Origin of the sequence: Bradyrhizobium sp. 172 (assembly GCF_023101065.1) — a bacterium.
Lineage (GTDB): Bacteria > Pseudomonadota > Alphaproteobacteria > Rhizobiales > Xanthobacteraceae > Bradyrhizobium > Bradyrhizobium canariense_D.
On the sequence record NZ_CP064701.1, the window covers coordinates 7481691 to 7537817 of the forward strand.

Annotated in this window: 53 protein-coding genes (1 of these 53 cut by a window edge); 27 read left to right on the forward strand and 26 right to left on the reverse strand. The window is 64.4% G+C overall.

Going from position 1 to position 56127, the window contains the following annotated elements; translation table 11 throughout:
* Window positions 1-54 precede the first annotated feature (54 nt).
* The gene (locus IVB07_RS35510) at window positions 55-447 is read left to right on the forward strand and encodes a hypothetical protein (RefSeq protein ID WP_026233519.1); all 393 of its coding nucleotides are present in this window, start codon (window positions 55-57) and stop codon (window positions 445-447) included.
* Here IVB07_RS35510 and IVB07_RS35515 read toward each other — a convergent pair whose 3' ends face one another.
* Both IVB07_RS35515 and IVB07_RS35520 read right to left on the reverse strand, forming a co-directional pair.
* Window positions 448-1704 (reverse strand): aminopeptidase, encoded by a 1257-nt coding sequence (locus IVB07_RS35515; RefSeq protein ID WP_018458177.1) that lies wholly within the window; start codon window positions 1702-1704, stop codon window positions 448-450.
* 113 nt (window positions 1705-1817) lie between these two features.
* Window positions 1818-3179, reverse strand: a complete 1362-nt coding sequence (locus IVB07_RS35520) for an adenylosuccinate lyase family protein (RefSeq protein WP_018458176.1) — start codon at window positions 3177-3179, stop codon at window positions 1818-1820.
* 420 nt (window positions 3180-3599) lie between these two features.
* On the opposite strand from IVB07_RS35520, the gene IVB07_RS35525 reads away from it, so the two are divergent.
* Entirely contained in the window at window positions 3600-5159 is a 1560-nt protein-coding gene (locus IVB07_RS35525; protein WP_018458174.1) for a winged helix-turn-helix domain-containing protein, read from the forward strand.
* 43 nt (window positions 5160-5202) lie between these two features.
* On the opposite strand, the gene IVB07_RS35530 is transcribed toward IVB07_RS35525, so the two are convergent.
* Together IVB07_RS35530 and mddA are read right to left on the reverse strand one after the other, a co-directional pair.
* On the reverse strand, window positions 5203-5625 hold the full coding sequence (locus IVB07_RS35530; protein WP_026233518.1) for a GFA family protein: 423 nt from the start codon (window positions 5623-5625) through the stop codon (window positions 5203-5205).
* A 229-nt stretch (window positions 5626-5854) separates the two neighbouring features.
* Window positions 5855-6640, reverse strand: coding sequence for a methanethiol S-methyltransferase (gene mddA / locus IVB07_RS35535; RefSeq protein WP_018458172.1), 786 nt, complete (start codon window positions 6638-6640; stop codon window positions 5855-5857).
* A gap of 134 nt (window positions 6641-6774) precedes the next feature.
* On the opposite strand from mddA, the gene IVB07_RS35540 reads away from it, so the two are divergent.
* The 5 genes from IVB07_RS35540 to IVB07_RS35560 all read left to right on the forward strand — a co-directional run bounded on the left by IVB07_RS35540 (window position 6775) and on the right by IVB07_RS35560 (window position 13659).
* Window positions 6775-8325: a winged helix-turn-helix domain-containing tetratricopeptide repeat protein gene (locus tag IVB07_RS35540; protein ID WP_026233517.1), complete on the forward strand. Its 1551-nt coding sequence runs from the start codon at window positions 6775-6777 to the stop codon at window positions 8323-8325.
* Between the two features lie 265 nt (window positions 8326-8590).
* The gene (locus IVB07_RS35545) at window positions 8591-10141 is read left to right on the forward strand and encodes an ABC transporter substrate-binding protein (RefSeq protein ID WP_026233516.1); all 1551 of its coding nucleotides are present in this window, start codon (window positions 8591-8593) and stop codon (window positions 10139-10141) included.
* Window positions 10142-10232: 91 nt separating this feature from the next.
* Window positions 10233-11204: an ABC transporter permease gene (locus IVB07_RS35550; RefSeq protein ID WP_018458169.1), complete on the forward strand. Its 972-nt coding sequence runs from the start codon at window positions 10233-10235 to the stop codon at window positions 11202-11204.
* Window positions 11201-12040 carry an ABC transporter permease gene (locus tag IVB07_RS35555; RefSeq protein ID WP_018458168.1) on the forward strand — a complete coding sequence of 280 codons (840 nt, stop codon included), beginning with the start codon at window positions 11201-11203 and terminating at the stop codon, window positions 12038-12040. The genes IVB07_RS35550 and IVB07_RS35555 overlap by 4 nt, the downstream gene beginning before the upstream one ends.
* A 2-nt stretch (window positions 12041-12042) precedes the next feature.
* A complete protein-coding gene (locus tag IVB07_RS35560) occupies window positions 12043-13659 on the forward strand; it encodes an ABC transporter ATP-binding protein (protein ID WP_247364173.1) in 1617 nt (538 codons plus the stop codon).
* An 18-nt stretch (window positions 13660-13677) separates the two neighbouring features.
* Here IVB07_RS35560 and IVB07_RS35565 read toward each other — a convergent pair whose 3' ends face one another.
* Window positions 13678-13947 (reverse strand): hypothetical protein, encoded by a 270-nt coding sequence (locus tag IVB07_RS35565; RefSeq protein ID WP_083926507.1) that lies wholly within the window; start codon window positions 13945-13947, stop codon window positions 13678-13680.
* A gap of 346 nt (window positions 13948-14293) precedes the next feature.
* Between IVB07_RS35565 and IVB07_RS35570 the strand changes: the two genes are divergently transcribed.
* Together IVB07_RS35570 and IVB07_RS35575 are read left to right on the forward strand one after the other, a co-directional pair.
* Window positions 14294-14458 carry a hypothetical protein gene (locus tag IVB07_RS35570; protein WP_018458166.1) on the forward strand — a complete coding sequence of 55 codons (165 nt, stop codon included), beginning with the start codon at window positions 14294-14296 and terminating at the stop codon, window positions 14456-14458.
* Complete coding sequence (locus tag IVB07_RS35575) at window positions 14455-14664, forward strand: hypothetical protein (RefSeq protein ID WP_007605116.1); 210 nt, start codon at window positions 14455-14457, stop codon at window positions 14662-14664. Before IVB07_RS35570 ends, IVB07_RS35575 begins: the two co-directional genes overlap by 4 nt.
* Window positions 14665-14798: 134 nt before the next feature.
* On the opposite strand, the gene IVB07_RS35580 is transcribed toward IVB07_RS35575, so the two are convergent.
* Window positions 14799-15089 (reverse strand): hypothetical protein, encoded by a 291-nt coding sequence (locus IVB07_RS35580; RefSeq protein WP_018458165.1) that lies wholly within the window; start codon window positions 15087-15089, stop codon window positions 14799-14801.
* Between the two features lie 207 nt (window positions 15090-15296).
* Between IVB07_RS35580 and IVB07_RS35585 the strand changes: the two genes are divergently transcribed.
* The 6 genes from IVB07_RS35585 to IVB07_RS35610 all read left to right on the forward strand — a co-directional run bounded on the left by IVB07_RS35585 (window position 15297) and on the right by IVB07_RS35610 (window position 25372).
* Window positions 15297-15617, forward strand: a complete 321-nt coding sequence (locus IVB07_RS35585; protein WP_247364175.1) for a hypothetical protein — start codon at window positions 15297-15299, stop codon at window positions 15615-15617.
* A 222-nt stretch (window positions 15618-15839) separates the two neighbouring features.
* Window positions 15840-16565, forward strand: a complete 726-nt coding sequence (locus tag IVB07_RS35590) for an outer membrane beta-barrel protein (RefSeq protein WP_018458163.1) — start codon at window positions 15840-15842, stop codon at window positions 16563-16565.
* Between the two features lie 165 nt (window positions 16566-16730).
* Window positions 16731-18884, forward strand: coding sequence for a methyl-accepting chemotaxis protein (locus IVB07_RS35595; RefSeq protein WP_018458162.1), 2154 nt, complete (start codon window positions 16731-16733; stop codon window positions 18882-18884).
* Between the two features lie 95 nt (window positions 18885-18979).
* On the forward strand, window positions 18980-20041 hold the full coding sequence (locus tag IVB07_RS35600) for an MBL fold metallo-hydrolase (RefSeq protein ID WP_018458161.1): 1062 nt from the start codon (window positions 18980-18982) through the stop codon (window positions 20039-20041).
* 201 nt (window positions 20042-20242) lie between these two features.
* Window positions 20243-21472 carry a 5-aminolevulinate synthase gene (gene hemA, locus IVB07_RS35605; protein WP_018458160.1) on the forward strand — a complete coding sequence of 410 codons (1230 nt, stop codon included), beginning with the start codon at window positions 20243-20245 and terminating at the stop codon, window positions 21470-21472.
* Window positions 21473-21862: 390 nt separating this feature from the next.
* Complete coding sequence (locus tag IVB07_RS35610) at window positions 21863-25372, forward strand: hybrid sensor histidine kinase/response regulator (RefSeq protein WP_026233515.1); 3510 nt, start codon at window positions 21863-21865, stop codon at window positions 25370-25372.
* Window positions 25373-25382: 10 nt separating this feature from the next.
* On the opposite strand, the gene IVB07_RS35615 is transcribed toward IVB07_RS35610, so the two are convergent.
* The 3 genes from IVB07_RS35615 to IVB07_RS35625 form a co-directional block, all read right to left on the reverse strand.
* Complete coding sequence (locus IVB07_RS35615; RefSeq protein WP_018458158.1) at window positions 25383-25886, reverse strand: cytochrome P460 family protein; 504 nt, start codon at window positions 25884-25886, stop codon at window positions 25383-25385.
* A gap of 119 nt (window positions 25887-26005) precedes the next feature.
* Window positions 26006-27037, reverse strand: coding sequence for an alpha/beta hydrolase (locus IVB07_RS35620; RefSeq protein WP_018458157.1), 1032 nt, complete (start codon window positions 27035-27037; stop codon window positions 26006-26008).
* Window positions 27038-27073: 36 nt separating this feature from the next.
* Window positions 27074-27493, reverse strand: coding sequence for an organic hydroperoxide resistance protein (locus IVB07_RS35625; RefSeq protein WP_018458156.1), 420 nt, complete (start codon window positions 27491-27493; stop codon window positions 27074-27076).
* 197 nt (window positions 27494-27690) lie between these two features.
* Here IVB07_RS35625 and IVB07_RS35630 point away from each other — a divergent pair, with 197 nt between their 5' ends.
* Window positions 27691-30531, forward strand: a complete 2841-nt coding sequence (locus IVB07_RS35630; RefSeq protein ID WP_018458155.1) for a winged helix-turn-helix domain-containing protein — start codon at window positions 27691-27693, stop codon at window positions 30529-30531.
* A gap of 945 nt (window positions 30532-31476) precedes the next feature.
* On the opposite strand, the gene IVB07_RS35635 is transcribed toward IVB07_RS35630, so the two are convergent.
* Window positions 31477-32148, reverse strand: coding sequence for a response regulator transcription factor (locus IVB07_RS35635; RefSeq protein ID WP_018459987.1), 672 nt, complete (start codon window positions 32146-32148; stop codon window positions 31477-31479).
* 343 nt (window positions 32149-32491) lie between these two features.
* Between IVB07_RS35635 and IVB07_RS35640 the strand changes: the two genes are divergently transcribed.
* On the forward strand, window positions 32492-34117 hold the full coding sequence (locus IVB07_RS35640) for an MFS transporter (protein ID WP_018459988.1): 1626 nt from the start codon (window positions 32492-32494) through the stop codon (window positions 34115-34117).
* 61 nt (window positions 34118-34178) lie between these two features.
* Here the strand turns inward: IVB07_RS35640 and IVB07_RS35645 are convergent, their stop codons facing one another.
* Together IVB07_RS35645 and IVB07_RS35650 are read right to left on the reverse strand one after the other, a co-directional pair.
* Window positions 34179-34652 carry a secondary thiamine-phosphate synthase enzyme YjbQ gene (locus IVB07_RS35645; protein WP_026233919.1) on the reverse strand — a complete coding sequence of 158 codons (474 nt, stop codon included), beginning with the start codon at window positions 34650-34652 and terminating at the stop codon, window positions 34179-34181.
* A gap of 133 nt (window positions 34653-34785) precedes the next feature.
* Window positions 34786-35316 carry a hypothetical protein gene (locus tag IVB07_RS35650; RefSeq protein ID WP_026233920.1) on the reverse strand — a complete coding sequence of 177 codons (531 nt, stop codon included), beginning with the start codon at window positions 35314-35316 and terminating at the stop codon, window positions 34786-34788.
* A 390-nt stretch (window positions 35317-35706) separates the two neighbouring features.
* On the opposite strand from IVB07_RS35650, the gene IVB07_RS35655 reads away from it, so the two are divergent.
* From IVB07_RS35655 to IVB07_RS35675, 5 genes are all read left to right on the forward strand, one after another.
* Window positions 35707-36081, forward strand: a complete 375-nt coding sequence (locus IVB07_RS35655; protein WP_018459992.1) for an AtpZ/AtpI family protein — start codon at window positions 35707-35709, stop codon at window positions 36079-36081.
* A 114-nt stretch (window positions 36082-36195) separates the two neighbouring features.
* Window positions 36196-36945 carry a F0F1 ATP synthase subunit A gene (locus tag IVB07_RS35660; RefSeq protein ID WP_018459993.1) on the forward strand — a complete coding sequence of 250 codons (750 nt, stop codon included), beginning with the start codon at window positions 36196-36198 and terminating at the stop codon, window positions 36943-36945.
* A gap of 53 nt (window positions 36946-36998) precedes the next feature.
* The gene (locus IVB07_RS35665; RefSeq protein WP_007599451.1) at window positions 36999-37229 is read left to right on the forward strand and encodes a F0F1 ATP synthase subunit C; all 231 of its coding nucleotides are present in this window, start codon (window positions 36999-37001) and stop codon (window positions 37227-37229) included.
* Between the two features lie 60 nt (window positions 37230-37289).
* Entirely contained in the window at window positions 37290-37853 is a 564-nt protein-coding gene (locus IVB07_RS35670) for a F0F1 ATP synthase subunit B' (RefSeq protein WP_018459994.1), read from the forward strand.
* 5 nt (window positions 37854-37858) lie between these two features.
* Entirely contained in the window at window positions 37859-38344 is a 486-nt protein-coding gene (locus IVB07_RS35675) for a F0F1 ATP synthase subunit B (RefSeq protein ID WP_018459995.1), read from the forward strand.
* Window positions 38345-38544: 200 nt separating this feature from the next.
* Here the strand turns inward: IVB07_RS35675 and IVB07_RS35680 are convergent, their stop codons facing one another.
* The 5 genes from IVB07_RS35680 to IVB07_RS35700 all read right to left on the reverse strand — a co-directional run bounded on the left by IVB07_RS35680 (window position 38545) and on the right by IVB07_RS35700 (window position 43872).
* On the reverse strand, window positions 38545-39201 hold the full coding sequence (locus tag IVB07_RS35680) for a hypothetical protein (protein WP_018459996.1): 657 nt from the start codon (window positions 39199-39201) through the stop codon (window positions 38545-38547).
* 121 nt (window positions 39202-39322) lie between these two features.
* The gene (locus tag IVB07_RS35685) at window positions 39323-39910 is read right to left on the reverse strand and encodes a GNAT family protein (RefSeq protein ID WP_007599447.1); all 588 of its coding nucleotides are present in this window, start codon (window positions 39908-39910) and stop codon (window positions 39323-39325) included.
* A 39-nt stretch (window positions 39911-39949) separates the two neighbouring features.
* Complete coding sequence (locus tag IVB07_RS35690; protein WP_007599446.1) at window positions 39950-41239, reverse strand: pitrilysin family protein; 1290 nt, start codon at window positions 41237-41239, stop codon at window positions 39950-39952.
* On the reverse strand, window positions 41236-42654 hold the full coding sequence (gene thrC / locus IVB07_RS35695; RefSeq protein ID WP_018459997.1) for a threonine synthase: 1419 nt from the start codon (window positions 42652-42654) through the stop codon (window positions 41236-41238). The genes IVB07_RS35690 and thrC overlap by 4 nt, the downstream gene beginning before the upstream one ends.
* Window positions 42655-43227: 573 nt before the next feature.
* Window positions 43228-43872 (reverse strand): response regulator transcription factor, encoded by a 645-nt coding sequence (locus IVB07_RS35700; protein WP_018459998.1) that lies wholly within the window; start codon window positions 43870-43872, stop codon window positions 43228-43230.
* 85 nt (window positions 43873-43957) lie between these two features.
* On the opposite strand from IVB07_RS35700, the gene IVB07_RS35705 reads away from it, so the two are divergent.
* Entirely contained in the window at window positions 43958-45298 is a 1341-nt protein-coding gene (locus IVB07_RS35705; protein WP_018459999.1) for a histidine kinase, read from the forward strand.
* Window positions 45299-45389: 91 nt separating this feature from the next.
* Here the strand turns inward: IVB07_RS35705 and IVB07_RS35710 are convergent, their stop codons facing one another.
* The 9 genes from IVB07_RS35710 to coxB all read right to left on the reverse strand — a co-directional run bounded on the left by IVB07_RS35710 (window position 45390) and on the right by coxB (window position 52478).
* Window positions 45390-45755 carry a nuclear transport factor 2 family protein gene (locus IVB07_RS35710; RefSeq protein ID WP_026233921.1) on the reverse strand — a complete coding sequence of 122 codons (366 nt, stop codon included), beginning with the start codon at window positions 45753-45755 and terminating at the stop codon, window positions 45390-45392.
* 114 nt (window positions 45756-45869) lie between these two features.
* Entirely contained in the window at window positions 45870-46622 is a 753-nt protein-coding gene (locus IVB07_RS35715; protein ID WP_018460001.1) for an SURF1 family protein, read from the reverse strand.
* The gene (locus IVB07_RS35720; RefSeq protein WP_018460002.1) at window positions 46619-47020 is read right to left on the reverse strand and encodes a DUF983 domain-containing protein; all 402 of its coding nucleotides are present in this window, start codon (window positions 47018-47020) and stop codon (window positions 46619-46621) included. The genes IVB07_RS35715 and IVB07_RS35720 overlap by 4 nt, the downstream gene beginning before the upstream one ends.
* Window positions 47021-47117: 97 nt before the next feature.
* Window positions 47118-48014: a cytochrome c oxidase subunit 3 gene (locus tag IVB07_RS35725; RefSeq protein WP_018460003.1), complete on the reverse strand. Its 897-nt coding sequence runs from the start codon at window positions 48012-48014 to the stop codon at window positions 47118-47120.
* A 77-nt stretch (window positions 48015-48091) separates the two neighbouring features.
* Window positions 48092-48742 (reverse strand): cytochrome c oxidase assembly protein, encoded by a 651-nt coding sequence (locus IVB07_RS35730; RefSeq protein WP_018460004.1) that lies wholly within the window; start codon window positions 48740-48742, stop codon window positions 48092-48094.
* A 5-nt stretch (window positions 48743-48747) separates the two neighbouring features.
* Window positions 48748-48924, reverse strand: a complete 177-nt coding sequence (locus tag IVB07_RS35735) for a hypothetical protein (protein ID WP_026233922.1) — start codon at window positions 48922-48924, stop codon at window positions 48748-48750.
* Window positions 48921-49865: a heme o synthase gene (locus IVB07_RS35740; RefSeq protein ID WP_018460006.1), complete on the reverse strand. Its 945-nt coding sequence runs from the start codon at window positions 49863-49865 to the stop codon at window positions 48921-48923. The genes IVB07_RS35735 and IVB07_RS35740 overlap by 4 nt, the downstream gene beginning before the upstream one ends.
* A 60-nt stretch (window positions 49866-49925) precedes the next feature.
* Entirely contained in the window at window positions 49926-51551 is a 1626-nt protein-coding gene (gene ctaD / locus IVB07_RS35745) for a cytochrome c oxidase subunit I (RefSeq protein ID WP_007605061.1), read from the reverse strand.
* 87 nt (window positions 51552-51638) lie between these two features.
* Complete coding sequence (gene coxB / locus IVB07_RS35750; protein ID WP_018460007.1) at window positions 51639-52478, reverse strand: cytochrome c oxidase subunit II; 840 nt, start codon at window positions 52476-52478, stop codon at window positions 51639-51641.
* Window positions 52479-52927: 449 nt separating this feature from the next.
* Here coxB and IVB07_RS35755 point away from each other — a divergent pair, with 449 nt between their 5' ends.
* The 4 genes from IVB07_RS35755 to IVB07_RS35770 all read left to right on the forward strand — a co-directional run.
* Complete coding sequence (locus IVB07_RS35755; RefSeq protein ID WP_026233923.1) at window positions 52928-53473, forward strand: invasion associated locus B family protein; 546 nt, start codon at window positions 52928-52930, stop codon at window positions 53471-53473.
* A gap of 118 nt (window positions 53474-53591) precedes the next feature.
* Complete coding sequence (tldD, locus tag IVB07_RS35760) at window positions 53592-55019, forward strand: metalloprotease TldD (RefSeq protein WP_026233924.1); 1428 nt, start codon at window positions 53592-53594, stop codon at window positions 55017-55019.
* Complete coding sequence (gene lepB / locus IVB07_RS35765) at window positions 55016-55792, forward strand: signal peptidase I (protein WP_018460010.1); 777 nt, start codon at window positions 55016-55018, stop codon at window positions 55790-55792. Before tldD ends, lepB begins: the two co-directional genes overlap by 4 nt.
* Before the next feature lie 9 nt (window positions 55793-55801).
* A protein-coding gene (locus IVB07_RS35770; protein WP_018460011.1) for an MmcQ/YjbR family DNA-binding protein crosses the window boundary here: on the forward strand, window positions 55802-56127 show its 5' portion. Its footprint extends 22 nt past the window's final position; the window shows 326 of its 348 coding nt (coding positions 1-326); it begins with the start codon at window positions 55802-55804; the stop codon falls past the right edge of the window.

Below are 56127 nucleotides of genomic sequence, written 5' to 3' on the forward strand. Positions count from 1 at the left end.
CCTTCTTTTCCGGGGTGCGACAAAGTGCGCGAAGCATCTGAAGGAGCCATGCCGATGCCCCTCACCCCGGAGGTTCTCAAAGCTCATGGCGAGGTCGTCGCCTGGCTCGGCAGCCTCGATGTCTCCTTCGCAACCGAAGAGGAGCCCTGGTTCACCGTTGACGGCATCGAAAGCCCCGGGCAGATCGGCGGTGACCTCCATGAGATGCTTCGGGCGGCGGATGCGCTCGAGGCGACACTCGACGACGAGGACGACGTCAACGAGGCCCCCGAGCAAATCCGCAGGGGCCTCGACCTGCCCGAGGCGAATGATCCGGTCGGTGCGCTCTACGATGCGGTGGCGGCCTCCGACGCCGTCGTGCGGGCCACCGACGGCAGCCCGTTCACGACGTTGTTCAACCGCTTCAGCATCGACAACAGCCCGATGCTGCGCAACCCGGCTGCGTAGTTACTTCGCCCATTCGCCCTTGCGAAACACCGGCACTTTGCTGCCGTCGGCGAGAATGCCGTCGATGTCGGTCTCGGCCGAGCCGATCATCCAGTCGATATGGATCAGGCTCTGGTTGCCGCCTTGCGCGGCGATCTGCTGCGGCGTGAGCTGCGCGCCGTTGACGAAGCACTTCGAGTAGCACTGGCCAAGCGCGATGTGCGAGGCAGCGTTCTCGTCGAACAGCGTGTTGTAGAACAACAGTCCGCTCTGCGAGATCGGCGAGGAATGCGGCACCAGGGCCACCTCGCCGAGACGGCGCGCGCCCTCGTCGGTATCGAGCACCTTGTTCAGTACCTCCTCGCCGCGCGAAGCCTTCGCATCGACGATCCTGCCGTCCTCGAAACGCACCGCGATCTTGTCGATCAGCGTGCCCTGGTAGGACAGCGGCTTCGAGCTCACGACATGGCCGTAGACGCGCCGGCAATGCGGCGTGGTGAAGACCTCTTCGGTCGGGATATTGGCGTTGCAGCTGATGCCGTTCTTGGAGAGCGAAGCGCCGCCTTCCCATTCATGGCCGTCGGCGAGCCCGATGGTGAGGTCAGTGCCCGGTCCCGAGTACTGGAGCGCGCGGAAACGCTGGCCGTTGAGCCAGTTGGTGCGCTCGCGCAGCACCGCATTGTGGCTCGCCCAATTGGCCGGCGCGTCGTCGCGATCGACGCGGGACGCCGCGAAGATCGCGTCCGCGAGCTTGCCGATCGCGACCTCTTCAGGATCGTTCGGAAAGACTTGCTTTGCCCAGGATGGGCTTGGATACGCAATGATGTTCCAGTTGGTATCGAAATTGACGATCTTTTCCAGCGCCGGCTGATAGGCCATGGAATTGGCCTTGCTGGCGCGCGCGACCTTGGAAGCATCTTCGCCCGACAGCAGCATCGGATTGTCGCCGACGATGGCGAGACGGGCGGTGTTGTTGGAGAACGCCTTGGCCATGCCCTCGTAGAGCCAGTTGGCGGCGCGATCGAAGCTGTCGTCGTGGCCGTGGCGGTAGCGCGCCAGCGTCATCTCTTCGTCGGAGAGAATGGGCGTCACGATGCCGGCGCCGGCCTTGTAGGCATGCACGGCAATCCGCCGCACCAGCGGCAACGCGATCGCAGGTGCCGTCAAGAGCAGATCCTGGCCCGGCCGCAAGCCCAGGCCCACCTTCACCGCCACCTCGGCCAGCCGGTCGAGCTTCACGGGATCGATGGGAGTGGAGGTGATGCGTTGATCAGTCATGCCGGGTCCTCTGCCGAACGTCTCTTGCTCAATTTAAGTCTAGCATCGCGAGACACAAGTGCGCGAGTGCCTTGCGACACCCCAAAGATACGCAGTTTCGCGCATTTTGGTTTTCAACGCGTTGCCGATTTCAGCACCCGGTCGACCATGGCGGGAGCAAGGCCGAGGTAATTTTTCGGTGATGTCAGCGCCTCGATCGTGGCACGGTCGATTCTGACAGAGACGCGGGCGTCGGAAGACAGCGCGTCCGCCAGCGTAAGACCTTTCTCATTGGCGAGCCGGCAGGCATCATAGACCACGTCATGGGCCTCCTGCCGTCCGATCTGCGGCGCAAGCCCCATCATGACGGCTTCGGCCACGATCAGACCGCGGCTGACGGCGAGATTCTCGTTCATCTTGCTTTCATCCACGATGAGGCCGGCGAGCGCGAATTTCGCCTGGTGCAACGCGCCGGCGGTCAGCACGAAGCTCTCGGGGATCGCCATCCATTCGGCGTGCCAGGGCCCGGTGGCGCGCTCGAAATCCTGCACCATGGCATCCAGCATGAGGCCGGCATGCTGGCGCACCGCCTTGGACGCCGCGAGCATGAGTTCCGAGGAGATCGGGTTGCGCTTCTGCGGCATGGTCGAGGAAGCGCCGCGTCCCTTGACAAAGGGCTCATAGACCTCGGCGAATTCGGTCGAGGCCATGATCATGATGTCGAGCGCGATCTTGCCGAGCGAGCCGGTGACCAGCGCCAGGAAATTCACGGCCTCGGCAAAACCGTCGCGTGCGACGTGCCAGGTCGAAGCGGGGACGCCGAGCCTCAGTTCGGCGCAGAGCGCTTCCTGCACCTCGAACCCCTTGTCGCCGAGCGAGGCCAGCGTGCCGGCGGCACCGGCGAACTGACCGACCAGGACGCGCGGCTTCAACTCACTGATCCGCTCGGCGTGGCGGTCGAACATCGCGAGCCAGATCGCGGTCTTGTAGCCGAAGGTGACCGGCAGCGCCTGCTGGAGATGGGTGCGGCCCGCCATCGGCGTGTCGCGGTAGCGCCTCGATAGATCGGCGAGGATCTTGCGCAAGCCCGCGATGTCCCGTTCGACGATCTCAAGCCCTGCGCGCAGTTGCAACACCACGGCGGTGTCCATGATGTCCTGCGTGGTCGCACCCCAATGCACATAGCGGCCGGCATCGCCGCATTGCTTCACCATCTGATGCACCAGCGGCAGGATCGGATAGCCGACGACATCGGTCTCCTGCCGCAACAGGTCGAAATCCAGCGCGGCAACATCGGTCCGCGCGGCGATCTGATCGGCCGCGTCCTGCGGAATCACTCCGCATCTCGCTTCCGCCTTCGCCAGTGCCACCTCGACCTCGGCATAGCGCGCGACCGTCGCGATATCGGAAAACACCTCCCGCACCTGCGGCGTGCCGAAGGCATCGCGGAACAGCATGGAATCGAGCACGGTGGTCGAGGCATGAAAAGCGGGCATGGGCGTTTCTTCGTGGTTGGTGTTTTGTGTGAGGGCAGCTTACGCACACGGAACTGTTCGGCAATGGACATTCACTATTCGTCACACATTCGATGCCGTCGCGAAGGCCAGGACAACGTCGGCAGCTGCCGCACGCCATTGCCTCAACACCGTCATTGCGAGGAGCCCTTGCGACGAAGCAATCCACGCTGGCTCCGCGGCGGCAGGCTGGATTGCTCGCAACGACGTGAGGAAATCGCGACAATCCGGCCGAAACGGCTTTATTCTAATCCAGGTTGCATTCCTCCCCGTAAACTGCATGCCTGCCATCACGCGATCGTGGTGAACCGGGCAGGCCCCTCGGCGGACTCACAGACATCAGCCGAAATCCGTTTTGCTTTCATTATTGCCCGATGTTGCCTTGAGGTCTGAGTTTTCGACGTGCAGTTTCTGTTCCGGGATCACCTGCTCGATACCGACTTGCGCGAGCTGAGCCGCGAGCAGGTTCCCGTTGCCGTGGAGCCACAGGTCTTCGATCTCGTCGTCCACCTCATGGAGAACCGCGATCGGGTGGTCAGCAAGGACGAGCTGATCGACAAGATCTGGCACGGGCGCAGCGTCTCCGAATCCACGCTGACCAGCCGGATCAATGCGGCACGCAAGGCGGTCGGAGACAGCGGCGCGAGCCAGGCGCTGATCCGCACCATCTCACGCAAGGGTTTTCGTTTCGTCGGCGACGTCGAAACCAAGCGTGGGGCAACCGCGCCGGAATCCGATTTCGAAGCGAAGCTTCTACGGGCCCCGCTGCCGCTACCGGACCGCCCCGCGATCGCGGTGCTGCCCTTCACCAACATGAGCGGCGACCGCGAGCAGGATTATTTCTCGGACGGAATCAGCGAGGACATCATCACCGCGCTGTCGAAGCTGCGCTGGTTCTTCGTCATCGCGCGCAACTCCTCCTTCGTCTACAAGGGCCGCGCGGTGCACATGAACGAGGTCGCGCGCGAGCTCGGCGTGCGCTACGTGCTCGAAGGCAGCGTGCGGCGGAGCGGCGATCGCGTGCGTATCTCCGCGCAGCTCAACGACGTCTCGACCGGCAGCCATCTCTGGGCCGAACGCTACGACCGCGAGCTTGCCGACATCTTCGCGGTGCAGGACGAGATCACCGAGGCGATCGTCGCCGCGATCGAGCCGCAGCTCTATACCGCCGAGAGTTTTCGCGCCCAGCAGAAGCCGCCGGGAAGCCTGGATGCCTGGGACCTTGTGATGCGCGCATTGTCGCATTACTGGCGCATCACCCGCGAGGACAATGCCGCCGCGCAAGGACTGCTCGAAGAGGCCGTCGCGCTCGATCCCGCCTATGGCAAGGCACTCGGCCTGCTCGCAACCAGCCACATCTTCGGCGCGCATATGGGCTGGTCCGACATGGCCCCGACCGTGCCGGTCGCCGAGCGCGCCGCGCTCGCGGCGGTGGAGGCCGATCGCGAAGATGCCTGGGCTCATCATGGTCTGGCGTATGCTTATCTATTCCGCCGCCGCTTCGACGACGCGCTGGCGGAGTTCGAACTGGCGCTGAACCTCAATCCGAACTTTGCGATGGCGCACGCCTTCTATGGCGTGACGCTGTGCTACGCGGGACGATGGCAGAACGGCGATGTCGCGGCGCGCCGCGCGCTGCGGCTGAGCCCGCGCGACCCGCTCGCAGCAATCTATTGCGGCGTCGCGGCCTATGCCCGGTTCATCGGCCGCGATTACGAAGGCGCCGCACAGATGGCGCGCGAGTCGATGCGGCAGCGCGCCGATTTCGTCGGCGCGCATCGCGTGCTGACGGCCGCCGCCGGTATGTCAGGGGATTCCGCGCGCGCGGCTTCCGCCTTGGAAGGCTTGCGCCGCGCCCAGCCCGGCATCTCGCTGGCCTGGATCACACGCGAGCTGCCGATGCTGCGGGACGAGGATCGCGAGCATTATCTCGAGGGATTGCGGCGCGCGGGGATGAGGTAGCTAATTTCTCGTCTCCCGCTTGCGGGAGAGGAGAAGGGCGCCGCTACTCCTGCATCATCTCGCCGCTGCCGCCGAATTCGGCCGGGAAATCCTTGAGCTTGGGCAGTCCGTCGCGCATTGGCAGCACCGTCTCGGCGTAATTGACGTGGACGCCTGGTGCAAACGCGAGGGTGGGGATGGTGGCAGTGAAGACGTCGATCAGGCCGAGCGGCGGATGGTTGGTCATGAGATGACCGCCGCACTTCTTGCAATATTTGCGCTGGCTGAGCGGCGTCTTCGCAAAGGTCTCGACATTCTCTGCACCTTCGCTGATGCGCACGGCTTCGGGCTTCCACAGGCTGAAGGCGTTCACCGGACCGCCCGACCACGAGCGGCACGAGCTGCAATGGCAATAGCCCATCGCCTCCGGTGCACCTGTGACCTCGATCGTGACTGCGCCACAGAAGCAGTTTCCAACATGTTTCATTAGGTCGTCTCCGTTGATGATGGTTTAGATTCCTCCCCCCGCTCCTGTTTGCCGAGAACTCGGCAAAAACGAATGCGGGGTCGCGACGAGCTTTGCTCGCACTGATAGCGTCGGGGTGAGGGGGATTCACCCCGAGAAACGTTGAAGGTTGCGTCCGGCACGATCCGTTACGCGCCTCGGCGCCGCCGCGCATCCTCCTTTCGGCGGACGCGACGGAACGACGCGCAAGCTATACCGACTTGCGCCAGGGAATAAGCATCGACACCCGTTGTTTGTACTGCCGGTACTCGTCGCCGAAGAGATCGACGAGGTCGTGCTCCTCCAGCGCGATGCCGACGAAGATGTAGGCCGTGGTCACGGCGGCGAACAGCAGATGGCCCGCGGTCATGACCGGCGCCGCCCAGAACGCGATGATGAAGCCGAGATAGATCGGATGACGGACAAACTTGTAGAGCAGCGGCGTCTTGAATCGCGGCGGCGACGCCTCCTTGCCGACGAGATGATTGGTCACCTGATGCAAGCCGAACAGCTCGAAGTGATTGATGATGAAGGTCGAGGTGAACACCAGGACCCAGCCCGCCAGCGACAGCGTGACGATCGTCACAGCGATATCCGGATTCGCGACGTCCCATATGACCGTGGGCAGCGGACGCCACTGCCAGAACAGGAGGAGCAATGACAGGCTCGCAAACAGCACATAGGTGCTGCGCTCGACCGGCTTGGGGACGTACTGCGTCCACCAGGCCTTGAATTGCCGGCGCGCCATTACGCTGTGCTGGACCGCAAACAGGGCCATCAGGAGCAGATTGATGATGATGGCCTCGGCCACGGGCGTGTCGGTCCCGGTATCGATGGTCTTCGGCACCACCAGCCCCATGACGAAACCGATGGCGTAGAGAATGGTGATGAAAAACACGAGATACGCCGCAATTCCGTACAGAAAGGCGATGAACTTGAAAATGCGTGAGCCCGCAACCGGGCCGATAGGATGAACCTGATGATCAATTTGGGTCATAAACAGCTCCGTTGTGCCAAAACGCCGGCACTTCATTGGTCGCTGCACCATGCCGCACCGGAGGTCCCAAGACTTTCGCGGACGGTTGATTTTCGCCTGAGACGACTTTGATTTTTGCTTGAGACGACAAAAACGTGCGATTTTGCTTTGAAAACAACGTGCTCGACGGCGACCTGCGGGAACTCACTTGCAGCGGAGCCGCTGTGCCGTTGCAGCCGCAGGTGTTCGATCTCCTGCTCTATCTGGTGGCGCAGCGCACGCGTGTGGTCAGCAAGGATGACCTGATCAGCCAGATCTGGAGCGATCGGATCATCTCGGATTCCGCCCTGAACAGCCGGATCAACGCCGCCCGCAAGGCGCTCGGCGACGATGGCGCAAGCCAGCGGCTGATCAAGACCATTCCGCGCAAGGGTTTTCGTTTCGTCGGCGAAGTCCGGGAAGAAGTGGCAGCCACGACTGCGCCCGCGCAGCCCGTCGCTGCCCTGCCGCGCGTCCTGACGGACCGTCCGGCGGTCGCGGTGCTCGCTTTCGAGAACATGAGCGGCGATCCCGCACAGGACTATTTCGGCGACGGCATCAGCGAGGACATCCTCACCGCGCTGTCGAAGCAGCGCTGGTTCATGGTGATCGCCCGCAACTCGTCCTTTACCTACAAGGGACGCGCGGTCCACATCCGGCAGATTGCCGAGGAACTGGGCGTCCGCTACGTCGTCGAAGGCAGCGTGCGCAAGTCGGACAACCGGGTGCGCATCACCGCGCAGCTCAACGACGCCACGACGGGCAGCCATCTCTGGGCCGAGCGCTACGACCGCGAGCTGGTCGACGTGTTCGCCGTGCAGGACGAGATCACGAATGCGATCGCTGCGGCGATCGAGCCGCAGATCCATGCGGCGGAAAGTTTTCGCGCCCATCGCAAGCCCCCCGCGAGCCTGGATGCCTGGGATCTCCTGATGCGGGCGCTGTCGCATTACTGGCGCGTGACGCGGCGGGATCACGAGACCGCACGGGCGCTGCTAGAACGCGCGGTGGGGATCGACCCGAACTACGGCCAGGCGCTGTCGGTGCTCGCGGCGAACCACATGTTCGGCGTGCATCTCGGCTGGGCCGAGCTTGCCATGGTGGCGCCAGCGGCGGAAGCCGCCGCGCTCGCCGCGGTGCGCTGCGACCATGAGGATGCCTGGGCGCACGCCGCGCTCGGCAGCGTCTACTTCTCGACGCGAAGACTTGCCGACGCACTGTCCGAGTTCGAGCAGGCGCTCGCACTCAATCCGAACTTCTCGCTGGCGCAGGGCTATTACGCACTGGCGCTGTCCTATGCCGGGCGGCCGAAGGATTCATTCGAGGCAGCGCAGAGGGCAATGCGGCTGTCGCCGCGCGATCCATCCCTGGCGATCTATCACGGCATCGCCGGCTATGCCCGCTTCACCGAGCGGCGCTATGCCGAGGCCATCGCGCTCGCGCGCGAGGCAATCCGTCATCGCGGCGACCTTACCGGCGCCTACCGCGTGCTCGCGGTTTCTGCCGGCATGACCGGAGACGGCGTGCTTGGGGAGATGGCGCTGGGCGAGCTCCGCCGCACCCAGCCCAACATCTCGCTGCACTGGATTTCGACGCAATTGCCATGGGCCAATGAGGCCGACCGCGAGCACTATCTGGAAGGATTCCGGCGGGCGGGCTTGCGCTAGACGATCCTCACGCCGGGTCCGCGTCGCGCTTGCGGCGCAGATGGACGGATCGCGCGGCGCTGCGGCGCCGGATTGGCTGCCAAACGCCATAACAGGACGCGCTGTACATTTTTTGTGCGAACACTGTCGAGACTTTCATCTTGCGGCGCCGAACGAGACTGTGTGAGCCTCGATCCCGGATGGGGACTGGGATGGGCCGGCCATAGCTTTGCGCGCCATGACGTGCGAAGCGTTTGCGGCTGGTCTCGCTTGAGAAAGATACGACATGTCAAAACGAGTGTTGCTTGGTGTCCTCCTGGCTTGCGGTCTCGCGGCCCCGGCGCTGGCGCAAGACCCGAAAGCGGGTGGAGCGATCAATGCCGTGATTCAGCCCGAGCCGCCCGGCCTGATGCTGGCGATGGTCCAGAACGGCCCGGTGCAGATGGTGTCGGGCAACATTTTCGAAGGCCTGCTTCGCTACAGCCCCAAGCTCGAACCGCAGGCCGAGCTCGCCGAGAGCTGGAGTGTCAGCGAGGACGCAAAAACCTACACATTCAAGCTCAGGAAGGGCGTGACCTGGCATGACGGCAAGCCCTTCACCGCCGCCGACGTGCTGTTCTCGCTCGAGATGCTGAAACAGACCCACGCGCGTGCCCGCAACAATCTGGCGCAGGTCGACAAGGTCGAGGCTCCCGACGACTACACGGTGGTGTTCACGCTGAAGCAGCCGTTCGGCCCGTTCCTGGGCATCTTCGAGGTCGGCTCAATGCCGATGGTACCCAAGCATCTTTATGAAGGCACCGACTGGAAGACCAATCCCTACAATAACGCCCCTGTCGGCACCGGCCCCTTCATGTTCAAGGAATGGCAGAAGGGCTCTTTCATCCGCCTGGTCAAGAACCCGAACTATTACGAGAAGGGCAAGCCCTATCTCGACGAGATCTACTGGCAGATCATTCCCGATGCCGCGGCGCGCTCGGTGGCGTATGAGACCGGCAAGGTCGACGTGCTGCCCGGCGGCTCGGTCGAGAATTTCGACGTGCCCCGGCTCTCCAAGCTGAAGGACACCTGCGTCACCGGCGCCGGCTGGGAGTTCTTCTCGCCGCTGGCCTGGCTGTGGCTCAACAACCGGCAGGGTCCGCTCGCCGACAAGCGGGTGCGGCAGGCGGTCATGTTTGCGATCGACCGCGAGTTCGCCAAGGACGTGATCTGGAACGGGCTCGGCAAGGTCGCAACCGGCCCGTCGGCCTCGACCATCAAATACTACACCGACGACGTGCCGAAGTACCCTTACGATCCCGCCAAGGCCAAGGCGCTGCTGAAGGAAGCCGGCTACAAGGGCGAGAAGATCCGCCTTCTGCCGCTCGCCTATGGCGAGACCTGGCAGCGCTGGGGTGAAGCCGTGAAGCAGAACCTCCAGGACGTCGGCATGAACATCGAGACCATCGCCACCGACGTCGCCGGCGGCAACCAGAAGATCGGCGACTGGGACTACGACATCGCCTTCACCTACCTCTACCAGTACGGCGACCCCGCGCTCGGCGTCGGCCGCAATTACGTCTCCAGCGCGATTGCCAAGGGCCAGGTGTTCAACAACGTCGAGGGTTACTCCAACGCTGAGATCGACAAGCTGTTCGCCGAGGGCGCGGTGGCAACGCCGGACTCCAAGCGCAAGGAGATCTACGAGAAGGCGCAGAAGATCCTGGTCGAGGACGTGCCGGTGGCCTGGATGCTCGAGCTGCAATTCCCGACCATCATGCGCTGCAAGGTCAAGAACCTGATCACCACCGGGATCGGAGTCAACGACGGCTTCAAGGATGCATGGCTCGACAAGTGAGGGCTACCTCCGTCACCTCTCCCCGCTTGCGGGGAGAGGTGGGCGCTCCGTCTCTGTCGCTCCAGGTCACACCACCGATATGATCCTCTAGATGCTCTCCTTTGTCGCTCAGCGTGTCGCGAAGGGCGTGATCGTCCTGCTTGCGATCGTCGTCCTCAATTTCTTCCTGATCCGGCTCGCGCCCGGCGATCCCGCCGTCGTGATGGCGGGCGAGGCCGGCGCCAGCGACCAGATCTTCGTCCAGCAGCTCAGGGAGAAGTTCGGCCTGGACAAGCCGCTGCCCGAGCAGCTCTTCATCTACGTCAAGGGCATCGTGACCCTCGACCTCGGCTTCTCCTTCCGCCAGCAGGCGCCGGTCGCGAAGCTGATCGGCGAGCGGCTGCCGGCGACATTGCTGCTGACGCTGACGGCCTTCGCGATCTCGCTCGTGCTCGGCATTCTCTTCGGCACCTTCGCCGCGCGCTTTGCCGGAACCTTTCTCGACACCGCGATCACCGTCTTTGCGCTGATCTTTTACGCCATGCCGATCTTCTGGGTGGCGCTCATGAGCATCCTGCTGTTCTCGGTCACCATGGATTGGCTGCCGAGCTTCGGCTACGAGACGGTCGGCGCCAACCTTTCCGGCCCTGCCCATGTGGTCGACGTCGCAAGGCACCTGATTATGCCGGCGATGACGCTCGGCCTGTTTTTTATGGCGACGTATACGCGCATGACGCGAGCCTCGATGCTCGAAGTGAAGCGTCTCGACTTCGTCAAGACCGCGCGCGCCAAAGGCCTGTCCGACGCCGTGATCCAGCGTCGCCACGTCCTGCGCAACGCGCTACTGCCCGTCGTGACGCTCGCCGGAGTCCACTCCGGCACCCTGATCGGCGGCGCCGTCATCACCGAGACCGTGTTCGCCTGGCCCGGCATCGGACGCCTGATGTACGACGCCCTGCTCCAGCGCGACTACAATCTGCTGCTCGGGGTCTTCGTGATCTGCTCCGCCATTGTCCTGATCTTCAACCTCATCACCGACCTGGTCTATCGCCTGGTCGACCCGCGCATCGAATTCTCCATATGAAACAGTTCTGGAAATCGATGTTGAGGAGCCCGAGCGGCGTCATCGGGCTCATCATCCTGCTCCTTGCGATCTCAGTCGCCTTGTTCGGTCCGATGCTGTTCCCGAACTCGCCCTGGCGCATGGTGCAGCGGCCGTTCCTGCCGCCGTTCACGCTCGCGACCGTGCCGCTCGGCACCGATGCACTCGGCCGCGACGTGTTCGCCGGCATGATCTTCGGCGCACGCGTCTCGCTGCTCGTCGGCATGGTCTCCACCCTGGTTGCGCTGGTCGTCGGCGTTCCGATCGGCGCCATGGCCGGCTATTTCGGCGGCAGGGTCGACGACGCCCTGATGCGTTTCACCGAGTTCTTCCAAACCATTCCGAGCTTTGCGCTCGCGATCGTCCTGGTCGCGATCCTGCAGCCCTCGATCTATTCGATCGTCGCCTCGATCGCGCTGGTAAGCTGGCCGCCGGTCGCGCGCCTCGTCCGCGGCGAGGTGCTGTCGTTGCGCACGCGGGAGTACGTCCAGGCCGCGGTGGTCACGGGCCAGAGCAACACCTGGATCATCCTGCGCGAAATCCTGCCGAACACGCTGTCGCCGGTGATCGTGCTGGCTTCGCTGATGGTGGCGACCGCGATCCTGCTGGAATCCTCGCTGGCGTTCCTCGGCCTCGGCGATCCCAATCTGATCTCCTGGGGCTACATGGTCGGTGCCGGCCGCACCGTGATCCGCCAGGCCTGGTGGATCACCGTGTTTCCCGGCGTCGCGATCCTGATCTCGGTGCTCGGGCTCAATTTGATCGGCGAAGGCCTCAACGACGCGCTCAATCCGCGGCTGTCGCGGGAGGGCCGCTGATCATGACCGCACCGCCCGCCGTCTCCGTCAAGAATCTGCGGATCGCATTGCCCAAGGGCGCCGAGCGTCCCTTCGCGGTCGACGGCATCTCGCTCGATTTGCGGCCCGGCAAGATCGTTTGCGTGGTCGGCGAATCCGGCTCCGGCAAGTCGATGTGCGCGCATGCGCTGATGGGCCTGTTGCCGGACACGGTCACCGTCACCTCCGGCGAGATCCAGTTCGAAGGACGCGACCTGCTCAAACTCGACGACGAATGCTGGCGCGATCTGCGCGGCCGCCGGCTTGCGATGATCTTTCAGGAACCGATGACCGCGCTCAATCCGTTGATGCGGATCAGCGACCAGATGGCGGAGATGTTCGAGGCGCACGGGCTGCTCACGCCGAGGGAGCGGCGCGCAAAGGCGCTATCGCTGGCGCGCGAAGTCGGCCTCCCCGACCCCGAGCGCATCGTGCGCGCCTATCCGCACCAGCTCTCCGGCGGCCAGCGCCAGCGCGCCATGATCGCGATGGCGCTCGCGCTCGAACCGGCGGTGCTGGTCGCGGACGAGCCGACCACCGCGCTCGACGTCACCACGCAAGCGCAGATCCTGAAACTGATCCGCAACCTCCAGCGCAATCGCAACATGGCGGTGATGTTCATCACCCATGATTTCGGCGTGGTCGCCGACATCGCCGACCAAGTCGTGGTGTTGCGCCATGGCAAGGTGGTCGAGGAAGGCCCCGCCTCGGCGGTCTTCAACGCGCCGCAACACGACTACACCAAGGCGCTGCTCGCCGCCGTGCCCTCGATGGACCCACCCGCCCGCAGCCCCCTGGACGACCAGGCCAAGGCGGTCGAGGTGATCGGACTGGACAAGACCTACGTCACCTCGGGCGGCTGGTTTCGCGAGGACCGCCGCGTCGATGCCGCGCGCGGGGTTAATTTCAACATCCTCAAAGGCGAGACGCTCGGCCTGGTCGGCGAATCCGGTTCTGGCAAATCGTCGGTGGCCCGCCTTGTGATGCGGCTGATCGAGGCCGACCGCGGCACCGTGCGGATCGGCGAGACCGATCTCACAAAGCTCGCGGGCAAGGCGCTACGCGCCGAGCGCCCTCGCATCCAGATGATCTTCCAGGATCCGTTCGCTTCGCTCAATCCGCGCCGCAAGGTCGGTCATATCATCGCCGACGGCCCGATCGCGGCCGGCACCGATCCGAAAGTGGCGTTCGACCGCGCCCGCGATCTCCTCAAGATGGTCGGGCTCGATGCCGGCGCGCTCGAACGCTATCCGCATGAATTCTCCGGCGGCCAGCGCCAGCGCATCGGCATTGCGCGCGCGCTCGCGCTCGAGCCCGAGATCATCGTCGCGGACGAGGCCGTCTCCGCGCTCGACGTCTCCGTGCAGGCGCAGGTCCTAAGGCTGCTCGAAGACCTCAAGGCCCGCCTCGGCCTCTCGATGCTGTTAATCACCCACGACCTGCGAGTCGCAGCGCAAATCTGTGACCGCATCGCCGTGATGCAGCGCGGCGTCATCGTCGAGCTGAAGCCGACCGCGCAGCTGTTCGCCGCGCCCGAGCATGCCTATACACGCGAATTGCTCGCAGCAGTCCCGGGGCAGAGAGAGCGCGCGCCGGCGTAAGTCAGCCGACCGCGGTTTCTACTTCGTTCGAGGATTCGTGTTGTTCCAGGTGGGGACTGAGTTTGTTACGCCGACGGAGGGCTGGTTGGACGTTCCGATCGACGGCGCCGTCACGGTCCCGACGGTCTGCCCGGAACTTCCGATGGTCCCTTGCTGCACCGGCGCTCCGGTGCGTCCGCTCGTGCTGCCTGGTGTACCCGTCCCCGATGTTTGTGCGTTTACAGCAAGTGGCGCGGCGGCCAATCCGAGAGCAATAAGTGCAGCAATGGTGCGTTTTGTTCTTGTCATGGCTGATCCTTTCGGGCGCGGTCTCTCAATCGCAATGCCGTTCGTCGAGGCGCCCGTGCACTGACTGACCTTACAACTCCACGCGCGAGAAAATGTGCCGCAGTGCCATCATCCCGTGGGCTCAACTCTTCATCACGATGCTACGAAGCGGTCCCCGCCGAACGGATGCGCCGTGCCATCGGCGCATCGCTGAAGGTACCCCGTTCCACCTCAGGAACGGAATAGTCACGGGCTTTTTATCCCTCGTGGCCGCCCGCATGGCTGCAAAGCCGAAGCCGGCACCCCACATCCGCATGAAATGATTTCCATCATGTGATGGTGGATTGAAGATCTAATTGGAGCCGACATGGGCCAGATTATTCAGTTTGTCTCGAAATCCGAGCGCGAGCGCATTCGCCTCATCCAGGAAGCGCGCGCGATCTACGACAGCATCTTCCCGCCGACTGATCCGATGAGCGAGAGATCAGGCGGAGCCGCCGCACGTCGCAGCGACGGGGGCAACCTCGCGTGATCAAAATCATCGCCGTGCTCTGCAACCTCGCCTCTCCGGCGAACTGTCATGAGCAGACCGTCACCACATCCGACTTCGCCGACGTCTCGATGCAATCTTGCCTGATGGGCGCGCCGCAACTCGCCGAATGGATGAACCAGCATCCGGCCGAGCGCCTCGCCGGGTGGCGCTGCGTGATCGGCCAACAGGCCGGGCGGGGAATTTAGGATCGGACGGGCTCTCCCTGAACGATCCGCAATGTCTGGTCCACCGCCATGATCATTGCTGGTCGCACTTTATCATCTTCTTTGGCCTTGCGACCGTCACAGGTGACCGGCATTGGCTCGCCAGACAGGCGCGCCTACCTGACCGGCGGGTTGGTGTTGCTCCAGGTCGGGACTGCGTTGGTCACGCCGACCGACGGCCAGTTATACGTACCGACCGACGGCGCCGTGACCGTCCCGACCGACTGTCCGCTCGACCCGTAGGCTCTGGGCTGTGCTGCCAACGATCCGGCGCTCCCATAGCTCGGAGCCACCACGCCGGTGCTGTAAGCTCGGCTTGACCGGTGCTTCTTGGCCTCAGCCGCGATCGGCGCGGCAAGCAACCCGACCGTGACTAGGGCGGCAATGGCGGGTTTGATGCTTGTCATGGCTGATCCCTTCATTCGCTGTGGGCCCCTTGCCATCTGTTCATTCAGCCGCGGATTTCCATAGGCAGCCGTTCATAACTCCGTGCGCGGGCGGAGGCGCCGGGGAGCGGTCGCACGACTAGCACGCCCGCTCGCGTGCCTCGCCTTCGGATGGACCCGAATCAGCGCTAGTGCATTCACCTCATCGACTTCGCGTATTGAGGCGACATGACCGGTCCCGAACTGAAGCAACTCCGCAACGATCTCTCGGAGGTCCTCGAGCGCAAGCTCACCGCGGCCGACATGGCCCGGCTTTGCGGATTGCCGGAGAAGGGCGGCGCCGACACCATCCGGCGCTGGGAAGTGAGCGGCCCGACACCGTCGGCGACCAAGGTGCTGCGCGTGCTCGCGATGGCGAGCGAGCGCTATCCGATCCTGGAGAAGTTCGACGTCTTCGATCGTCATGACGTGCGCGAGGAAGACCGGCCCGCAAAGCGCGCTGAATTCCGCGAACAGATGCGCGATGAGGCGCGGCGCCGTCTTGGTTAATGAGATGCGCGCGCAAGTTACCCTGATAACGCCGAGTTAAGCTTTCCTTCAGCACTTCTTAAGCCGACATTAAGCACAAAAATCATTTACAGCCCAATAAGTTACGTTGGCTGCCGCTGTGCCATGGATGTGACAGCATTTTCGTCAAAAGCGAGCTATCTGCAAACCAACGACGGCGCGGAAAGCGCGACTGCCGGGGACTTAAGTGTTGGAGTTTGGACTATGAAGAAGATTCTGTTTGCGACCGTTGCGCTGCTCGTGGTGGGCGCTGCCGCACCGGCGGTCGGTGCCGATCTCGGTAACCGCAACTATTATAAGGCGCCCGCGCCCGCCTATGCCGCCCCGATTTACAACTGGACCGGCTTCTATATCGGCGGCCATGTCGGCGGCGCGTTCTCCAGCGACAACAATTTCAGCGGCCTCTCCACCGGCAATAACGGCAACGGCCGTTTCCTCGGCGGTCTGCAGGCCGGTGCGGACTGGCAGTTCAACCCGAACTTCGTTGTCGGCGTCGAAGGCCAGTATTCCTGGCTCTCCGGCAGCGTCGGCGCGGTGTTCCCAGCCGGCGTCGCCTACACCAACGACCAGCGCGGTCTCGGCTCGATCACCGGCCGCGTCGGCTACACCTGGGGTCCGGGCCTGCTCTACGTGAAGGGCGGCTACGCCTATTCCGACAACAACGAGAAGGTGACCGTCGGCGGCGTGCCGACCGGCTTCATCATCAGCGGCGACCACCGCAACGGCTACACCGTCGGCGCCGGCCTCGAATACATGTTCGCGCCGAACTGGTCAGCCAAGGCCGAGTACCAGTACTACAATTTCGGCGACGCCCACTTCACCGCGGGCCCGCTGGCGGGAACCGGCAACTTCACCACCGACGACCACACCATCAAGGCGGGCGTCAACTACCGCTTCAACTGGGCCAACTCGGCGGTCGCGCGCTACTGAACGGTTATCAAAGCCTTATCATGATGAAGGGCCGGCATCGTTGCCGGCCCTTCTTTTTTCGCTGTGCGGAACGCAACGCAACCAATTGAGCAACTTGCGATTTTTTAACCTGCCCCGAGGATACTCCGCCGCGAAAACATAAAGATCATGCGTGGGGGAATTTCGATGGCGATCCGTCTGGGCCTTGGCCGTTTGCTTGGTGGTATCCGGCCTCGTTTCAAAATGCCGACATGGGGCGTGCGCGGCAGCCTGTTCACGGCCTTCGCAGTGATCGCGGGCATGGGTCTCGTGATCGCGGCCGGCGCCGGCTTCGTCTTCAACCATCTCGGCAGCACTATGATGGACCTGAGCGGCCGCGATATCCCCCGCCTTTCCGCAAGCCTTCAACTCGCATCGCAAAGCGCAACGCTCGCGGCGCAGGGGCCGGGCCTGCTGGCGTCGCCGTCCGACGAGGCGCTGAACGAACGCACCAAGAAGGTGCAGGAGATCCAGCAGCTTGCCATGGCCAAGCTTGGCGAGATCATCGAGCTCGGCGCCGACAAGCAGATCGCAACCGCGTTGCGCGACACCGCCAAGAGCATCGACGAGGCGACCCAGAGCCTGGTGTCAGCCGCGCGCGAGCGGCTCGATACCGGCGCGCTGCATGACAAGCAATATGAAGCACTCCGCAAGGCGCAGCTCACCTTCGTCGGTGCGGCCGGTCCTGCCATGCTGGATGCGCAGACGCGTCTGAACGCGATCCTCGGTGCGGCGGAAGTTTCCGCTGACGATGCCACCGAAGCCGCCCGCACCGTCTCCCAGGTCGCGACCATCTCCGCCAACGGCAATCTGATGGCCGCCGACATGATGGCGGCGCTGTCGGCCAACAACAGCGATACGCTGGAGGCGATCGAGAAGGAGTTCAAGGCGACGCGCGACCGTGTCAAGTCGAACCTCGAGGACCTGCCGAACATGGCCTCGATGCAAGCGGTGCGCGACACCGTGCAAAAGCTGTTCGCCTTCGGCGAAGGCAAGTCCGGCGTGTTCAAGATCCGCCAGAAGGAGCTCGACGCCATCGACTACGGCCAGACCATCCTGGACGAGACCCGCAAGCTCAATGTCGGCCTCGGCATCAGCGTGCAGCAGCTGGTCGAGGGTGTGCAGAAGGAGACCAACGCGTCGACCTTCCAGGCGCGGCAGGAGATCTCGCTCGCGACCACCGCGATGCTGGCGCTCGGCGCACTGACGCTGGTCGGCTCGGCGCTGTTCGTCTGGCTCTATGTCGGCCGCAACATCCTGCGCCGCATTCGCGAGCTTCAACGCGCCATGCAGTTGCTCTCGGCCGGCGACCTTGACACCGAGATCGTCCGCTCCCGGCAGAACGACGAGATCGGCGCGATGAAGGAAACGCTGACGGTGTTCCGCGACAGCATGATCGAAGCCCGGGCGCTTGCGAGCGAGCAGGACAGGGATCGCATCGCCAAGGCCGAGCGTGCGGCGCAGATGGAGGCGAAGATCGCCGGGTTCGAGAGTACGGTGCGCTCCGCACTCGACAATCTCGCGCAGTCGGCCAATTCGATGCAATCGACCGCGCAGAGCATGTCGACCACGGCAGACCAGTCCAATGCGCTGGTGAACGCGGTTGCCTCCGCAGCCGAAGAGACCTCGGTCAACGTGCAGACCGTATCGTCAGGCACCGAGCAGCTCTCGTCCTCGATCGAGGAAATCAGCAAGCAGGTCGTCACCTCGGCCGCGATCGCCAGGAAGGCGGTCGACGAAGCGGGCGCGACCGACGCCACCGTGCAGAGCCTCGCCGACAGCGCGAGCCGCATCAGCGTGGTGGTCGACCTGATTCAGACCATCGCCTCGCAGACCAATCTGCTGGCGCTCAACGCCACCATCGAGGCGGCGCGCGCGGGCGAAGCCGGCCGCGGCTTCGCGGTGGTCGCCTCCGAGGTGAAGAGCCTCGCGAGCCAGACCGCCAAGGCCACGGAGGAGATCCGTAGCCAGATCGCCAGCATGCAGTCAGTGACGACGTCGGCGGTCGGCGCCATCCAGGGCATCGGCCGGATCATCGGCGAGATCAACGACGTCACTACGACGATCGCCGCCGCCGTCGAGGAACAGGGCGCGGCGACACGCGAGATCGCCCGCAACATCCAGCATGCGGCCGGTGGCACCAGCGAGGTTTCCAGCAACATCGTCGGCGTCTCCACGGCTTCGGCGGAAGCCGGCGCAGCGGCGAACGAAGTGCTCGGCGCCTCCGACGCGCTCCGCCGCGAAGCCGACATGCTGCGCGGAGAGATCGACGCGTTCCTCAACAACATGCGGGCTGCGTAAGGCGCCGTTCCGTAGCCCGGAATGACCGCTATGCAGGCCGCGCCAGCGTTCTTTTTCGGCTGGCGCGCCGTGACGGGCGGGTTTAAGCCGGTAGGATGAACGCAAAGACCGACACCGTGCAGTCCTCCGCCGACGCCCTGCGCTATCCCTGGGAACAGCATCCCGGCCCCGAACAGGTCGTCGAGGTGAAGCCAGGAGTGTTGTGGGCGCGGCTGAAGCTGCCGTTCCGCCTCAACCATGTGAACATCTACCTGCTCGCCGATGGTGACGGCTATGCCATGATCGATGCCGGCTTCGGCAATGAGGAGACGATCGAAGCCTGGACGAAGCTGTTCGACGGGCCGCTGAAGGGCGTCAACATCACGCGCCTGATCGTGACCCATTCCCATCCCGATCATGTCGGTCTGGCCGGGTGGATCGTCGAGCGGTTCAACTGCCCGCTCGTGATGTCGCAGGTCGAATATCTGCAATCGGTCTATCACCAGAACCGCGGCACCGAGGAGCGGCAGGAAGCGCAGCGGCTGTTCTTCCGCCGCCATGGAATGGACGAGTCGCTCACCGAAAAACTGCTCGGCCGCGGCCAGGACTATCTCAAGCGCGTCTCGGTGCTGCCGCCGTCCTACCGCCGCATCTCGCATGGCGATGACGTCGTGATCGGCACGCGCCGCTTCAAGGTGATCACCGGCGGCGGTCACGCGCTCGACCAAGTGATGCTGTACTGCGCCGACGACAAGCTGTTCCTCTCGGCCGACCAGGTGCTGAGCAAGATCTCGCCGAACGTCAGCGTGTGGGCGGTCGAACCCGACCAGAACTCGCTCGGCGAATATCTGGCCTCGCTCGCCCGCCTCACCACGACTCTCCCCTATGACGTGCTGGTGCTGCCTGGCCACGGCGTGCCGTTCTACGGGCTCAAGACCCGCATCAAGCAGCTCGCCGATCACCATGAGGAGCGCTGCCGCCTGATCGCGGAAGCCTGCCGCGAGGTGCCGCAGACCTCGCGCGCCCTGGTGCCCGTGGTGTTTAACAAGCACGTTCTGGACGAACATCAGATGGGTTTCGCTGCCGGCGAACTGGTCGCCCACGTCAATTACATGATCGTCGAGGGCCGGCTGACGGCCGAGACGCAGGACGGCGTGTTGCAGTTCAGGACGACCTGAGCGCTGACTTCAATTCAGCGGATGGTGCAGAGCAACATTGCATCTCGCGCGAACTTGATCCGGATCAAGTTTCAAATCGCACGATAGGGCATTTTGCCCAAATGCCCCGCAGGTCCAAATGTGGGATAGCGCATAGACATTGGAGCTGGAAAAGCTCTAAGGATATGCGGGTCTTTGGTCGGTTCCGCTGCAGGTTTGACGATGGATTACGCCCAGTTTTTCAATTCCGCCCTTGATCGTCTCCACACCGAGCGGCGCTACCGCGTGTTCGCCGATCTCGAGCGCATTGCCGGCCGGTTCCCGCATGCGCTCTGGCACTCGCCCAAGGGCAAGCGCGACGTCGTGATCTGGTGCTCCAACGATTATCTCGGCATGGGCCAGCACCCGAAGGTGGTGGGCGCGATGGTCGAGACCGCGACCCGCGTCGGCACCGGCGCCGGCGGCACCCGCAACATCGCCGGCACGCATCATCCGCTGGTGCAGCTCGAGGCCGAGCTCGCCGATCTCCACGGCAAGGAAGCCTCGCTGCTCTTCACGTCCGGCTACGTCTCGAACCAGACCGGCATCGCGACCATCGCAAAGCTCATTCCGAACTGCCTGATCCTGTCCGACGAGCTCAACCACAATTCGATGATCGAGGGCATCCGCCAGTCCGGCTGCGAGCGGGTCGTGTTCCGCCACAACGACCTCGCCGATCTCGAAGCACTGTTGAAGGCTGCGGGCCCGAGCCGGCCCAAGCTGATCGCCTGCGAGAGTCTTTATTCGATGGACGGCGACATCGCCCCGCTCGCTAAGATCTGCGACCTCGCCGAGAAGTACGGCGCGATGACCTATGTCGACGAGGTCCACGCCGTCGGCATGTACGGCCCGCGCGGCGGCGGCATCGCCGAGCGCGACGGCGTGATGCATCGCATCGACATTCTCGAAGGCACGCTGGCCAAGGCGTTCGGCTGCCTCGGCGGCTACATCGCCGCCAACGGCCAGATCATCGACGCCGTGCGCTCCTATGCGCCGGGCTTCATCTTCACCACCGCGCTGCCGCCGGCGATCTGCTCGGCCGCGACCGCCGCGATCAAGCATCTGAAGACGTCAAGCTGGGAGCGCGAGCGTCACCAGGACCGTGCCGCCCGAGTCAAGGCGATCCTCAACGCCGCCGGCCTGCCGGTGATGTCGAGCGACACCCACATCGTCCCGCTGTTCATCGGCGATGCCGAGAAGTGCAAGCAGGCTTCCGACCTCTTGCTCGAACAGCACGGCATTTACATCCAGCCGATCAACTATCCGACGGTCGCCAAGGGCTCCGAACGCCTGCGCATCACGCCCTCGCCCTATCACGACGACGGCCTGATCGATCAACTCGCCGAAGCCCTGCTGCAGGTGTGGGACCGCCTGGGTCTGCCGCTCCGCGAGAAGTCGCTGGCGGCGGAGTAGGCTTCTTCGCCTTCTCTTTCGATCTAAGTTTCACCGTCCCGGAGCTACCCCCTCCCCACCGTCCCCCAAGGGGGAAGGGAGCGAGAGAGTTGCGCCTCCCTTAGGTCGGCGGAGCCGCACAGCGTAGCGGTCGGTCTCGAATTTCCTGCAACGCGGACGGTCTCTCCGTTCCCTCCCCCTTGTGGGGGAGGGTCAGGGAGGGGGTACCACGCGGGGACTCTCTCGGGGAGCCAGAAGCAGCGCAGCTTTAAGGCAGCCGCTTAACGACAACTCCGGTTCCCGCCGTGGCACGGCATTTCGCTGTCGCCTCCACCCGTCCAACGCGCTAGATTTACAGGGAAAATGAGATCGGGCGCGGCCAGCGCGCGCCCCGGGAGAAGCACGCTCGCCATGCTGCACGATTGGGGCGTGATCGCCGCCGCCTTCGGCTATATCGGCTTTCTGTTCCTGGTGGCGAGCCATGGCGACCGCCGCTCGCCGGCCGGGCGCGGCCGCGCCTCGGGGCTGATCTATCCGCTGTCGCTGGCGATCTACTGCACCTCCTGGACCTTCTTCGGCTCGGTCGGCTTCGCCACCCGCACCTCCACCGACTTCCTCGCGATCTATGTCGGCCCGATCCTGATGATCGGACTCGGAGCCGGCGTGCTGCGCCGCGTGATCCAGCTCGCGAAGGCCCACAACATCACCTCGATCGCCGACTTCATCGGCGCGCGCTACGGCAAGAGCCAGGCAGTGGCGGCAACCGTCGCGCTGATCGCCATCATCGGCTCGGTGCCCTACATCGCGCTCCAGCTCAAGGCGGTCGCCTCCTCGCTCGAAACCATCCTGAGCGAAGACCAGGCCTTCTCCCACATCCCGATCATCGGCGACGTGGCGCTGATCGTGACGCTGGCGATGGCGGCCTTCGCGGTGCTGTTCGGCACGCGGCAGACGGACGCCACCGAGCACCAGCACGGCCTGATGCTGGCGGTCGCAACCGAATCCATCATCAAGCTCGTCGCCTTCCTCGCTGCGGGCACCTTCGTCACGTTCTGGATGTTCTCGCCGCACGAACTGATCGAGCGCGCGATGAAGACACCGGAGGCGGTGCGCGTCATCAACTATTCGCCGTCGATCGGCAACTTCCTGACCATGACGCTGCTGTCGCTGTGCGCGATCATGCTGCTGCCGCGCCAGTTCCACGTCAGCGTGGTGGAGAATTCCTCGGACGCCGAGGTCGGTCGCGCGCGCTGGCTGTTTCCGCTCTATCTCGTCGCCATCAATCTGTTCGTGATCCCGATCGCGCTCGCCGGCCTCGTCAGCTTCCCGTTCGGCGCCGCCGATCCTGACATGTACGTGCTGGCGCTGCCGATGGAGGGCGGCGCGGATCTGCTCAGCGTCGCCGTCTTCGTCGGCGGGTTGTCGGCGGCGACCGCGATGGTGATCGTCGAATGCGTCGCGCTCTCCATCATGGTTTCGAACGACCTCGTGGTGCCCCTGGTGCTGCAACGACGGCCGGAGGGGCGCACCGGCGGTGCCGATTTCAGCGACTTCCTGTTGCGTTCGCGCCGGCTCGCGATCTTCGCCATCATGGTGATGGCCTATTTCTACTACCGCGCGCTCGGCAACACCCAGCTCGCGGCGATCGGCCTGCTGTCTTTTGCCGCCATCGCCCAGCTTGCACCAAGCTTCTTCGGTGGACTGCTGTGGCGGCGCGCGACCGCGCGCGGCGCGATCGGCGGCATGCTGGTCGGCTTCGCAGTGTGGCTCTACACGCTCTTCATCCCGAGCTTCATGGATACCTCGACGGCGGGCATCCTGCTGCTCCAGCACGGCCCGTTCGGGATCGAGGCGCTGCGGCCGCAGGCGTTGTTCGGCGCCGATTTGCCGCCGCTGATGCACGGCGTGGTCTGGTCGCTGTCGCTCAACATCCTCACCTACGTGCTGCTGTCGCTGGCGCGCCGGCCGTCTTCGATCGAGCTGGTCCAGGCCGATCTGTTCGTCCCCAACACGCTCGCGCCAATTTCCCCGAATTTCCGCCGCTGGCGCACCACGGTCACGGTGCAGGACATCCAGACCACGGTAGCGCAATATCTCGGGCCTGACCGCGCGCGGCATTCGTTCGAGGCCTTATCCGCGCGGCGCAATGTGCGGCTGGAGTCCGGGGCGCCCGCCGATTTCGAGCTGCTGCAGCACGCCGAGCACCTGATCGCCTCCTCGATCGGCGCAGCCTCCTCGCGTCTCGTAATGTCGCTGCTGCTGCGCAAACGGACGGTCTCCGCCAAGGCTGCGCTAAAACTGCTCGACGATTCCCATGCGGCGCTGCATTTCAACCGCGAGATCCTCCAGACCGCGCTTAACCATGTGCGCCAGGGCATCGCGGTGTTCGATGCCGATCTGCAACTGATCTGCTCCAACCGGCAGTTCGGCGATCTCCTCAACGTTCCTCCGCATTTCATCCAGTTCGGCACGCCATTGCGTGAAATCCTGGAATTCATGGGCGTGAGCGAGCCGGCCGATCCGATCGAGCGCGAGGCCATGCTGGAGCGCCGGCTGGTGGCTTACACCACCGACGGCGAGCCTTATCTCGAGCGCCTGCCCGACCGCCACATGGTGATCGAGATCTTGACCAACCGCATGCCCGGCGGCGGCTTCGTCATTACCTTCACCGACGTCACGCCCACGTTCGAGGCGGCCGAAGCGCTGGAGAGGGCCAATGCGACGCTGGAAAAGCGGGTGCGCGACCGCACCGAGGAGCTGACCCGGCTGAATTCCGAGCTGGCGCTGGCCAAGAGCGCGGCCGAAGACGCCAGCATCTCCAAGACCCGCTTTCTCGCCGCCGCAAGCCACGACATTCTCCAGCCGCTGAACGCGGCGCGGCTCTATGTCACGAGCCTGGTCGAGCGTCAGCACAGCGGCGAGGAGACACGGCTGGTCGAGAACATCGACGAATCGCTCCAGGCGATCGAGGAAATTCTCGGCGCGCTGCTCGACATCTCCAGGCTCGACGCCGGCGCGATGACGACCTCGATCTCGAGCTTCAAGATGGCCGATCTGATGCGCTCGCTGGAGATCGAGTTCGCGCCGATCGCACGCGCGAAGAATCTGGCGCTCGTGTTCGTGCCGTGTTCGCTGCCCGTCGAGTCGGATCGTCTCTTGCTGCGGCGGCTGCTCCAGAACCTGATCTCCAACGCGATCAAATATACTCCACGCGGGCGCGTGCTGGTCGGCTGCCGCCGCCGCGGCGCCACGCTGAAGATCTGCGTCTACGACACCGGCGTCGGCATCCCGACGGTCAAGCGCGGCGAGATCTTCAAGGAATTTCACCGCCTCGAGCAGGGTGCGCGGATCGCCCGCGGCCTCGGCCTGGGCCTGTCGATCGTCGAGCGGCTGGCGCGCGTGCTCAAGCACGACATTGCCATCGATTCCAATGTCGGCGGCGGCTCGGTGTTTTCCGTGACGGTGCCGACGGCGAAGGCGATCACCCACACCGCGGCCGTGACCAGTGCGACGCCGCTCGCACGCACCTCGATCTCGGGTACCCTGATCGTCTGCATCGAGAACGACGCCGCGATCCTCGACGGCATGCGCACGCTGCTGAAAGCCTGGGACGCCGAAGTGATCGCGGTCGCCGATCCCGAGGCCGCGATCGCCGCAATCGAGACTGCGGGCCGCCGCGTGACCGGCCTGCTGGTCGATTACCATCTCGACCGCGGCAACGGCATCGCCGCGATCCGCGACATCCGCCGCCGCTTCGGTGACGGCATCCCCGCGATCCTGATCACCGCCGACCGCAGCCCCGCCGTGCAAATGGCTGCGCGCGACGAAAAGGTTGCGGTGCTCAACAAGCCGGTCAAGCCGGCTTCGCTGCGCGCCCTGCTCGGCCAGTGGCGCACGCAGCAGATGGTGGCTGCGGAGTGAAACTCCGCACTCAGGGCGCAAGCCTTGTAAACACGTAGTCGCGACACTTCACACGAGCTTCGTGGCACGCGAAGCAGGTGCGATGCTGGGCCTCGTCGACCGGCTTGCCGTTGATGAAGCGACCAAATCCCCAGCCGCCGGTCGAGGCATATTTTTTGGAATCCTTGACCATCACTTGGACGGTGGTGGCTTCACCGGGAATCGTCGCGGACGCAAATTCGGGCGACTGTTTCCGCTTCCAGGCCCGCTTGACCAGAATTGTGCCGTCCGGGAACGGAAGCTTGTTGTCTTGATAAGCATCGATCGCGGTCCTGTTGCCGACGACGGCACGCAGCTCGTCCAGGGGAGCCGCCTCCTCGGCCGGCGCGATCAGCTCCCACTGCTTGTAGCCCTCCGGCACAGTGACGCCGAAGATGGGCGAGGCATCCGCCGGGCCCTGCGCGAAAGCGATCGTGACCAGATAGGGCACGCAGGTCAGGACAACGACGAGGAGGAGCACGGCAAGCACGATCATCGTCGTAGAAGACGGAACTTTTGACTTTTCGGATTTCATTTTGGCTGACGCTTCATTGAACTGCGTTCGCATGTCAGGCCTCGGTCCGGCCTTGCCGGACCGAGGCGCTGCCAAAATCCTCAGGCGCCGCCGTCGGCGTCGATGACGGCCTTGGCAAAGGCTTGCGGTGCTTCCTGCGGCAGATTGTGGCCGATGCCCCCGGTGATCAGGCGATAGTCGTACCGGCCCGAGAATTTCTTGGCATAGGCGCTTGGATCGGGATGTGGCGCGCCGTTGGCATCGCCTTCCATCGTGATCGCCGGGACGCTGATGACGGGAGCTGCGGCAAGCTTCTTTTCGAGCTCCTCGTACTTCGCCTCGCCCTGGGCGAGTCCGAGCCGCCAGCGGTAATTGTGGATGGTGATCGCGACGTGATCCTTGTTGTCCAGCGCCGCCGCGCTGCGCTCGAAAGTGGCGTCGTCGAACTTCCACTGCGGCGAAGCGAGCTTCCAGATCAGTTTTGCGAAATCATGCGTGTACTTCTCGTATCCGGCGCGGCCGCGCTCGGTCGCGAAATAAAACTGGTACCACCATTGCAGCTCGGCCGACGGCGGCAGCGGCGCGTTGCCCGCGGCCTGGCTGGAGATCAGATAGCCGCTGACCGAGACCAGCGCGCGGCAGCGCTCCGGCCAGAGCGCGGCGATGATGTCGGCGGTGCGCGCGCCCCAATCAAAACCGGCGACCACCGCTTTCTTGATGTCGAGCTTGTCCATCAGCGCGATGATATCGGCTGCCATTGCCGCGGGCTCGCCGTTGCGCGGCGTCTCGGCGGAGAGGAAGTGGGTCGAGCCGTAACCACGGAGATAGGGAATGATGACGCGATAGCCGGCCTTTGCCAGGATTGGCGCGACGTCGACGAAGGCGTGAATGTCGTAGGGCCAGCCGTGCAGCAGGATCGCGACGGGGCCGTTCGCAGGACCGGCCTCCGCGTAGCCGACGTTGAGGACGCCGGCATCGATCTGCTTGATCGCGCCGAACGACGCATTCCTTGCGGAAGAGCGCGTCGCTTGCGATTCGGCGCGGGCGAGGCCGATCACGCCGAGGCCGGCGGCGACAGTTCCCGCGGCGATGCCGAAAAACTGGCGGCGGTGCTGATCGATGATCTGTTTCATGATGCTGCTACCTTTCTGATAGTTGGAGGTGGTGCGTCAGATCAGTGCGACCGTGACGTCGATGTTGCCGCGGACGGCCTTGGAATAGGGACAGGTCTGATGCGCCTCATCGACGAGGCCGCGCGCGATCTCGCGATCGAGGCCGGGCAGGCTGACATCGAGGCGTGCCCTGAGCGAATAGGCGCCCTCGTCGAGCACGAGGTCGATCTCCGCATCGATCGCACATTTCCTGGGGAGCTCGATCTTCCGCTTGCGGGCCGCGATTTCCATCGCGCCTTCGAAGCAGGCCGACCAGCCGGCCGCGAACAATTGCTCGGGATTGGTACCGATGCCGTTGCCGCCCGGCGGCGACAGCTTGACATCCAGACGGCCGTCGGAACTGCGCGATATCCCGTCCTGCCGCCCGCCACTGGTGCGGGTCCGGGCCGTGTAGAGCAATTTTGCCGCTTGGGTCATGAATGTCTCCTTGCCATCGCGCAACTCACTAGCAGCGGCTGCCGCGACACACCCGTTGGGACTTGTGAGAAGTTGTGAGGTCTCGGTTCGCGCGCCTCACAGGACCTGCATCCGCGGTCCGATCGCGGCGTGGGACGGCCTTGCCGGATTGCGATCATCTGGCTATCCGGTCCGTTCCAAAAGATCAGGATTCCGCCATGACCGAGCCGGCCGGCACCGCAACGGGAACCCTCTCGTTTGGGCCATTCACTGTGACGCCGCACGAAAGACTCGTCATGCGCGACGGCGTCGCGCTGCCGCTCGGTGCAAAGGCCTTCGACACGCTGCTCGCGCTGATGTCGCGGCCGAACCAGGTCGTCAGCAAGTATGATCTGATGGCGCTGGTGTGGCCCGGCATGACAGTCGAGGACGCCAATCTGCGCTTTCACGTCGCGGCGCTTCGCAAGGCCCTTGGCGACGGCAGGGACGGTGCCCGCTACATCACGACGCTCTCCGGCCGCGGCTATTGCTTCGTGGCGCCGATCTCGCAGGCGGCTATCGCGGCAGATCGGCGCACCGTAGCGCGAACGGAATTGCCGCCCGTCAAACTGCCGAACCGGCTGCAACGAATGGTCGGGCGCGACGATGCGGTCGCCGCCGTCTCCGACAGGCTGATCCGCTCGCGCTTCGTCACGATCGTCGGCCCGGGCGGTGTCGGCAAGACCGCCGTTGCCGTTGCCATCGCTCACGATCTGCTCGCGACATTCTCCGACGCCGCACATTTCGTCGATCTTGCCGCGCTGAGCGATCCCGATCTCGTGATCACCTCGATCCTGCTGATGCTGGGCTTGCCGGCGCAAACCGACGATCCCCTGCCTGCGCTGCTCGCGCATCTCCGGGACAAGCGGATGCTGCTGATCCTCGACAATTGCGAACACGTCATCGCAGCCGCGGCCCCGCTGGCCGCCGAGATCTTCCACGCCGCACCGAATATCTACATTCTGGCGACGAGCCGCGAAGCCCTGCGGGTCGAGGGCGAGCAGGTGTATCGGCTGGCGCCGCTTGCCGTTCCGCCCGACCATCCCGGTCTGACGGCGGCCGCGGCGCAGACTTATCCTGCACTTCAACTCTTCCTCGAACGTGCCACGGCCGGTGGCGCGCAGATCGCGCTCGACGATGCCAATGCAGCGATCGTCGCCGGGATCTGCCGCAAGCTGGACGGCATGGCGCTGGCAATCGAACTCGCCGCCGGCCGGGTCGAAGCCTACGGCCTGGAGCAGACCGCGGCACTGCTCGACGAGCGCCTCAATCTGCTCTGGCAGGGCCAGCGCACGGCGCCGCCGCGACAGAAGACGTTGCAGGCGACGCTGGCATGGAGCTACGGGCTCTTGTCCGATATCGAACGTCTCGTGCTGCGCAGGCTCGCGGTTTTCGCCGGTCACTTCACTATCGACGCCGCACTCGAGATCGTGCCGGACGAACGCGTCGACCGCTCCCGCCTGTTCGATGCCATCGACGGCCTGGTGGCCAAGTCGATGGTCGCGGCGCGGCCGATTGGCGCCATGATGCGTTACCGTCTGCTCGACACGACGCGCGCCTATCTGCTCGAGATCGAACCTGATGACGCGGCGCTCGCCGCCCGCCACGCGACCTATTACCGGCAATGGCTGGAGCAGGCCGGCACGACATGGGCCACGGTGCCGAGCGCCGACGAGCGCGCGATCCACTTCTCCGCGCTTCACAACGTGCGCGCGGCGCTGGACTGGTGTTTTGGCACGGACGGCGATGCCAGCATCGGCATTGCACTGGCCGCAGCTGCAGCGCCAATTTTTCTCGCGATGTCGTTGCTGGTCGAGTGCCGGCGCTGGTCTGAACGGGCGCTGCTTGCGCTCGATCCTTCCTCGCGCGGCGGCGCCGAGGAAATGCACATCCAGGCCGCGCTCGGACTGACCTTGATGTTCACGCGCGGCGGCAGCGAAGCGGCGCGTGCCGCGTTGAGCCGAAGCCTTGCGATCGCCGAGGCGCGCGGCGACGCGCCGAACCAGCTCCAGCTGCTCGGGCGCATGCATATCTTCCACGAGCGGATGGGACAGTTCGACGCCGCGCTCGGCTATGCGCAGCAAAGCCTCACGGTCGCCGGGACACTCGGCGATGCCGCCTCCCTCGCCCTCGCCCATTCGCTCCTCGGTGTCTCCTTGCATCTTGCCGGCGAGCATCGCGACGCGTTGACGATGCTGGAGACCGCCTGGCATAAGCCGGGCACGGAACGGATCAGCACCGTCTATGGCTTCGATCACCGCAACCGGGCCGGCATCTCGCTCGCGCGCGAGTTTTGGTTGCAGGGCCGCCCCGCGGATGCGATGCAACTGGCCCGGCAGACGGTCGTCGAGGCCGCCCAGATGGACCATCCGATCACGCTCTGCATTGCGTTGATCTGGGCGGTCTCGATCGATCTCTGGAGCGGAGACCTCGATGCCGCGGAAGAGAACATCGACCGCTTCATCGCCCATGCCGAATCGCGCTCCATGGGGCCCTATCTTGCGGTCGGCCGCGGCGTCAAAGGCGAGCTGGCGATCCAGCGCGGCAATGCCGCCGAAGGCGTCGAGACGATCGGGACGTGTCTGCGTGAGCTCCACGATGCCGGTTACGAGTTGCTCACCACGACGTTCAACATCGCGCTTGTTCAGGGCTTGATGACGCTTGGGCAGATCGAGCGGAGCGCGCGCCTGCTCGACGACGCGATCCGCCTCGTCGAGCAAAGCGGCGATCATCTGTACATGCCCGAGCTGCTGCGCATGAAGGGCAGGGTTCTCTTGGCCAGAGCCCAGCCCGAGGCCGATCAAGCGGAAGCCCATTTCGTGCAATCACTGGCATTGAGTCGTCGCAAAGGTGCCAAGGCCTGGGAGCTGCGGGCCGCGATCGATCTCGCCGGTCTCCTTGTCGAACGCGGCCGGCGCGAGGAAGCGAAGCGGTGGCTTCAATTGGCGTATGAAGGCTTCGCCCAGGGCTCGGAAACAGCGGATATCAAGGCTGCCGAGAAGTTGTTGCAAACATTGTGACGCGGACTCTGGTGCGGAGTGAGGCGCGCACTCTCTCAAAGCGTCATTGCGAGCGCAGCGAAGCAATCCAGAATCTCTCCGCGGTAGGACGCTGGAACGCTTCGCTACGCTCGCAATGACGGAGCAAAGGGCAGCATCGCCATCCTCCAATTCAGGTTCAACTTGCAGACATGCCTTCGCGTCCTCGCGGCGCGTTTCGCCCGAGCTTTGCCTGGTCATTCCACCCTCAAAGCCAAGAGGGCGCAGGGAAGGCCGGGTGCCGGCTGGCACCCGCGGTCCGCTGCGCGAAAATGTAGCGCAAGGAAACCGCACAGCAGCATACAGGTGTAGCCAATCACTCGGCCTTCCCTGCGCGATGGTTGGACGGCTTATGCCGTGCTCTCCCGGGAGCCGAGTTCCTTTTGGCCTCCCTCGTCCCAGCGAAAGTCACCGGCACCGCGCCGGTTGACGCGGATGCCGCATTCGCCAGGGCTTGACCGTAGCAACGACGGCCAGGACCACACGGTTTTGCCGTACGCACGGCTCGCCATTTCGCCGCAGTTTTTCCAGCCCTGTCGACGGAGCCGGAAACTTACAGACGAGACGAAGCCTAGCAGCGCCGCTCGTCGGAACGCAGCCTTGGGCTCACGGAGAGCAATCCGCCCTGCCCTTGGCCTCTCGCACCCGAACGCTGCCGCGTCCACCGCAAGCCCGGCTCGCGAACATGACGACCACAAGATCGCCCCTCAAGGATGAGCCGGGATGCGCGACACATACGCCATTTCCGAATTTCGGTAAAGTGGAATATTTTTGCGGCGGCGGATTGACGGGGGCGACACAGAGGAGGTCCGGTAGCCCGGATGAGCGAAGCTATATCCGGGGTTTTCGCTAGCTAGCCGCACTAGCGGTCCCGGATGTCGCTTCGCTCATCCGGGCTACAGGCTGCGAGAGGCGCTCGCTACAGGCTCACCCCGTCGGGGTACCCTGCTTCCATTGGCCGCCGGCGATTTTCGCGGCGGCGATCACGGCTTGGGTCCGACTTTCGACGCCGAGCTTTTGCAGGATCGCCGAGACATGCGCCTTGATGGTGGCCTCGGAGACGCCGAGCTCATAGGCGATCTGCTTGTTGAGCAATCCCTCCGACAGCATCATCAGAACCCGGACCTGCTGCGGCGTCAGCGTCACCAGCCGGTCGCGCAGGCGCGTCATGTCGGGGTCGGCGACTGCCGACAGATCAGTGTCGGCGGGAACCCAGACGTCGCCCTCCATTACCTTGAGGATCGCGTCGCGCAAGGTGTCGACGCCGAAGCGCTTCGGGATGAACCCGGAGGCGCCGAAGTCGAGCGAGCGGCGGATGGTGGCGCTGTCGTCGGACGCCGAGACGATCACCACCGGAATAGCCGGATATTGCGCGCGCAGATAGATCAGGCCGGAAAAGCCGGAGATCCCGGGCATCGACAGGTCGAGCAGGATCAGGTCGACGTCGGAGGTCTGTTCCAAAAGCTTGGTCAGATCCTCGAACGATCCAGCCTCGTCGATCCTGGCCGAGCTCAGGACGCCCGTCACCGCCTGCCGCAACGCGTCGCGGAACAATGGGTGGTCATCGGCAATGATGAGATGGGTCGAGGGAGCGTTCATCGTTCTCTTGCTGGCAATCGCACCGGGCCAGTAAGCCGGCGCGGGGCCCTGGTCAATTCTTTCCCGACCAGCCGTGGCATGCAAGTGGACATTATCCCTTTGCGGCAACGGGGTTAATCCACAGGCCGGCACTATGTTGCCGGATGGAAGGCTCGCAGTGTCAGGCGAGCGTCAGTGTGAAAGGCCGAAAGTCGTATTGGGGCGGGTTTCACGCCAATGTTACCTTGGGGGCAAGGCTTGGGTTGATCCGGCATGACCGGACATCCAGGGCGCGAGGAAACGATTTTTCGGGGAGCGACTCAACATGTCGACAATGGCTGTGTCTCAAGCAGGCGCGGGAGGGATGACGAAGGACGAACGGTTCGTCATTCTCGCCTCCTCGCTCGGTACCGTCTTCGAGTGGTACGACTTCTATCTCTACGGTTCGCTGGCCGGCATCATCGGCGCGCAGTTCTTCTCGGCCTATCCGCCGGCAACCCGCGACATCTTCGCGCTGCTGGCCTTCGCGGCCGGCTTCCTGGTGCGCCCGTTCGGCGCGATCGTGTTCGGCCGTGTCGGCGACATCGTCGGCCGCAAATACACCTTCCTCGTCACCATCCTGATCATGGGTCTGTCGACTTTCATCGTCGGCCTGCTGCCCAACGCTGCCACCATCGGCATCGCGGCCCCGATCATCCTGATCGCGCTGCGTCTCGCCCAGGGCCTCGCGCTCGGCGGTGAATATGGCGGTGCGGCCACCTACGTCGCGGAGCATGCTCCGAACGGCAAGCGCGGTTACTACACCTCCTTCATCCAGACCACGGCGACGCTCGGCCTGTTCCTGTCGCTGCTGGTGATCCTGTTCACGCGCTCCGCGCTCGGCGAACCCGACTTCGCGGCATGGGGCTGGCGCATTCCGTTCCTGGTCTCCGTGCTGCTGCTCGGCGTTTCGGTCTGGATCCGGCTTCGCCTCAACGAATCCCCGATCTTCCAGAAGATGAAGGACGAGGGGAAGAGCTCGAAGGCCCCGCTGACGGAAGCCTTCGGCAACTGGCAGAACGGCAAGCTCGTGCTGCTGGCGCTGTTTGGCGGCGTGATGGGCCAAGGCGTGGTCTGGTACACTGGCCAATTCTACGCGCTGTTCTTCCTGCAATCGATCCTCAAGGTCGACGGCTACACCGCCAACCTGCTGATCGCCTGGTCGCTCCTGCTCGGGACCGGCTTCTTCATCGTGTTCGGCGTGCTCTCCGACAAGATCGGCCGCAAGCCGATCATCCTCGGCGGCTGCCTGATCGCGGCGCTGACCTTCTTCCCGATCTTCAAGATGATCACCACCAATGCCAACCCGGCGCTGGAAAAGGCGATCGAGTCGGTCAAGGTCGACGTGGTGGCAGATCCCGCAGGTTGCGGCGACTTGTTCAATCCGGTCGGCACCCGCGTCTTCACCTCGCCTTGCGACACGGCACGTGCCTACCTGTCGCAGTCGTCGGTCAAGTACTCGACCACGCCAGGTGCGGCAGGCTCCGGCGTGAAGGTGATGGTCAACGGCAAGGAAGTTCCCTACGCCAACGCCAAGGACGGCAATCCGGCAGTGCTCGCCGCCGTGCAGGGAGCCGGCTATCCGAAGGCCGGAGATGCGGGCATCGTGAAGATGGCGCATCCGTTCGACATCTTCCGTCCGCAGGTGGCCGCGGTCGTCGGATTGCTGTTCGTCCTGGTGCTCTTCGTCACCATGGTGTACGGCCCGATTGCCGCGATGCTGGTCGAACTGTTCCCGACCCGCATCCGCTACACCTCGATGTCGCTGCCCTACCACATCGGTAACGGCTGGTTCGGCGGCCTGCTGCCGGCGACCGCCTTCGCGATCGTGGCCTCGACGGGCGATATCTATGCGGGCCTCTGGTATCCGGTCATCTTCGCGTCGATTACCGTCGTGATCGGCTTGTTCTTCCTGCCGGAGACCAAGGACGTCGATATCAAGTCGACCTGATCGACGCAGATCGAGATCAACACCAACCGGCCGCGGTCTCCGCGGCCGGTTTTGTTTTGGCCTACTGATTGCTACCGAGGAATTGCAGCACCACCTCGCGCCGGTGCGGGCGGGCGCGATGCTCGATCAGATAGATCGCCTGCCAGGTGCCAAGCGCGAGCTTGCCGCTCAGGACCGGCACATGAAGCGAAGTCTGGGTCAGCATTGTCTTGACGTGCGCCGGCATGTCGTCCGGTCCCTCGGCATCATGCGTCCAGCCGGCGTTCTCGGGCGCGAGCCGGGACAGAGCCGTGGTGAGATCCACGAGCACGGAAGGGTCGGCGTTCTCCTGGATCGTCAGCGATGCGGAGGTGTGACGAACGAACAGCGTCAACGCGCCGTCTCGCGCGCCTGCCTCCGCCACGAACTTCGCAGCTTCAGCGGTGAGATCGGTGAAGCCGCGGCCGGGCGTCTGCACGGTCAGCAGCGACGATGCGATGGTGGTGGCTTGCACCGACGATGGCGCCGAGCGCGTGATGGATTTGGCTGATGTCATCATCACTCTCTCAATTCGGAAAGCTGCCATAGGTGGGCAAAGCGAAGCGTGCCCACCGACTCACGCAACGAAAACAAAAATGGTGGGCACGGCGCGTCGCGGCCTTGCCCACCCTACCGCATCTCGCCACGTGCTAAATCTTCCCCGACACGTCCTTCTGCACGCGGTTGGCCATGTCGATCAGCCGGCGCCAGGCCCTTTCCAGGAATGACATCACGCGATCGACGTCCTGGTCGCTCGGCAGCGGGATCTCGATCCTGCGCTCGCCCTCGGCGGCCTTTGGTGCTTGCGGCTCCGCCTTCTTGAGCGGATCCGTTTTCGGCAGCGCCTCGTCGATCTTGCCTGACACGGTCGGCCCCGCCGCAAGCCGTCCCTTCAGCGTCTCGACTTCGGCCTGGAGCCTGCCGATCTCGGCGTCGAGCGCGGTACGTTCATCGGGCACCGCGTAGCAGGCCCAGCCGGCGCCGCTGCGGGTGCAGGTCGACACCGTGCCGGTGCGGCTGTCGAGCCGCAGCACCCCCTCGGGGATGGGCGTCATGCTGTAGCGGCCGTTTTCGCTGTCGGGCGCGGATTGCGCGACGAGGCAGCCGCCGCTGATGGTCAACACCGCGGCGAACGCCGCCGCCGCCAGCCATGATGCTGTGGATGAATTCGCTGCTCTCATCGCGTTCTCCGCCACGACGCGCAGGTAGCACGTCCAAAGATGGCGCTCATAAAGGTGGCACGTCTCGCAATTCTACACCCCGGCGAGGCGATCCGCCGCCCAAAACGCGCCTTTGACATGAACGATCACGGCGCCCCCTTTGATCCCGGCAGCCGGGCGAAATGGCGACGGCATCCGCCGATCCAGCGGAGACCTGCTGCGGTGCGGCGTCACGCTGTGTGCAGCGCTGCCGCCCGCGCCGATATTGTAAGATAAATCAAATACATAACAGGAATGGACACAATCGTGACTTGGCTTGACTTGATTATGGGCCATCAGTATGGTCCGCGCGGCTTTTGAGGGTGGCGGGCGTAATTTCCATTCAACCGCGGCGTTTCGGGTCTTCGTTGCATGACACAGGGCACGGGACACGGCGAGAATGGAGATCGCGATAGATCGCCCGAGGAAGCTGCGCTTTCCGAACGGCTCGGAAATCTTGATCAGCGGTTGTCCGAATTTCGCGGCCGCCACGTCAAGACCGAGCAACCCGCAGGTGACGGTGAGGACAGAGCGGCCAGAGCCTCGGCGATGGCGCTTGGTTTTCGGTTATCCTCCGAGTTGGTCGCCGGGGTCGTTGTCGGAGCGGGGATTGGCTGGGGTTTCGACCGCTTGCTGTCGACGTCGCCTTTCGGATTCATCGTGTTCCTGCTGCTGGGCTTCGTCGCCGGCGTGGTGAATGTGGTGAGAACGGCAGGCGCGGGTCAAAACAGGCGCGGTGGTTCTTAGGCGGTCCACACCAGGAGAGGAATGATCGTGCCGGCTCGTGCCGGTACGGGCCGGGCCCGACCGGCAGACCGAGACCCGCCGGCATCGCCCGGCAGACCAAGAGATGCCGCGCTGATGAAAATCGATCCGATCCACCAGTTCAACATCGAGCCTCTCTTCACCCTGGGCCATATCGGCAACCACACGATCGCCTTCACCAACTCGTCGCTCTACATGCTGGTGGCGGTCGCGATCATCTCGATCCTGATGCTCGCCAGCGGCACGCAGCTGGTTCCCGGCCGGCTGCAGTCGGTCGCCGAGATCTCCTACGAGTTCGTCGCCTCCACCATCCGCTCGACCGCCGGCGCGGAAGGCATGAAGTTCTTCCCGCTGATCTTCTCGCTGTTCATGTTCATCTGCGTTTCGAACCTGGTCGGCATTATCCCCTACACCTTCACGATCTCGAGCCATCTGATCGTCACCGCGGCGCTCGCGCTGCTGGTCTTCTTCACGGTCCTGATCTACGGCATTGCCAAGAACGGCCTTAAATTCTTCTCGATCTTCGTGCCCCACGGGGTCCCCGGCTACATCCTGCCGCTGGTGATGTTCATCGAGATCCTGTCGTTCTTCCTGCGGCCGGTTTCCCACAGCGTCCGTCTGTTCGCCAACATGCTGGCCGGCCACATCGCGCTGAAGGTGTTCGCGGGCTTCGTCGCCATGCTCGGCTTCTCGCTCGGCGCCCTTGGCTGGGTCGGCGGCGTGCTGCCGCTGGCGCTCACGGTCGCGCTGTACGCTCTCGAGATTCTGGTCGCGTTCCTGCAAGCCTATGTGTTTGCGATCCTGACCTGCATCTACCTCAACGACGCCATTCATCCGGGACACTGAGCGGTCCGGGGAATTTCCACCCAAAACCCAATCTTTCTTCCAAGGAGTCTAAAATGGATCCGGCAGCAGCAAAACTTATCGGCGCGGGCATCGCATGCATCGGCATGGGCGGCGCGGGCGTCGGCGTCGGCGTGATCTTCGGCAACTACCTCGCCGCGGCCGTTCGCAACCCCTCGGCCGCTCAGGGCCAGTTCGGCAATCTGATCTTCGGCTTCGCCGTGACCGAAGCGCTCGGCATTTTCTCGCTGCTGATCGCGCTGCTGCTGCTGTTCGTTCCGCTCTGAGAACGATTTTTCGCGCCGCTTCAACCGAGGCGACGCGCATGACTGCAACAGGAGTACTCCATGGCTGAAAGTCATGGCGGGGCGAAAAGTCCGGCGGCGGGCGCCCACACCGGGTCCGAAGGCGGTCACGGTGGCGGTTTTCCGCCGTTCGAGAGCGGCACTTATGCTTCACAGCTGGTGTCGCTCGCGATCTTCTTCGTCGCGCTTTACGTGATCGTGTCCAAGCTCGCTCTGCCGCGCGTCGGCGGTGCGATCGAGGCGCGTCAGAACAAGATCGAGGGCGACCTCGCCGAAGCGCAGAAGCTGAAGGACCAGTCCGAAGCGGCGCTGAAGGCCTATGAAAACGAGCTTGCTTCGGCACGCTCGCGCGCGCAGGCCATCGGCAACGAATCCCGCGACAAGGCGAATGCGCAGGCGGACGCCGAGCGCAAGGCCTTGGAAGAGCAACTGGCGGCCAAGCTCGCCGAGGCAGAGAAGACCATCGCCTCGACCCGTGCGACCGCCATGAGCAACGTCCGCGGCATCGCGGCCGATGCGGCAGGCACCATCGTGCAGCAGCTCACGGGCGTGGTTCCGGACGCGGCATTGGTCAATGCCGCCGTTGATGCGTCCTTGAAGGGTTAATCGATATGTTCTTCGATCCTGAAACCTGGGTCGCCATCGCCTTCGTGATCCTGATGGTCGTGTTCGGCTATCTCGGGGTCTTCAAGAAGGCCATGACTGCGCTCGACCATCGCGCCGATCGCATCAAGGCCGAGCTCGACGACGCGACGCGCCTCAAGCAGGAAGCCGCCAAGGTGCTCGCCGACTACAAGGCGCGCACCGCCTCGGCCGAACGCGAGGCCGCCGACATCATCGCCAACGCGAAGAGCGAAGCCGAGCGCATCGCAACCGAGGCCAAGGCCAAGGTGGAAGATTTCGTCGCTCGCCGCACCAAGACCGCGGAGGGCAAGATCGCGCTCGCCGAGGCTCAGGCGGTGGCCGATGTTCGCGCCGCAGCGGCCGAAGCCGCCGTCCAGGCCGCCTCCACGATCCTGTCGAAGTCGGTCAGGGGCCAGGTCGCCGACGATCTGCTCGCCAAGGGCATCACCGAAGTCAGGCAGAAGCTGAACTGAGAGATCTTGCCTTCACCAATCAAAAAGCCGGCGCGATCAGCGCCGGCTTTTTTGTTTGTCGGGCACTGCATCGGCAAATCTGATGTCATCGCCCGCGAAGGCGGGCGATCCAGTATTCCAGAGACAGCCCTGATAGATCGAGAAGCCGCGGCGTACTGGATGCCCCGCCTTCGCGGGGCATGACGACTATCTTGACGTGGTTACTTCTTCTTCGCCCGCGCCTTCGGCTCGGGCGACAGCGCCTGCGGATCGAAGCCGACATAGAAGATGTAGCTATCGGCGTCCTTGGCCGAAGGCATCGGGTAGACCAGATCCTCGGCCACGAAGGTGAACGGCACGCTGCCGCCCTCCGACATTCCGACCGTGGTCCGGTAGGCCTTGGAAGCGATCACCTTCTCGCCGACGCCGCCCTGCACCACGGCGACGCGCAGCGGCACCTCGACGCTCGCAGGCGCGCCGGCGGGTCCGGCAATGACGCGGCCCTGGATGCCGATCCGGGCCGTGATATCGCCGCCATTGCGGGCGCATTCGCGCGCCATCTTGGTGATGGTGGCCTGGAAGCGGATCTCGTTGCCGACGGCCGGCTTCCCGGTGGCACCGACCGCGTAGGTGGAGGCTCCGGCACGCACCGTGACCTGCGGGCAATCAAGATCGTCATCAGCCGCCGGCTGGCCCGGCGCAGGCGCCGGCTTGGGTTGGGCCGGCTCGTCCGACTTGCCGCCGAACAGGCCCTTGAATCGATCGGTCAGCGACTGCGCCGCGACCGGCGAGATGGAGACGAGCGCAACTGACAACGCCAGCGCGACCGCCGCCCCCCGCCGCAACGCATTCCGCGATGACCGAAGCTCCTGCACCATCAACACCCATACTCCTGACGACATCCCGACCGATCACCGGCCGGGTTGCGCCGTTATATCGTCAAAACCGGCGAACCCAAGGCAGCAAACAAGGAGACTTTGGCCGCATCAATCAACGGGCTCAGCCGCGGAAATCCTCGTGCAGCAGGCCGAACAGCAAATGGTCCTGCCAGACCCCGTTGATGCAGAGATACCGGCGCGCCAGCCCCTCGCGGGAGAAACCGCACTTCTCCAGCACCCGGATCGAGGGCGCATTGGTCGGGATGCAAGCGGCCTCGACCCGGTGCAGATTGAGCTCCCCGAACAGCGTCGGCAGCAGCACCCGCAGCGCGGCCGTCATGTAGCCGCGCTGGGCGTGGGGCTTGCCGACCCAATAGCCGATGGTGCCGGCCTGGACGATGCCGCGGCGGACATTGGCGAGCGTGATGCCGCCGACCATGGCGCCGTCGAGCTCCCGGAAGATCAGAAAGGGATAGGACCGGTCCGCGGCGATGTCCTCGGAATAGCGGCGCAGGCGGCGGCGGAAACCGGAGCGGGTGAGATCATCCGACGGCCAGATCGGCTCCCAGGGGGTCAGGTAATCGCGGCTGGACTCGCGCAGATGGGCCCATTGCAGGAAGTCCGACATCTGAGGCGCGCGTAGCAACAGGCCGTTGCCGCGCGGCGCGAGAGCGGCGGGTCCACTGGATGGCAGGCGAAAGAGGGCCATGGTGATGCTTCCCGGGGCGGATCAACCCGTGCGCGGCTCCTAATGCAGCCGCGCCTTGGCGCGTGCCCGGGTCAATCCTTCCGCAAAAGACACCGCCGTGTCCAGACCCCTGCCACTGCCCAATGCGACAACCGCAGGGCGGCTGCGCGAAAGCAGCGCACGCGCCGCATCCCGGGTCGATTCGACGCTGACGGCGTCGATCCGGGCCACCAGCTCCTCGGCGGTCTGGGGCCGGCCATAGGCCAGCACATGCCGGGCGAGTTGCTCGGCGCGGGACGAGCAGCTCTCCAGCGCCATCAGCAGCCCCGCCTTCATTTGCGCCTTGGCCCGCGCGATCTCGACCTCGGTCAGGGTCTCGACCGAATCATTCATGATGTCGACCACGACCTCCATCATCTCGGGCGCATCGGCCGGATCGGTGCCGGTGTAGAGGCCGAAGAAGCCGGTGTCGGTATAGGGGGCATGGAACGAGTAGATTGAGTAACAGAGGCCGCGCTTCTCGCGCACCTCCTGGAACAGCCGCGACGACATCCCGCCGCCGAGGATGTTGGTAAAGACCTGGAGCGAGAACAGCGACAGATCGGTCTGCGGCACGCCCTCCAGGGCCAAGGTCAGATGCGCCTGCTCGAGCTCGCGATGCACCACCTTGGTGCCGCCCTTGCCGAATTGTGCGGGTTGCGGCTTGGGACCCGCTGTCCCCTCAAAACTGGCAAAGCGCTGCTCGACCTCGGCGACCACCTGCTTGTGATCGACCGCGCCGGCGGCCGCCACCACCATGTCAGGGCCGCGGTAGTGCGTCGACAGATAGTCGCGCAGCGAGTCGCGGCTGAAGGCACGCAAGGTCTTCGCAGTGCCGAGCAGCGAGCGGCCCATCGGCTGGTCGGGATAGCAGAGCTCGTTGAGATGCTCGAACACGACGTCGTCAGGCGTGTCCTGCGCCGCGCCGATCTCCTGCACGATGACGTTCTTCTCGCGCTCGAGTTCGTCGGGCTCGAAGGCGGGATTGGCCAGGATGTCGGCGAGCACGTCGAGTGCGAGCGGCACGTCGGCCTTCAGCACCCGCGCATAATAGGACGTGGTCTCGGTCGAGGTGCCGGCATTGAGGTCGCCGCCGACCGCCTCGATCTCCTCGACGATCTCGCGCGAGGAGCGCTTCGTCGTGCCCTTGAATGCCATATGTTCCAGAAGATGCGAGATGCCGTGCTCGTTGGGCTTCTCGTCGCGCCCGCCGACGCCGGCCCAGACGCCGAGCGCCGCGGTCTCGAGATGAGGCATCTTGTCGGTGACGACAGTGAGGCCGGACGCAAGCTTGGAAATCTCGACGCTCATCCGGCAACTCCCTGTTTCGCGGCGCGGCTGACCGACAGCACGAACCGCTCGACCTCGGTCTGGTCGTTCTTCATCACCTTCATGTGTTCGGATTTGGTCATCAGACCATCGAGCCAGGCCGGCAGTTGCGGCCGCTGGCCGCAGGCCGCTTCGACCGCATCGGGGAATTTGGCCGGATGGGCGGTGGACAGCACGATGCTGGGAACCGTCCTGTCCGTGGTGTCGCGGTCGGCGACCGCAAGCGCGACCGCGGTGTGGGGATCGACCAGCTCGCCGGCCTCGCGCCAGGCGGCGCGGATCGCGGCCGCGGTCTCGGTCTCGTCGGCCCGGCCTGCGTCGAACCCCTCGCGGATCGCGGCCAGCGTCGCATCGGGCAGCACGAAGCGTCCCGATTGCTTCAGTGAATCCATCAGACGGCGCACGCCGGCGGCATCGCGCCCGCCAGCCTCGAACAGCAGCCGCTCGAAATTCGAGGAGATCTGAATGTCCATCGACGGCGAAGCCGTCGCGTGGACCTCGCGCACCTCGTAGATCCCGGTCTTCAGCGTGCGCGCCAGGATGTCGTTGACGTTGGCGGCGATGCCCAGGGTCCGCACCGGAAGACCCATGCGCTTGGCGACATAGCCGGCGAAGATGTCGCCGAAATTGCCGGTCGGCACGACGAAGTCCACCGCGCGCGCGGGTGCACCGGCGGCAACGGCGGAGGTGAAATAGTAGACCACTTGGGCGACGATGCGCGCCCAATTGATGGAATTGACGCCGGACAGCGACGTCGCATCGCGGAAGCGATGGTTGTTGAACATCGCCTTCACGAGGGCCTGGCAATCGTCGAAATTGCCCTCGACGGCAAGCGCATGGACGTTGGCCGCGCCCGTCGTCGTCATCATTCGCCGCTGCACCTCGGAGATGCGGCCATGCGGGAACAGCACGATGAGATCGACATTTTCGAGTCCTGCGAACGCGTCGACCGCAGCACCGCCGGTGTCGCCCGAGGTCGCGACCACGATGGTGGTGCGCTGGCCGCGCTGGGCGAGCACGTGGTCCATCAGCCGCGAGATCAGCTGCATCGCCACGTCCTTAAAGGCGAGCGTCGGGCCGTGGAACAGCTCCAGCACGAACTGGTGCGGCGCCATCTGGCGCAGCGGCACCACCGCCGGATGGCGGAAGGTGGCGTAGGCCTCGTTCGCCATACGGCCGAGCTCGGCGTCCGAGATCTCGCCGGCGACGAAAGGGCGGATCACCTCGACCGCGACCTCCCAATAGGGACGCCCGAAAAAGCCGGCGATGGCGTCAGGCGAGAGTTGCGGCCAGGTGGCCGGCACATACAGGCCGCCGTCGCGAGCGAGCCCGGTCAGCATCACGTCGCAGAAGCCGAGTTCGGGGGCCTCGCCCCGGGTCGAGATATAACGAGTCAAACTGCCCTCCAAAGGCCGGCCGAGCCTGGACTCGGTCCGCAAGCCTTTGATTTTACGAAATTACTTGTTAACAGCCAGAGGCTTTGGGCCACCATAAAGTGTTTTGCGGCATCAGGAAACCGCTTCGCGCCTGGGGCCGTCCAAGGAAAAAGGCTGCCAACGAAAAGCGCTGCCAACGAAAAGGGCTGCGGCAATGCCGCAGCCCTCTCTTGGAAGGTCTGTCGTTGTGTGCAGACCGGTTTGGCGTCTTGGGGTCACCGACCCGCAAAAACTGTTCGCGCAAGCTTTCGTCGGCTGTCACGATATCGTCAAGGGACAAAACGGAATGTGTGAGAAAATGTTCCTGTTTTTCCCGACACGTTTCGGCGCGGGCAAACGTTCGCCAGCAGCTTGGCGTCACGCATTACCATTATATCCCGAACGACAGCACAGTTCGGGAACGAACGACGGCTGCGCTCATTGTGTCGGCGGATGGTGTCGGCGCTATCCATGCATTGCCCGGCTGAGCGCCGAGACCGGTCCGCCCGCCGAACCGGCAGCATCCTGGTGCAGCCGGTTCGGTGCCCTGAGGCGTCAGTTCATCCCGATTTCCACCGCGATCCGGATCAGGTCGGAATGGTTCTTGGCACCGAGCTTCTGCTTGAGCAGAGAGGTGGTGTTGGCGACGGTCTTGTAGGAGATGCCGAGCGCCTCGGCGACCTCGACGATCTTGTCGCCTCGCCCCAACAGGCGAAGAATCTCGAGCTCCCGCGGCGTCATCTGCGAGGCTGGATTGGCCTTGATCGCCGCGCCGGAAAACGTCACGGCTTCCGCGAGCTGCGGTGAGATGAAATTGTCGCCCGCAACCACCTTGCGCACCGCCTTGAGCAGGATCCGGGGATCGTCGCCCTTGGAGACGTAGCCCTGGGCCCCGAGCTCGACCGCCCGCACCACGAAGGCTGGATCATCGTTCATGCTGAACATGATGATCTTGGCGTCGGGATCGTCCTTGCGAATGCGCCGCATCAGTTCAAAGCCGGAGACGTCGGGCAGGCTGATGTCGATCACAGTGACGTCGGGCCGCCTGCTGACATAGGCGCGATGCCCGGATTTGGCGTCGGTCGCCTCGTCGATCCGGATCGAATGGTCGGAGGAGAACAGGGTGCGGCAACCGGACAACACCACGGGATGGTCGTCGACAATCAGGACGCGGGTCGCCGGCTTGGCAGTATCTTGCATTGTAACTCTCTAGTTTTTCGATTCATAAACCGACGGGAACAAATGGAAAGAGCAAAATCCCCTGATGCGCGTTAGAATTGACCTAATGTGGCAACGGCTGTCCTTCAGTACACAATTGTTTCTGCCGCTCGGCCTGCTGTTCATGGCGGCGCTGATCATGGGCGGCGTCCTGCTGCACGTCTTCACGACCGGTCAGCTCGCCGAGGAGAACCAGCCGGCCCAACGATCGACCAAAGCCGTGGCCGAGGCCCTCAACAACGCTCTGCGTTCATCCGACCATCCGCGAAGGACCCTGGATGACTTCGTGCGGATGCTGGACGAGTCCTCAGATATTCAATTCCTTCCTGCAGGAGCGGTTGCTCCTCCCTTTGCGTCGAGGGGCCTGCAAGGTTCGCATGGCCCACCAAAATGGTTCGTCAGTCTCCTTTCCATTCCGGACTTGCACATCGCATTTCCGGTATCCCTCAACGGCGAGCATTTCGGCGACATCGTGTTTGTGCCGGACCTGTCCGCAGCGCTGTTCGAGACCTGGGTGGGCTTCCTCGCCTTGGCCGGCTTCGTCGTCGCGCTGACCGGGCTGACAGGGGTCGTCGCCTATGTGTTTGCGGGATCAGCCCTGCGACCACTGCAGGATCTTGGCGCAGGCCTCACGCGGCTACGACGCGGCGACTACGCAACACCGATCTCGGTCGGGGGACCGCCGGAAATCCGGCAAAGCTGCGAGGAGGCCAATGCGCTGGCCGAAACGCTGGTGCAGTTGAGCCAGGACAATCGCGACCTGCTGCACCGCCTGGTCTCGCTCCAGGACGACGAGCGGCGCGATCTCGCGCGCGAACTGCACGACGAACTCGGTCCGCTGCTGTTCGGCATCCGCGTCGGCACCATCGCATTGGTCGATGCCTCGCCCCCGGCGGGAAATCTCAGCAGTTCGGCGCAGGAGGTGTTGCAATCGGTCGAGGCGCTCCAGCAGACCAACCGCCGCATCCTCGACCGGTTGCGACCGCTCTACATCGAGGAATTGGGTCTGGAGACCAGTGTGCAGACGCTGCTCCGAAATTTTCGCAAGCAGGCGCCGTCTATCGACCTGACGGACGCGGTCGATCCGAATCTCAACGCGATCGACGGGCCGCTGGCTCAAACCGTCTATCGCGTGATTCAGGAGGCGCTGACCAACGTGCTGCGTCATGCCGGCGCCAGCCATGCCCATGTGCAGGCGACCTTCGCCGGCGAGACGGTCGTCATCGAGATTTCCGACGACGGCGGCGGCTTTCCCGAAGGGAATCTGTTCGGCCGCGGCCTGACCGGCATGCATGAGCGCGTGCGCGCACTCAGCGGATCGCTGTCACTGCTGCGCGTGGACGACAGAACCTATGTGCGCTGCCGCCTTCCCGCCGAACCGGCACGCGAGGCGCCGGTCAGCGATTGAAGCGCTTTCGAGCGAAGTGGATACCGGTTCGCGTGAAGAAAACGCCAAAACAGAATCTGGTGTTCGGCTCTGATTAATCAGAACGGAAACTCTAGCACGCACAGCCAAGCTGCGCGTTCTGTCGCGCCGGCTCGCACAGCGTGGTGCGGATCTTGCCGTCGGGGCTGAAACAAAACGAGGCGCGAATGCGCAGCGCGCCGGCGACGGAATATTCGAGATCGACGCCGTGGGGTGCAGGATGGATTTCCTCCAACCCGAAACCGGCCGACGAGAAAGCGCTGAGCCGCGGCTGCCAATAGGCTTCGAGCTCGCTCCGGCCGCGATAGCGCTGCGTGCCGTTGCACGTGCATTCGACCTGGGCGTCATCCGCATAGAGGTCGAGGAGCGTCGCGAGGTCGCCCTTCCTGCAGGCATCCACCCAATCGACGACAATTCCCATCTGGTCGAAATCACTCACGCTGCAATCCTGTCTGCCGCGGAAAATTACTGGCGGCTTAGGACCACACTCGTGAATGTGCGCTGAATGGTAAACCCCGGGCGATACCGGGTTCCCTAAGTGGATCTACGGAGCTCAGCCCCGCCGCCGCCCTCTTGCCCACACGGCGAAGGCGATGAGCACGGCGCCTGCAAGGGTGAACCAGGTGATGGCGTATTGCAGGTGATCGTCCTTGAGATGGACGTCGAGCGGCCCCGGCCGCGGAATGCCATTCTCGGGCGCCGGCTGCTCGAGGTCGACATAGAACGGCGCAACCGCGCCCCAGCCCAGCGCGCTCGCGATCGCCACGTGATCGCGCACGAACCACAGCCGCTTGCCGCGGTTCTCCGCCGGGGTCAGCCAGCCCGGTGCCTCGGGGAAGCGCAGATAGCCGGTGAACGAGACCGCCTGCCCGGTGACGAGCTTCCTGACCGCGCGATCCTCGACGCTGCGATCCTGCATGGTGTTTTCGACGAAGCCCGCATCGATCACCACCGTCTCGCCGCTCGGCAGCCGCGCCGGCAGGAAGGCCCAGGTGCCGGGGCCCGACGCGTCCTTACGCACGGCGGATCCGGAGGAATAGACCATCGCATCGGGCAACGGCGCGTAGGTCGCGGTAAAGCTGACACGGCGGAATTCATCGCGCGCGGGACTTAGCGCGGCCCATCGTGCCGGCGGCGGCAGAGTGACCGGTGCCTCCGCGAGGCGCTCGGTCAGTGCGGCGATCAGCTCGTGCTTGGCGATGCGGCGCTGCAATTGCCAGACGCCGAGCGTGACGCAGACCGCGGTCAGGAAAAGCGTAAACAGCGCGAAGCCGGCCACGCGGGGCTTGCGCGCGGTCTCGTTCATTTCGCGCGGTCGACCAGCCGGCCCGGCGCCGCCTTATGGTGGAATTGCAGTGCGATCAGCAGCGACTTCATCGCGCGCAACGGCAGCAGGGTAGTCGCAAGGATCAGCGGCAGCCACAGCACCGCGTGCAGCCAGTACGGCGGCTGGTACTTGACCTCGATGACGAGCGCGCAGCCGACGACGATCGCGCCGGCCAGCATGATGATGAAGATCGCCGGACCGTCACCGGAATCGATGAAGGCGTAGTCGAGGCCGCAACGCTCGCAGCAAGGCGCAAGCGTCAGGAAGCCTGCATAGAGCTTGCCCTGGCCGCAGCGCGGGCATTTGCAGGCAAGCCCGCGCAGCGCGCTTTGCAGGACGGTGGCTTGCGGCTCGGACGTATCGGCGGCTTCGTTCATGGCAAAAGGTCTATCACAGTTTCTGCCGAAACCCCTGCGCGCAAAAAAGCAAAAGGGCGGCCCGGGGCCGCCCTTTCTCGATCCGAAGCCAGCCCGCTCAGTGCGCGCCGTGAGCCATGGTCTCGGCGCCGTGTCCCCAGACATAGATGCAGAGGAACAGGAACAGCCAGACCACGTCGACGAAATGCCAGTACCAGGCGGCGAACTCGAAACCGAGATGCTGGGTCGGCGTGAAGTGGCCGGCATAGGCGCGGAACAGGCACACCAGCAGGAAGATGGTGCCGACCAGCACATGGAAACCGTGGAAGCCGGTCGCCATGAAGAAGGTCGCGCCGTAGACGTTGCCGCCGAAGGAGAATGCCGCGTGGCTGTACTCATAGGCCTGCACGCAGGTGAAGAGCGCGCCGAGCACGACGGTGAGGATCAGGCCATATTTCAGGCCCTGGCGATCGTTCTCGAGCAGCGCATGGTGGGCCCAGGTCACCGTGGTGCCGGAGGTGAGCAGGATCAGCGTGTTCAGGAGCGGCAGATGCCAGGGATCGAAGGTCTCGATGCCGTGCGGCGGCCAGGTGCCCGGCACGGTGCAGGCGCCGGCCGCGGTCCCGAGACCACAGCCGAACACCGCATCGCGGGTAGCGTGGACGGCGTCGGCCGGGAATAGCGCCGCGTTGAAATAGGCCCAGAACCAGGCGACGAAGAACATCACCTCCGAGGCGATGAACAGGATCATGCCGTAGCGGTGATGCAGCTGCACGACGCGGGTGTGGTCGCCCTTGTACTGGGCTTCCCTGATCACGTCGCCCCACCAGCTCGCCATGGTGTAGAGCACACCGACGGTGCCGACACCGAAGATGATCGGCGCAGCCGAGAACATGTGGTGCATCCAGGTGATCGCGCCGACCGCCATGATGAAGGCGGAGATGGAGCCGACGACGGGCCATGGCGAGGGATCGACCAGATGGTAGTCGTGATGCTTGGTGTGCGCCGTTGCCATTTGCGGTCTCGCTCCTCAATCCCGTGCCTGTCAGGCACTTATCCCCTTATTCCAACCCCGGCGCGTGAGTCCGGAGATCAGAGATTTCCCTTGCGTTTGTCGTCTTCGCTGGCCGCGAGCGGCTTCACCACCGGATCCTTCACCGGATAGAACGTGTAGGACAGCGTGATCGTGTTGAGACCGTCGTTCTCGTGGTCGTCGGCAATCGACGGATCGACATAGAATACGACCGGCATCTCGCGCTTCTCGCCCGGCGCCATGGTCTGCTCGGTGAAGCAGAAGCAGTTGATCTTCTGGAAATAGGATCCGACCGTCAGCGGCGCGACATTGTAGGCGGCCTGGCCTGCGGTGGTCCGCGCGGCCTGGTTGGTCACCGTGTAGAAGACGGTCACGACCTGGCCGATATTGACCTCGATCTCGCTCTGCTCGGGCTCGAACTTCCAGGGCAGGCCGGGCGCGACGTTGGAATCGAAGCGCACCGCGATCTTGCGTGCGATCGGGCCGCTGGCCGGCGCCGAGGTCGCGACCTGGGTCGTGCCGTTGAAGCCGGTGGCGCGGCAGAACCAATTGTAGAACGGCACCGCCGCGTAGGAGGCGCCGACCATCAGCGCGACCACGCCGCCGCAGATCGAGGCGACCACCACGTCGCGGCCAAGCCCCCTGGCAGGCCTGCGCCCCTTGGTGGCCGTCCGGCTCTGATCCCGCGATATGGTCGGCTTCTGATCCATGTTTCCTACATCGGCCGGACGAGCACGGCCGGCCCCTTGACCATGGTCACGGCGAAGAACAGCACTACGAGCACGCCGAGCGCGAGTGCGATCGCGATCGAGCGCTGACGACGGCTCTTCTTCTGCGCCTCGGTGAGGACGATTCCGTCTATCTCGGGTTTGTCGGCCATCCCTGTGATCATGCGCCCCCTACCATCGGCGCAAGCGCCCGGAACACGACCTCGGCCAGCAAGGTCGCAAACAGCGCGAACAGATAAAGGATGGAGAACGCGAACAGCTTGCGGGTCGCCCGCAGCGATTGGCTGCGCTCGCGACGGACATAGACGTTGATGGCGAACCCCAGCATGCCGGCGCCGAGGATCAGCGAGACGATGCCGTAGATGGCGTCGAAGTAGCCGAGCGCCCAGGGCGCGGCCGCGACCGCGATCAGCACGATGGTGTAGAGCAGGATCTGAAGCCGGGTCGCGTCGGGGCCGGCGACGTTGGGCAGCATCGGAATGCCGGCGCGCGCGTAATCGTCGGAGCGGAACAGCGCCAGCGCCCAGAAGTGCGGCGGCGTCCAGAAGAAGATGATGGCGAACAGCAGTAGCGGCTCGACGTCGACCGTGCCTGTGACCGCGGCCCAGGCCACCACCGGCGGCAGTGCGCCGGCGGCACCGCCGATCACGATGTTCTGCGCGGTCCAGCGCTTCAGGCCGATTGTGTAGATCACGACGTAGAAGAAGATGGTGAAGGCGAGCAGCGCGCCCGCGATCCAGTTGACCAGGATGCCGAGCGTCATCACCGAGAAGAAGGCGAGCGTCATGCCGAAGGTCATCGCCTCGGGACGGGTGATGCGGCCGCGCGGAATCGGCCGGTTCGCCGTGCGCGACATCTTGGCATCGATGTCGCCTTCGAGCGCCATGTTGAGCGCGCCGGACGCGCCGGCGCCGACCGCGATGCAGAGCAGCGAGGTGATGGCCAGCACCGGGTGGAAATGCCCGGGCGCCATCGCCATTCCGACCAGCGCGGTGAAGATCACCAGCGACATCACCCGCGGCTTCAGGAGCGCGATGTAATCGCCAACCTCCGCTTCGGAGATGCGGGGATTGATGTCGATGGCGTTGTGGTCGAGGACGGACACTAGACTGACTCGCTTGGTTGTCGAGCCGCGGCGCCCGTCACGGGCGCCGCGAGCATTGGCTTACTGCACGCGGGGCAGCACTTCGAACTGGTGGAAGGGCGGCGGCGAGGGCAGCGTCCATTCCAGCGTGGTCGCACCTGCACCCCACGGATTGTCGCCAGCCGGCACCTTCTTCGCGAAGGCGTCGATCACGCAGTAGAGGAAGATCAGCACGCCGAAGCCGGAGATATAGGAGCCGACCGACGAGACCAGGTTCCAGCCCGCGAACGCGTCGGGATAATCGACATAGCGGCGAGGCATGCCCGACAGACCGAGGAAGTGCTGCGGGAAGAACACCAGGTTCACGCCGATGAAGGTGACCCAGAAGTGCGCCTTGGCGAGCCCTTCATTGTACATGTAGCCGGACATCTTCGGGAACCAGTAGTACCAGCCGGCGAAGATTCCGAACACCGCACCGAGCGACAGCACGTAGTGGAAGTGCGCGACCACGTAGTAGGTCTCCTGGAGCACGCGGTCGACGCCGGCATTCGCCAGCACCACGCCGGTGACGCCGCCGACGGTGAACAGGAAGATGAATCCCACCGCCCAGATCATCGGCGCGCGGAACTCGATCGAGCCGCCCCACATCGTGGCGATCCACGAGAAGATCTTCACGCCGGTCGGGACCGCGATGACCATCGTGGCGGCGACGAAATAGGCCTGCGTCGCCGAGGACATGCCGACCGTGTACATGTGGTGCGCCCACACCACGAAGCCGATGCCGCCGATCGCGACCATGGCGTAGGCCATGCCGAGATAGCCGAACACGGGCTTGCGCGAGAAGGTCGAGACGATCTGGCTGACCATGCCGAAGGCGGGCAGGATCAGGATGTACACTTCGGGGTGACCGAAGAACCAGAACAGATGCTGGAACAGCACGGGATCGCCGCCGCCTTCCGGATTGAAGAACGTCGTGCCGAAATTGCGGTCAGTGAGCAGCATCGTGATCGCACCGGCGAGCACCGGCAGCGACAACAGCAGCAGGAACACCGTCACCAGGATCGACCACACAAACAGCGGCATCTTGTGCAGGGTCATGCCCGGCGCGCGCATGTTGAAGATCGTGGTGATGAAATTGATGGCGCCCAGGATCGAGGAAGCGCCCGCCAGATGCAGCGACAGGATCGCGAAGTCCACCGCCGGGCCCGGATGGCCCGAGCTCGACAGCGGCGCGTACATGGTCCAGCCGGCGCCGACGCCGTTGGCGCCCGGCTCGCCCTCGACGAAGGTCGACATCAGCAACAGCGCGAACGAGGCCGGCAGCAGCCAGAACGAGATGTTGTTCATGCGCGGGAACGCCATGTCGGGCGCGCCGATCATGAGCGGCACGAACCAGTTGCCGAAGCCGCCAATCATCGCGGGCATGACCATGAAGAAGATCATGATCAGACCATGGGAGGTCACGAACACATTGTAGGTGTGCGTCTCGTGGAAGATCTGCACGCCCGGATACATCAGCTCGGCACGGATCGCGATCGACATCGCGGCGCCGATGACGCCGGCGATGACCGCGAAGATCAGGTACATCGTGCCGATGTCCTTGTGGTTGGTCGAATAGACGTAGCGCCGCCATCCGGTCGGATGGGCGTGCTCGTCATGTCCGTGGTCTTGCGCGTGATCGCCGTGTGCCGCTGCGCTCGTTGCCATTTTCTAATCCTGCCTTGCGTCCCGATCGGACCTCTGGAGGTCCCGCCTTATGTCGCTTTCAGTTTCCTCGAACCCTGCGCCCGGCGCTCACTGCGTCGGGCCGGCCGTGGAGGCGTAGGTGCTGGTGCCGCCGCTCGCATATTTCTTCTTCGCGGTCTCGACCCAGGAGGCGAACTCCTGGTCGCTCACCACACGGATCGCGATCGGCATGAAGGCGTGGTCCTTGCCGCACAATTCCGAGCACTGGCCGTAGAACATGCCGGTCTTGGTGGCCTTGAACCAGGTTTCGTTGAGCCGGCCCGGAATGGCGTCGATCTTGACGCCGAAGGCCGGCAGCGCAAAGGCATGAATCACGTCGGCCCCGGTCACCTGAACCCGAACCACCTTGTTGACGGGCACCACCATCTCATTGTCGACGCCCAGCAGACGGGGCTGCTTGTCCTGGGCCATCAGCGAGTCGAACTCGAACTTGCCGTTATCAGGATAGGCGTAGGACCAGTACCACTGCTTGCCGGTCGCCTTGATGGTCAGATCCGCCTTCGGCACGTCGAGCTCGAGGAACAGGAGGCGGAACGACGGCACCGAAATGCCGACCAGGATCAACACCGGCACGAGCGTCCACGCCACCTCGATCAGCGTGTTGTGCGTGGTCCGCGACGGCACCGGATTGGCTCTCGCGTTGAACTTCACGACAACGATCACGAGCAGCGCCAGAACGAACAGCGTGATCAGCGTGATCAGCACGAACAGGAAATTATGGAACCAGACGATGTTGTCCATCACCGGGGACCCGGACTGCTGAAGCGTCCACTCCCACGCAGCCGGCTGCCCCAGCTCGGCAAATGCCGCACCGCCCGTCGCCAGCGTCAGACCCGCCACGGCCAATCCCAGCAAGTGCCGGCCCACCGGGCCCATCGACATCTTCATGCCGTTCGCGCTCCCCTAACGAAATCACCCCAAGTGCATTCCCCTATTTTCGGGAAACGCTTTATTCGATCCCCCCGTCTGACAAACCGCCGCGCAAGAATACCTCTAAGAGGAATTGGGGCCAGATCGCTAGAACGCCGAAATCAAGCCTCTCAAACCATAATTCTTGATCTATCGCAATGCAGTCTTGAGCCTCGTCTGTCAGCCATCACCCGCAAGATATTTCCTAGTAACATCAGACAAAAATACCATTTCCCGGGATGCTGCCGCTTGACAGCGGAATTGCCCGCGGTAGGCACTTGGCGCACAGCCGCACAGGAACCTGATTCGTGCGGGCGATTGCGGCCGGGGCGGCGTGGAATTTGCTTGCGAATCGCCTTCAAGACGCCGTCATTCCCGTATCAGTCCGCCTGACGCGAGCGACCCAGGCGAGCAGAGGGACCGACCCGATGGGGTTTTCGAGATCCATGGCAAGGCGGGCTAAAAGCCAGGCTGGCAGCCTCACGATGCTGGCCGCTCTGCTGGCGGCGGTCGTCGTCCTGGCGCTTCCGGGCCTCGCCCATGCGCAGGGCGCGGTGCGCTCCGTCCATGGCGACTGGCAGATCCGCTGCGACACCCCGCCGGGCGCCCAGTCCGAGCAATGCGCCCTGATCCAGAGCGTGGTGGCCGAAGACCGCTCCAACGCCGGCCTGACCGTGATCGTTCTCAAGACCGCCGACCAGAAGAGCCGCCTGATGCGGGTGGTCGCCCCCCTCGGCGTTCTCCTGCCCTCCGGCCTCGGCCTCAAGCTCGACAACCAGGACGTAGGCCGTGCCGGCTTTGTCCGCTGCCTGCCCAATGGCTGCGTCGCCGAGGTCGTCATGGACGACAAGCTGCTCGGCCAGCTCCGCACTGCCAAGACCGCGACCTTCATCATCTTCGAGACCCCGGAAGAAGGCATCGGCTTCCCGCTCAGCCTGAACGGGCTCGGCGAGGGCTATGACAAGCTGCCGTAGTGCGAAGGGCGGTTAGGCCCGCGAATCCTATTGTTTCCGTAATGTGAGACTTGGCGCCCTCGCGGAAGTGCCGGGAAACCATTATCTTGCCTCACATCCCCCGATAATGGACGGACGCATGACCAACCCTGCCACAACCTCCCTGCTCGACCGCGCCAATCTCGACCGCGATCAGGTTCGCAACGAGCTCGCGCGCGGGCTTGCCGGTGCCGACGACGGCGAATTGTTCCTGGAATACAGCCAGACCGAAGCGCTGATGTTCGACAATGGCCGGCTGAAGCAGGCGACCTACGATACCTCGCAGGGTTTTGGCCTGCGCGCCGTCAAGGACGACGCCGTCGGCTACGCGCATTCCTCCGACGTGTCGCTGCCGGCGCTGATTCGCGCTGCGGACGCGGTCGCGGCCGTGCGCGGCGGTTATTCCGGCAGCTTCGCCGCGCCTCCTGCGCATACCAACGTGCGGCTTTATAGTGACGACAATCCGCTCGATGCCCCCGGCTTCGAGACCAAGGTCAAACTGCTCGCCGAGATCGACGCTTATCTGCGCGACAAGGATCCGCGGGTGCGGCAGGTCAGCGTCAGCCTGGGCGCGACCTGGCAGGTGGTCGAGATCCTGCGGCCCGACGGCGAGAGCTATCGCGACATCCGCCCGCTCGTGCGCGTCAACGTCTCCGTCGTCGCCGGTCAGGGCGACCGCCAGGAGAGCGGCAGCAAGGGCTATGGCGGCCGCGCCGGCTACGCCGAATTCATCGAAAGCAAGAACTGGCGCGACGCCGCCGACGGCGCGTTGCGTGAGGCTCTGGTCAACCTGGAATCGATTCCCGCCCCCGCCGGCGAGATGGACGTCGTGCTCGGGGCCGGCTGGCCCGGCGTGATGCTGCATGAGGCGGTTGGCCATGGCCTCGAAGGTGACTTCAACCGCAAGAAGACGTCCGCGTTTGCCGGCCTGATGGGCCAGCAGGTCGCGGCCAAGGGCGTGACCGTGGTCGACGACGGCACGATTGCCTCGCGCCGCGGCTCGCTGTCGATCGACGATGAGGGAACGCCGACCAACCGCACCGTGCTGATCGAGGACGGCGTCCTGGTCGGCTACATGCAGGACCGTCAGAACGCCCGCCTGATGAACATGAAGCCGACCGGCAACGGCCGCCGCCAGGGCTATGCCCACGTGCCGATGCCGCGCATGACCAACACCTACATGCTGGCGGGCGACCGCGATCCGGCCGAGATCCTCGCGTCGGTGAAGAACGGCGTCTTCGCCGCGAATTTCGGCGGCGGCCAGGTGGATATCACCTCGGGCAAATACGTGTTTCAGTGCACCGAGGCTTACAAGATCGAGAACGGCAAGATCGGTGCGCCCCTGAAGGGCGCCATGCTGATCGGCAACGGGCCGACCGACCTGCATCGCATCCGCATGATCGGCAACGACCTCGCGCTCGATACCGGCATCGGCACCTGCGGCAAGAACGGTCAGGGCGTGCCGGTCGGCGTCGGCCAGCCGTCGCTGTTGATGGAACGCATTACGGTGGGTGGAACAGGCGGATGAGCGTCGAGAAGATAACTGTCACCACCAAGCGGAAGAGCAGCGGCTGGGGCGGCCAGCTGGTGCAGCTCGCCGGCATCGTCGCGGCGGTGTTCATCGCCAAGGGTGCGCTGGCCGAGCCGTTCTACGTGCCGTCGGGCTCGATGGAGCCGACGCTGTTGATCGGCGACGCCTTGATCGCCTCGAAATTCCCCTACGGCTACGGCACCTCGTCGCTGCCGATCCAGATCAACCTGCCCGAGAGCGGCCGCGTCTTCGCGGAAACGCCGAAGCAGGGCGACGTCGTGGTCTTCCGCTGGCCCGGCGACCGCTCGCAGGCCTGGGTCAAGCGCGTCGTGGGCCTGCCCGGCGACCGCATCCAGCTGCGCCAGGGCCAGCTCTTCGTCAACGATCGCCCCGCCGAGTTGAAGCCGGACGGCGTTGGTGCCGCCGAGGACGACAATGGCGGCAGCGAACCCGCCTATCGCTATGTCGAGACGCTGCCGAACGGCGTCTCGCATCTGATCTTCAAGATGCGTGACAACGGTCCGCTCGACAACACGCAGGAAGTGACGGTGCCGGCAGGCCATCTCTTCGTGCTCGGCGACAACCGCGACAATTCCGCCGACAGCCGCGTGCCCTTGCGCTCCGGCGGCGTCGGCATGTTGCCGATCGACAATCTGGTCGGCCGCGCAGACGCCGTGCTCGGATCCTGGGATCTCGGTATCCGGGGCCAGCCGGTGTGGACCTGGCTGTCCGGATTTCGCATGGCGCGGTTTTTCACCGCCGTGCATTGAACCGATCTCATGACCTTCGACGACGTCAGAAAATTCGCACTGACGTGGCCGGAGGTCGAGGACGGTACCTCCTACGGCACGCCCGCACTAAAGGTGCGCAAGAAGATGCTGGCGCGTCTGAAGGAAGATGGCGACAGCCTGGTGATGCCGGACGTCCCGGTCGACGAGCGCGCGATGCTGGTCGAGAGCCAGCCAAAAATCTTCTACTTCACCGATCACTACGCCGATTATCCGATAGTGCTGATCCGCCTGTCCAAGGCAAAGCGCGCGATCGTGGAGTCGCTGCTGCGGCGGCGTTGGCGCGCGCTGGCTTCGAAGGCGGCGCGAGCGGATTA

What these genes read in the sequence shown, in the direction of transcription:
- IVB07_RS35530 (WP_026233518.1), bottom strand. Translation starts at nt 5,625, where the DNA reads ATGAAACATGTTGGAAACTGCTTCTGTGGCGCAGTCACGATCGAGGTC.
- IVB07_RS35565 (WP_083926507.1), bottom strand. Translation starts at nt 13,947, where the DNA reads ATGACAAGAACAAAACGCACCATTGCTGCACTTATTGCTCTCGGATTG.
- IVB07_RS35580 (WP_018458165.1), bottom strand. Translation starts at nt 15,089, where the DNA reads ATGACAAGCATCAAACCCGCCATTGCCGCCCTAGTCACGGTCGGGTTG.
- IVB07_RS35620 (WP_018458157.1), bottom strand. Translation starts at nt 27,037, where the DNA reads ATGAAACAGATCATCGATCAGCACCGCCGCCAGTTTTTCGGCATCGCC.
- IVB07_RS35545 (WP_026233516.1), top strand. Translation starts at nt 8,591, where the DNA reads ATGTCAAAACGAGTGTTGCTTGGTGTCCTCCTGGCTTGCGGTCTCGCG.
- IVB07_RS35670 (WP_018459994.1), top strand. Translation starts at nt 37,290, where the DNA reads ATGGCTGAAAGTCATGGCGGGGCGAAAAGTCCGGCGGCGGGCGCCCAC.
- IVB07_RS35520 (WP_018458176.1), bottom strand. Translation starts at nt 3,179, where the DNA reads ATGCCCGCTTTTCATGCCTCGACCACCGTGCTCGATTCCATGCTGTTC.
- IVB07_RS35570 (WP_018458166.1), top strand. Translation starts at nt 14,294, where the DNA reads ATGGGCCAGATTATTCAGTTTGTCTCGAAATCCGAGCGCGAGCGCATT.
- IVB07_RS35610 (WP_026233515.1), top strand. Translation starts at nt 21,863, where the DNA reads ATGCTGCACGATTGGGGCGTGATCGCCGCCGCCTTCGGCTATATCGGC.
- IVB07_RS35680 (WP_018459996.1), bottom strand. Translation starts at nt 39,201, where the DNA reads ATGGTGCAGGAGCTTCGGTCATCGCGGAATGCGTTGCGGCGGGGGGCG.
- IVB07_RS35625 (WP_018458156.1), bottom strand. Translation starts at nt 27,493, where the DNA reads ATGACCCAAGCGGCAAAATTGCTCTACACGGCCCGGACCCGCACCAGT.
- IVB07_RS35600 (WP_018458161.1), top strand. Translation starts at nt 18,980, where the DNA reads ATGAACGCAAAGACCGACACCGTGCAGTCCTCCGCCGACGCCCTGCGC.
- hemA (WP_018458160.1), top strand. Translation starts at nt 20,243, where the DNA reads ATGGATTACGCCCAGTTTTTCAATTCCGCCCTTGATCGTCTCCACACC.
- IVB07_RS35675 (WP_018459995.1), top strand. Translation starts at nt 37,859, where the DNA reads ATGTTCTTCGATCCTGAAACCTGGGTCGCCATCGCCTTCGTGATCCTG.
- IVB07_RS35715 (WP_018460001.1), bottom strand. Translation starts at nt 46,622, where the DNA reads ATGAACGAGACCGCGCGCAAGCCCCGCGTGGCCGGCTTCGCGCTGTTT.
- IVB07_RS35635 (WP_018459987.1), bottom strand. Translation starts at nt 32,148, where the DNA reads ATGAACGCTCCCTCGACCCATCTCATCATTGCCGATGACCACCCATTG.
- IVB07_RS35660 (WP_018459993.1), top strand. Translation starts at nt 36,196, where the DNA reads ATGAAAATCGATCCGATCCACCAGTTCAACATCGAGCCTCTCTTCACC.
- IVB07_RS35650 (WP_026233920.1), bottom strand. Translation starts at nt 35,316, where the DNA reads ATGAGAGCAGCGAATTCATCCACAGCATCATGGCTGGCGGCGGCGGCG.
- IVB07_RS35615 (WP_018458158.1), bottom strand. Translation starts at nt 25,886, where the DNA reads ATGATCGTGCTTGCCGTGCTCCTCCTCGTCGTTGTCCTGACCTGCGTG.
- IVB07_RS35640 (WP_018459988.1), top strand. Translation starts at nt 32,492, where the DNA reads ATGACGAAGGACGAACGGTTCGTCATTCTCGCCTCCTCGCTCGGTACC.
- IVB07_RS35730 (WP_018460004.1), bottom strand. Translation starts at nt 48,742, where the DNA reads ATGGATCAGAAGCCGACCATATCGCGGGATCAGAGCCGGACGGCCACC.
- IVB07_RS35630 (WP_018458155.1), top strand. Translation starts at nt 27,691, where the DNA reads ATGACCGAGCCGGCCGGCACCGCAACGGGAACCCTCTCGTTTGGGCCA.
- IVB07_RS35700 (WP_018459998.1), bottom strand. Translation starts at nt 43,872, where the DNA reads ATGCAAGATACTGCCAAGCCGGCGACCCGCGTCCTGATTGTCGACGAC.
- tldD (WP_026233924.1), top strand. Translation starts at nt 53,592, where the DNA reads ATGACCAACCCTGCCACAACCTCCCTGCTCGACCGCGCCAATCTCGAC.
- IVB07_RS35595 (WP_018458162.1), top strand. Translation starts at nt 16,731, where the DNA reads ATGGCGATCCGTCTGGGCCTTGGCCGTTTGCTTGGTGGTATCCGGCCT.
- IVB07_RS35510 (WP_026233519.1), top strand. Translation starts at nt 55, where the DNA reads ATGCCCCTCACCCCGGAGGTTCTCAAAGCTCATGGCGAGGTCGTCGCC.
- lepB (WP_018460010.1), top strand. Translation starts at nt 55,016, where the DNA reads ATGAGCGTCGAGAAGATAACTGTCACCACCAAGCGGAAGAGCAGCGGC.
- IVB07_RS35655 (WP_018459992.1), top strand. Translation starts at nt 35,707, where the DNA reads ATGACACAGGGCACGGGACACGGCGAGAATGGAGATCGCGATAGATCG.
- IVB07_RS35690 (WP_007599446.1), bottom strand. Translation starts at nt 41,239, where the DNA reads ATGAGCGTCGAGATTTCCAAGCTTGCGTCCGGCCTCACTGTCGTCACC.
- IVB07_RS35735 (WP_026233922.1), bottom strand. Translation starts at nt 48,924, where the DNA reads ATGATCACAGGGATGGCCGACAAACCCGAGATAGACGGAATCGTCCTC.
- IVB07_RS35585 (WP_247364175.1), top strand. Translation starts at nt 15,297, where the DNA reads ATGACCGGTCCCGAACTGAAGCAACTCCGCAACGATCTCTCGGAGGTC.
- IVB07_RS35555 (WP_018458168.1), top strand. Translation starts at nt 11,201, where the DNA reads ATGAAACAGTTCTGGAAATCGATGTTGAGGAGCCCGAGCGGCGTCATC.
- IVB07_RS35645 (WP_026233919.1), bottom strand. Translation starts at nt 34,652, where the DNA reads ATGACATCAGCCAAATCCATCACGCGCTCGGCGCCATCGTCGGTGCAA.
- IVB07_RS35720 (WP_018460002.1), bottom strand. Translation starts at nt 47,020, where the DNA reads ATGAACGAAGCCGCCGATACGTCCGAGCCGCAAGCCACCGTCCTGCAA.
- IVB07_RS35550 (WP_018458169.1), top strand. Translation starts at nt 10,233, where the DNA reads ATGCTCTCCTTTGTCGCTCAGCGTGTCGCGAAGGGCGTGATCGTCCTG.
- IVB07_RS35725 (WP_018460003.1), bottom strand. Translation starts at nt 48,014, where the DNA reads ATGGCAACGGCGCACACCAAGCATCACGACTACCATCTGGTCGATCCC.
- IVB07_RS35560 (WP_247364173.1), top strand. Translation starts at nt 12,043, where the DNA reads ATGACCGCACCGCCCGCCGTCTCCGTCAAGAATCTGCGGATCGCATTG.
- IVB07_RS35685 (WP_007599447.1), bottom strand. Translation starts at nt 39,910, where the DNA reads ATGGCCCTCTTTCGCCTGCCATCCAGTGGACCCGCCGCTCTCGCGCCG.
- IVB07_RS35705 (WP_018459999.1), top strand. Translation starts at nt 43,958, where the DNA reads ATGTGGCAACGGCTGTCCTTCAGTACACAATTGTTTCTGCCGCTCGGC.
- ctaD (WP_007605061.1), bottom strand. Translation starts at nt 51,551, where the DNA reads ATGGCAACGAGCGCAGCGGCACACGGCGATCACGCGCAAGACCACGGA.
- coxB (WP_018460007.1), bottom strand. Translation starts at nt 52,478, where the DNA reads ATGAAGATGTCGATGGGCCCGGTGGGCCGGCACTTGCTGGGATTGGCC.
- IVB07_RS35755 (WP_026233923.1), top strand. Translation starts at nt 52,928, where the DNA reads ATGGGGTTTTCGAGATCCATGGCAAGGCGGGCTAAAAGCCAGGCTGGC.
- IVB07_RS35665 (WP_007599451.1), top strand. Translation starts at nt 36,999, where the DNA reads ATGGATCCGGCAGCAGCAAAACTTATCGGCGCGGGCATCGCATGCATC.
- IVB07_RS35515 (WP_018458177.1), bottom strand. Translation starts at nt 1,704, where the DNA reads ATGACTGATCAACGCATCACCTCCACTCCCATCGATCCCGTGAAGCTC.
- IVB07_RS35590 (WP_018458163.1), top strand. Translation starts at nt 15,840, where the DNA reads ATGAAGAAGATTCTGTTTGCGACCGTTGCGCTGCTCGTGGTGGGCGCT.
- mddA (WP_018458172.1), bottom strand. Translation starts at nt 6,640, where the DNA reads ATGACCCAAATTGATCATCAGGTTCATCCTATCGGCCCGGTTGCGGGC.